Origin of the sequence: Mycobacterium sp. 852002-10029_SCH5224772, assembly GCF_001667315.1 — a bacterium.
Taxonomy (GTDB): domain Bacteria; phylum Actinomycetota; class Actinomycetes; order Mycobacteriales; family Mycobacteriaceae; genus Mycobacterium.
The window spans coordinates 1-57,671 of the sequence record NZ_LZHT01000029.1; the positions used below are offsets into that span (position 1 = coordinate 1).

The following is a 57,671-nucleotide window of genomic DNA, read 5'->3' on the forward strand; positions in this document are numbered from 1 at the left end:
GCAGGCCACCGGGATCGCGCGCATAGCTCGCGGTCACCCGGTAGGTCGCCCCGGTCTGACGGGTGCCGATCGCGACCACGTCCACGTCGGCGACCTCGACGGCCGCGCCGCGCTCACTGAGCGCGGCCGACAACCAGGCCGGGGTCACGTCGCCGGGGTAACGCGGTATCGACAGCACAGCACCCATAAGCAGCACGCCTCCTGTACGCAGACAGCTCGGTCCGACTGACAAACTGTAAGGCATACCGCAAGAGTTGCGGTGAACCGCGGTCCGCTAATCGGCCAGAATGCGCCATTCGGCGGCTTCGTGCTGCTGCCGCCAGAATTCGTCGAAACGACCGCCCGCAGCGAGCAATTCGTCAACCGTTCCGTCTTCGGCCACCCGGCCGCCGTCGACGAACAGGACGCGGTCGGCGTGACTGATGCTGGCCAGTCGGTGCGCGACGATCACCTGCGTGCGCGATTGCGGGTCGGCGGTGAGCGCGTCGACCACGGCGGCCTCGTTCTCGGTGTCCAGAGCGCTGGTCGCCTCGTCTACCAGCAGTATCGGTGCGGGTTTGAGCAAGGCGCGGGCGATGCTGACGCGTTGGCGTTCACCACCGGAGAGCGCCGAGCCGGCTTCGCCGACGACGCTCTCGGCGCCGTCGGGCAGCCTTTCGACGAGCTCGTCGACGCGGGCGAGCGCCACCGCCCGCGCGAACCGGTCATCGCCGGCGCCGGGATCTCCCGCGAACACGTTGTCGCGGATCGACCCGTGGAACAGGTAGGGATGCTGGAACACGACGCTGCTCGCCGCGCGCCGGGCTTCGGCGTCCAGCGTCGCGGCGTCGACACCGTCGATCAGCACCCGGCCCCGGGTGGGCTCGTGCAGGCCGGCGATCAGCGCCAGGATGGTGCTCTTGCCGGACCCGGACGGTCCGACGATCGCCGTCGTGCTTCCCGGCTCCAACGAGAAGCTCACCCCGTCGAGCACCAGGTCGGTGGCGCCACCGACAGCTGGGTAACGGAACACCACGTCGTCGAATTCGATACGCGGGGCCGCGTCGCCCGCCAGCGTCGCGGCGCCCGCGTTCATCAGCGGGGCGGTGAGCACCGAGCGGATGTTGTCGAGCGTCGCGCGGGTGCTCTCCAGCGCCGGCCCCAGCTCGCTGATGGTGGTGAACGGCTCGAGGTAGCGCACGATGACGACGATCAGCGCGATGGCCTCGGGCACCGACAGCGTTCCGTTCACGGTCAGCGCGGTGGCCGCCCCGGCCAGCAGGATCAGCGCCAGCTGACTGGCGAGGCTGAACAGCAGCTGACCCGGCACCTGCATGGACAGCAGGCGCATGGTCGCGCCGTGCTGGGCCGCCAGCGCATCGCCGACCAGGCTCCTGGCCGGTTCCACGCGTCGCGCGGCGCGCAACGCCTGCTGGGTTCGGGCGAACTCGATGATCCGCTCGGTGAGCGCGCTATTGGCTTCGGCAGCAGTGGAATCGGCGCGACGCGCCAGACGTGCCGACGCCCACAGCGCGCCCAGCATCAGGGGCAGGCCGCCCAGGGCGGCGAGGCCCAGCTGCCAGGAGACCGGCACCAGGACCACCGCGATGGCGGCGGGCAGCAGCACGGCCGAGATCAGCGGTGTGAGCAGGTTGACGACGAGACCGACGAGTTCCGGGCCGGTCGCCGCGATCGCTTGCCGCGCCGTCGCGGTGTGCCCGGCGGTGAACCAATCCAGCCGCACGCCGGGCAGCCGGTCCGCCACGTCATGCTGGCTGTTGTCCAGCACCGCGAAACCCAGGTTGAATCCGATACGCGCCGTTGCGGTGTCGATTACCCAGCCGGTCACGGTGGCCGCGGTAAGCCAGCCCAGCCAGACCAGCGCACGCTGCGGCGCATCACTGAACAACGCGCCCACCAAGGGGACCAAAAGGACGGTGGCCACCGCCCGCACCACCACGGAGATCAGCGCCAGCGCCGTGTAGGCGACGACCCGGTTGCGGCGATCGGCCGGGACCAGACTCAACCACGTGCGGATCATCGGGCACCCTCGCCGGCCGCACCGGCGGACACCTGGTCGCGGCGGCCGCCCTCCCACAGGCGTCGGTACCGGCCGTCGGCCGCCAGCAACTCGTCGTGGGTGCCGCGTTCCACGATGCGGCCGTGGTCAAGCACGACGATCTGGTGGGCCCGGGTGACGGTGTGCAATCGGTGGGCGATCACCAGCACGGTGCGGTCCTGCGTCAAACGGTTGAGCGCTTGCTGCACAAGGTATTCCGATTCCGGGTCGGCGAACGCGGTGGCCTCGTCCAGGATGAGAACCCCCGTGTCGGCCAGGATCGCGCGGGCGATGGTGAGCCGTTGGCGTTCGCCGCCCGACAGCCCGCTTCCGGCGCCCAGCATGGTGTCGTAGCCGTCCGGCAGTCGCATGATGCGGTCGTGGATCTGGGCCTCGCGCGCCGCGTGTTCGATTTGCGCGGGGGTGGCATCGGGGACGGCGAGCGCGATGTTTTCCGCCACGGTGCCGTGCACCAATTGCGTTTCCTGCAGCACGAATCCCACTTGGGCGTAGAGCTGGTCGGCGGTCATCGACCGAATGTCCTGTCCCCCAACGTGTATCGAGCCCTGATCGACGTCGTGGAACCGGGCCAGCAGGGCGGCCAGTGTCGACTTGCCGGATCCCGACGGGCCGACCAACGCGGTGACCGTGCCTGGCCGCAAGGTCAGCGACACGTCGTGGATAACCGGAACGCCGGAGCGGTAGCCGAAACCGACGTTGTCGAACACCACCGCCCTCGACGACTCCGCGTTGGGTTCGTCGTGGTCGCGCACGTCGAGTTCGGGTTCGTCGAGCGTGTTCTGCAGGCGCCGCGCGGCCAACATGCCGGCGCGGATGCCGCCGAGGCCGTAGGCGATGCCGAGCAGGCGTGCGCCGAAGGTGGTGCCCAGCAACAGGAACGGCAGCAGGTTCACCGGATCCATCCGGTCCCCGACGACGAGCAGGGTGCCGGTGGCCGCGATGAGCCACAGGAACGTCGAAGGACGGGTGACAAGGTCCATGAAGGTCTTCTTGCCGGCCAGCGGGCGCTGCCAGGCGACCAGGAAACCGACGTATTCGTCCAGGCGGCGCCGGAAGGTGGATGCGGCGGCCCCGCCGAAGACGCGAATCACCGGCTGGCCTTCCAGGTACGCGCCGGCCTCGCCGCTCATCGTCTCGGCCCAGCGCTGCGACTGCGGGATGCGCGGGCCCGACTGAATCGTGAGTGACGACGTCAGCACCAGGTAAACCAGGACGGGCGCGAACAACACCAACGCCACCCGCCAGTCGACAACGAACAGATACACCAGCACCGCAACCGGCGCGACGGCCGCAGCGACCGCGTCCGGGATGGCGTGGGTGACCAGGTAGTGCAGAGACAGCGTGTCGTCTTGCAGGAGTTGCTTGATCGAACCCGACCCGCGTGCGGTGAACCAGCCCAGCGGTAGCCGAGACAGCTTGCGCAACAACCCGGAACGTAAATCACGGGCGAAGCGCGCGTCGACCACATGGAGCCAGAGTGTGAGGGCGGCACCGAGCAACGCCCCCAGGCCCAGTAGCGACACCGCGGCGATGCCGATGTTCCACAGCCGGGAGGCGGGCGCCCCGGATACCAGCAGCCGGGCCAGCTCGACCAGCAGCACGAACGGCGCCAGCTGCACCAGCGTGATCACCGCCTGCAATACGCCCGACAGGATCAGCGCCGAGCGCAGCGGCGCGAGCAGTCGGCCGGCGCCCTGGGCACGCCAGTTTCCGCGAGACACCGGGGCGGGCGGCGCGTCGGATACCTGTTGAACAGACTCCAGCTGCGCCGCAACGTCTTCCGCGGAGACGGTGGGCGCGACGCTGTCGGATCCCTCGGGCTCGTCACCGCGGCGGGTGCCCATCGCGCGCCCGGCGCTCCAGTAGGCCTGGGCGTGCACCTCGGATTTGGGAAAGCCGAACTCGTCGCGCAGCCGCGTTCGCACCTGCTTGAGCGTCGTGGCCTCCGGGGTCGCCCACGCATACCAGTCAGACCAGTCCCGGCTCTCGATCGCGGCGGCAAGGGACTTCTCGTCCTGGCGGGCAACCCAGTGCAACCGCAGCCGCGGATGCTGCGCGATCGGGATCAACGTGTCGTTGTCGTCGTGCTTTTCGAGGTACATCTCGATCGGGACGTCGTCGGGGACGACGCCGATGATCCCGTTCATTCCCGGGATGGACGCCGAGTCACCGATGAGCAGATATCCGGCGGGCTGCTCGTCGGGCACGTCGAATCGCGATGAGCCCATGAGCGCCATCACCGCGATGGTGGCTCCGGGCTGTACGGTGCGCGCCCATGACGACGCCGGGCCGGCGGGATCGTGCAGCACGATGTCGACCGCGAAGCGTCCGGTCGCAACGTCTGCCTCCGAAATCGTGTACGCGCGCTGAAATTCCGTCTTCGAGCCGTCCGGGTCCGGGAACCAGAACCGCAGCCATGCGGCCGGTTCGGCATCCACATCTTCGAAGAGCGTGGGCGACGTCATGCGTACCCGCACGAAGTGCGGTGCGATCCGGACGGTTTCGATCACCGTGGCGTTGTGGTCGCGCGCGCCGAAGCTGCGCAACATCACGCCGGAGAATCCGCGCGCCATTAGCGGTCCTTTCTCGCGGCGCAGCCCCGGATCGGTGCGGCCGCCAAGGACCGCTCAAGCGCTGAAATCGACACCTGCCACAACCCCATCTGGGCGGCACCCCGCCGCTAATCACCGGCCAGCCGGTCACGACTTGGTACGTTACCCCCACAAACTAAGGGTTGCCTTACCATAGGTCAACTCGGTGCCTGTCCAGAGTTCGCGCCCGTCAGTAGCCTGGGAGATATGAGCGGTGAATCGGCGGCACCCGTCCTGCTTTACGACGGGGTGTGCGGCGTGTGCAACCACTCGGTGCGCACGATCCTTCGTGCCGACCCCACCGGCCCCCTGCGCTTCGCAGCGCTGGAGAGTGTCTTCGCCAAGGTCATCGTCGAGCGGCACCCGGAGATCGGCGGCGTCGACTCGGTGGTGTTTGTCGATGACCCGGGCGGGCCGTCGGAACGGGTGGCGGTCCGATCCGCGGCCGTGCTGCGCGTGGCGGATTACCTTGGCGGACCGTGGCGGCTGCTCAAGGTCGCCGGCGTCATCCCGGCTCCGCTGCGCGACTGGCTCTACGACCGGTTCGCCGCGATCCGCTATCGGGTGTTCGGCAAGTACGACAGCTGTCCGCTGCCGCCGCCGGAGGTGCGCGCCCGCTTCGTCGAGGACTGACGGGCGTTGAAATCAGTGCGGGCGGAGGGACTCGAACCCTCACGCTCTCTCGAGCACCGGCACCTAAAGCCGGCATGTCTGCCAATTCCATCACGCCCGCTGCGTGGCGATCGTATCGCTTGCGACATCGCCAACTTGTTGGCGACGGGCGCTCGTTGACGAGCGGTACGGTCAAGGGGTGTCCACTACACACCGTCGCAGACCCGCGCTGATCGCGCTGGTGATCGTCGCGGCGTGCGGCTGCCTGGCCCTGGGCTGGTGGCAGTGGACCAGGTTCCAATCCGTCTCCGGCTCGTTTCAGAACCTCGGCTATGCGTTGCAGTGGCCGCTGTTCGCGTGGTTCTGCGTGTACGCGTACCGCAAATTCGTCCGCTATGAAGAGGAACCGCCCCAGCCGCGCAGCACCGGTTCGATGACGGAGATCCCCACCGGGCTGCTGCCCGAACGACCCAAGCCCACACCGCAGGCACCCGATGACCCGGCGCTGCGGGAGTACAACAACTACCTGGCCGAGCTCGCCGCGCAAGATGCCGAAAAGCAGAAGAGGACAACCGCATGACCACACCGGAGACGCCCAGAGGATCGGTGCCCGCCCTGCCCGCCGACAAGATCCGCACCGCCTTGCTCGGCTACCGGATCATGGCGTGGACGACGGGTCTGTGGCTCATCGCGCTGTGCTACGAGATCGTCTCCCACCTGGTCTTCGACCATGAGATCCGGTGGATCGAAGTGGTCCACGGCTGGGTGTATTTCATCTACGTGTTGACCGCGTTCAACCTGGCGGTCAAGGTGCGCTGGCCGATCGGCAAGACGATCGGCGTGCTGCTGTCCGGCACGATTCCGCTGCTCGGCATCATCGTCGAACACTTCCAAACGCGGGACGTCAAAGCCCAATTCGGCTTGTAAGCCACATCCGCCACACGCGTCTCTCCCGGGGACGACAACCGCAATGCCCACCTTCGCGCGACAACGCGAGCGGGGTCGCCAACAGTCGCTGTGAGGCGGGCACTTCGCCCATCACCCCGCGCCGCGACTGGTGTGACAACTGTTGCCAATGCGTCGCGAGGTACCGGGGTTCAGCCCTCGGACCGGGCCAGGGCTTCGAGCGCCGGCAACAGCAGCCGCAGCGCGCGCCCGCGATGCGAGACGGCGTCCTTGTCCGCCGGGCTGAGCTCGGCGGCCGTGCGGTCTTGCCCGCTGGGCACGAAGACCGGGTCGTAGCCGAAGCCACCGTCGCCGCGGGGTTCGCGGGCGATGCTGCCGGGCCACTCGCCCCGGACGACGACCTCACCGGAAGCCGACACCAGTGCGCACGCGGACACGAAGGCCGCACCGCGCCGCTCGTCGGGCACGTCGCGCAATTGCGCCAACAGCAACGCGGTGTTGCCGGCGTCGTCGCCGTGGCTACCCGACCAGCGCGCCGACAGCACACCGGGCATGCCGTTGAGCGCGGCCACCTCCAGCCCGGAATCGTCTGCCACGCTTGGCAATCCGCTCGCGGTGAATGCGTCACGCGCCTTGGCCAACGCGTTCTCCTCGAACACCGCGCCCGTCTCCGGCCCCTCCTCGAACGGGGCCACATCGTCGAGCGACACCAACGTCAATCCCGTCAGGCCGGCGGCATCGAGCACCCGGCGCAACTCGGCCAGCTTCTTCGGGTTGCGGCTGGCGACCAACAGGCGCGTGCGCGTCAGCTGCCGAACGCTTTCGGCGCCCGAGCCCCCTCGGGGAGCGCACCGGGGTACGGGAGTTGCAGCGCCTCGCGCTGGGCGGCGAACAACTTGTCGCAGGCGGCCAGCGCCACGTCGAGCAGTTTGTCCAAGGTCGAACGCGGGAAGGTCGCCCCCTCGCCGGTTCCCTGAACCTCGACGAGGGTCCCGGTGTCGGTGGCGACGACGTTCATGTCCACCTCGGCGCGGGCGTCCTCCTCGTAGGGCAGGTCCACCCGGACCCTGCCGTCGACCACGCCGACGCTGACCGCCGCGATGGCGCACGACAACGGCCGGGGATCCGACAGCTTCCCCGCCGCCCCGAGATAGGTCACCGCATCGGTCAGCGCCACGAACGCGCCCGTGATGGCCGCGGTGCGGGTGCCGCCGTCGGCCTGCAGGACGTCACAATCGACGGCAATTGTGTTCTCCCCCAACGCCGCAAGGTCGATGCACGCCCGCAGCGATCGCCCGATCAGCCGGCTGATCTCCTGGGTGCGCCCCGACAGCCGGCCCTTCACCGATTCGCGGTCCGAGCGCGTGTGGGTCGCCGACGGCAACATCGCGTACTCCGCGGTCAGCCAACCCAGCCCCGAGCCCTTGCGCCAGCGCGGCACGCCCTCGGTCACGCTGGCGGTGCACATGACCTTGGTGTGGCCGAATTCGATCAGGACCGAACCGGCGGGGTGGTCGGTGAAACCGCGGGTGATGACCACGGGCCGAAGCTCGTCGTCAAGGCGGCCGTCTTCTCGTCTCGTCACCCGAGCAACACTAGCCAACCCTAACGGGGTGCGCTCAGACCCTCTCGGAGCGGCAGATATCGAACGTCTCACCGCACACGACCGCGTGCACGGGACCATCGAACTCGGCCTTGGCCTCGCTGATCACGTCCTCGCGGGAGGTCCACGGCGGAATGTGCGTCAGCAGCAATTCGCGAACCCCGGCCTCGGCCGCGGCCCGGCCGGCTTCGGTCCCCGAGAGATGCAGCGCGGGCGGCCGGTCCGCCGCGTGCGTCCAAGAGGCCTCGCAGAGAAACACATCGGCATCGCTGGCCAACTCGACGAGCTGATCGCAGACGCCGGTGTCACCGCTATAAACGAACGACGCGCCGGACGGGTCGGTGATCCGCAAGCCGTAGGACTCGGTCGGATGAGCCACCACCCGCGGCGTCACGGTCAGCGCCCCGATCGTCACCGGCTCACCGTCGGCCCAGTGGCGAACGTCGAAGATGTCGGAGCAATCGTCGATCTCGCCGCCGTAGGGTGACGACGCCGCGCCCAACCGCGACCACGTGTCGCCCGGGCCGTAGAGCAACGCCTTACCGATCGGGCGCGCCGGATGATAGCGCCGCCATACGAACAGCCCGGGCAAATCCAGACAATGGTCGGCGTGCAGATGCGACAAGAGCACGTGCACGGAGCCGGGATCGGCGTAACGTTGCAGCGCGCCGAGAACGCCCCCGCCGAAGTCGATGACCAGTGGCGGAGTGTCCGGTGCCCGGAGCAGATAACCCGACGCGGGCGAGTCCGGACCCACCACGCTGCCCGAGCAGCCGAGCACGGTTATTCGCACGGACACCACTGTGCCATGCCCGATGGGACCGTGACGAAAACATCGCCGCATTGGTGTGACGAGAATCTCGCCCGGCCGTCAATCACTGCGCACCCGTTGAACGGGCTGGACTCCGGACACGGCGGGACCCAGGAATCGCGCCGCCAATGTGGTGAATGCGTCGGGGTCCCCGGTGGCTTCAAAGACCCGGGTCGCGGGCGCCGCATCGTGGGGGCGAAGCAAGTCCCGTTCGGTGAGCACCCGAAGCACTTCCTTGGCGGTTTCCTCCGCACTGGACACCAGCGTCACGTGCTCACCCATCGCCAATTGGATGAGGCCCGACAACAACGGGTAGTGCGTGCACCCGAGCACGAGGGTGTCGACCTGCGCGCGCTGCAGCGGCTCCAGGTATCCCTCGGCGAGTCCGAGCACCTGACGCCCACTGGTCACGCCGCGTTCGACGAAGTCGACGAACCGCGGGCAGGCCACCGCGGTGATCTCGGTGTCGCGGGCGGCGGCGAACGCGTCCTGGTAGGCGTGCGAGTTGATGGTCGCCTGGGTGCCGATGACGCCGATGCGTCCGTTGCGCGTGGTGGCGACCGCGCGACGCACCGCGGGCAGGATCACCTCGACCACGGGCACGCCGTAGCGTTCGCGAGCGTCGCGCAGGCAGGCCGCGGATGCCGTGTTGCAGGCGATGACCAACGCCTTGACGCCCCGGCCGACGAGGTCGTCCCCGATGGCCAACGCGTGGGCACGGACCTCGGGGATGGTCAGCGGGCCGTAGGGCCCGTGGGCGGTGTCGCCGACGTAGACGATGTCCTCGTCGGGCAGCTGGTCGATGATCGCCCGCGCGACGGTAAGTCCCCCGACACCGGAGTCGAAGACCCCGACGGGCGCCAGCGGTGAGCTCATGTCTTGGGGCGCGGCGACGCGGCGCCGGCCGTCCTTCCCGCCCGGGCCTTACGTTCCGGCGCGGACAACAGATAGGCGGCCACGACGCCGGCGACCGCTCCGCACAGGTGTCCCTGCCAGGACACGCCACCGCAGAGGCCGAGCACCGGCATGGCGCCGAGCAGTACGCCGCCGTAGGCGAACATCACGACCAGCCCGATGATGATGTTGGACACCCGGCGGACGAATATCCCGAACACCAGCAAGAAGGCCAGCCAGCCGAAAATCAGGCCGGAAGCCCCGATGTGGTCGGTGGGGCCGCAGCTGCTGCCGACGTCGCCGATGAGCCAGGTTCCGAAGCCGCCCAGGATCCACACGATCGCGGTCGCCCAGACGAACCGGGACAGCCCCGCCAGCGTCATGAGGAATCCCAGGACAAGCAGGGGCACGGTGTTGGCCATCAGGTGTTCCCAGCCCGCGTGCAACAGCGGGGCGAAGACGATGCCCCACAGGCCGTCGACCTCCAGCGGGCGAATGCCGTTGGCGTCCAGCGAATGCCGGGTCATCTGGTCGATCAGCTCGACGAGGTAGAGCAACACGACGAAGGTGAGGATCGTGGCGGCGCCCACCATCGGAGTGGACCGCTTCTTCACCTGGGCGACCGGCACCCTCGGAGCGGTCTTACCCATGGCTGCCCTTCCAGCGCGTTTCCAGCATCCTCAAGGCTACCGGCGCGGCGCTCGGCGGATTTCTCATCGGCCGAACACGCCGGGCAGCACGCCGCGGTAGCTCGGTATTCCGGCGATCGATTCGGCGGCCAGCACACCGCCCAGCACCGCTTGCGCCAAGCAATCGGCCGCGGCGACACCGACCTCGGTGACCAGGCGCGTCTCCGGGGAGAACGCGGCCGGTGGTGGTGTTGAACCAGCCGGGGGATCGACCTCCACCGCCCCGGTCGCCAGGACGAACACCGTGTCCCCGTCGACCGGCGTGTGCGCCGGCCGGATGCTGCGCGCCAGGCCGTCGTGGGCCGAGATGGCCACCCGCCGACACGCTGCCGGACTCAGCGCGGCGTCGGTGGCCACCACCGCGATGACGGTGTTCAGGGGATTGTCCAGCGGGTCCGACGCGGAGGGCAACCGGGCGAACGCGTCGACCTGCTCGGGCGGCGGTGCCTGCAGGCCGAACTGCCGGATCAAATCCGCCATCCACGGCAAACCGGTCGCCCGGTCGACAACCTCGCCCGCGCAGTTCACCACGGCCAACGCGCCGACGGTCACACCGCTGGGCAGCGCCGCCGAGGCCGTCCCGACCCCGCCCTTGAGCGTTCCGGCCCGGGCCCCCACCCCGGCGCCGACGTTCCCGACGCCCATCGCCGCGCCGTCGCCGCCTTGTTGCAAGGCGGCCACACAGGCCAGGTAGCCGAACTCGTCCGTCGGGCGGCAGTGCCAGCCGCCGACCGGCAGATCGAAAATCACCGCTCCCGGCACGATGGGCACCACTCCCTCGCCCATCGCCACGCCCCGTTCCTGTTCTTCCAGCCAGCGCATCACACCGTCGGCGGCGGCCAGGCCGTAGGCACTGCCGCCGGCCAGCAACACCGCGTCCACGAACCGCACGGTGTTGGCCGGGTCCAGCAGGTCGGTCTCCCGGGTGCCGGGCGCACCGCCGCGGCAATCGACCGCGCCGACCGTCCCCGGTGGCGGGAGCACCACGGTGACACCGCAGGCCCAGCCGGCGCCCAGGGAAGCGTCGGGATCCAGTCGTTGGTAGTGGCCCACGCGGATCCCACCGACGTCGGTGATGGCGCCCATCGCGATCACCGGGATCCCATGAGCACCAACACCAGGTACTCCTGCAGGACGGTCAGCCATTGATACACGTCGAAGTGCACGGCCAGTGGATGATCGTCCGGCAGCCGCTCGGGGCCCTCCGGCCCGACCTCGAGCATGACCCCCAACGTCAGCCGGAGGTCATTGACCGCCGCGATCCAACAGTTTGCGTCTTCCTCGCTCAGCTCGAACCGGCCACCAGCCTCGGGGACCGTGCTCAGTAACCGCTGTGCCGCAACGCGTTTGGCGTCGACGATACCGGGCTCGTGCAGACTGCGTAATGCGGCGTTCAGGCTGACGGCGTCATCGGGAGGCGGGCCGTCGTTGTCGTCGTTTCGGTAGAAGTCGGGCAGCAACCGGCGCAGGGTGGGATCCTTCGGCGGTTCGGCGTTGCCGGTCTTGATTCCGGTGATTTCCTCGAGTTCGTCTGCCGGCGAAGAAGATTCACGCTCGTCGAGCAAGCCGAGCATGGCGGTGGCCAAATTTTTGAGCAGGGCCGCCTCATGGGACGCCAAGCTGGACCGAAAACGGGGACCGTCAGCGGTCTCGACCCGCCTCCATTTGCGCACAGGGAATCGCCAGCGCCTCGAGTGTCAGCGGTCCTGCTGCAGCGTCGCCCACAAACCGGCGGCGTGCAGCTTGGACACATCGACTTCCATGGACTCCCGGCTGCCGGCGGACACCACGGCCTTTCCCTCGTTGTGCACCTGCAGCATCAGCTTGGTGGCATGCGGCTCGCTGTAGCCGAACAGCTTCTGGAACACGTAGGTCACGTAGGTCATCAGGTTGACCGGGTCATCCCAGACGATCGTGACCCAGGGACTCGCCGTGACCTCGACCGGTGCGGACTCGCGTTGTCCTGTAGTGCCCGGCTTAGTGGGCGCTGACATAACAACCATGGCCTATACGATACCGAGGGATCCGCGACGTTTCCGAGCCCAGCGGGCAGCCGATACCGTTATGGCATGAACGAGCCGGTCGTCGCTGGGCTGCTGACCGACAAGTACGAGTTGACGATGCTGGCGGCGGCGCTGCGGGACGGCAGCGCCAATCGCCGGACCACCTTCGAACTTTTTGCCCGCCGGCTTCCCGAGGGGCGCCGTTACGGCGTGGTCGCCGGCACCGGTCGGCTGCTCGAGGTGCTGCCGCAGTTCACCTTCGACGACGAGGCGTGCGAGTCGCTGGGGCAATTCCTCGACCCAGACACGTTGCGGTACTTGCGCGATTTTCGGTTCGGCGGCGACATCGACGGCTACGCGGAGGGCGAGCTGTACTTCCCCGGCTCCCCGGTGCTGTCGGTGACGGGGACGTTCGCCGAATGCGTGGTGCTCGAAACCTTGGCGCTGTCGATCTTCAATCACGACACGGCGGTCGCGTCCGCGGCCGCGCGAATGGTGAGTGCGGCCAGGGGACGCCCACTGATCGAGATGGGGTCACGGCGAACCCACGAACAAGGGGCGGTCGCCGCGGCCCGCGCCGCCTACATCGCCGGCTTCGCCGCGTCCTCCAACCTCGCGGCTCAGCGCTGCTACGGAATACCGGCCGAGGGGACGTCCGCGCACGCGTTCACCATGCTGCACGCGCGGGCCGACACCCCCGCGGAATCGACCGAATTGGCGGCCTTTCGGGCGCAGGTTGACGCGCTCGGTGTCGACACCACCCTGCTGGTGGACACGTATGACGTGACGACCGGCGTCGCCAACGCCGTGGCCGCCGCCGGCACCGGGCTCGGCGCGGTGCGCATCGACTCCGGCGAGCTGGGCGTGCTGGCCCGCCAGGTGCGCCACCAGCTCGACGAGCTGGGGGCCACCCAGACCCGCATCGTGGTCTCCGGTGATCTCGACGAGTTCTCCATCGCCGCGTTGGCCGCCGAGCCGGTGGACAGTTACGGCGTCGGCACGTCGCTGGTGACGGGCTCGGGCGCGCCGACGGCCAACATGGTCTACAAACTCGTCGAGGTGGACGGCCTGGCGGTGCAGAAGCGCAGCAGCCACAAGGAATCCCACGGCGGGCACAAAGAGGCGCTACGCACCTCGCGCAGCTCCGGCATCATCACCGAGGAGATCCTGTACCCGGCCGGTCATCAGCCCGACGTCGGTGAACCGGCCCGGGTGCTGACCATCCCGTTGGTGCGCGGGGGGGATCTGGTGTCCAAACCGAACCTCGCCGCGGCGCGCGAGCTGGTAGCTTCCGGGCTGCGCAGTCTGCCGTGGGAGGGGTTGAACTTGTCGCACGGCGAACCCGCGGTCACGACAACGCAGATCCGGGCCTGACCGAGGGAGTGACCACGTCCGACGTGTCCGTGTCCGAGCTGCTGGCCACCGCGGTGGGCGCGCTCGGTGGCAGTGAACGCAGCGGCCAACAGCAGATGGCCGACGCGGTGGCGCAGGCCTTCGCCACCGACGAGCACCTCGTCGTGCAGGCCGGCACCGGCACCGGCAAGTCGCTCGCCTACTTGGTGCCCGCGATCGTGCACGCCCTGAGCGACGACTCCCCCGTCGTCGTGTCGACGGCCACCATCGCCCTGCAACGCCAGCTCGTCGATCGCGATCTGCCCCGCCTCATCGATGCGCTGGCCGGCGCGCTGCCGCGCCGCCCACAGTTCGCGCTACTCAAAGGTCGACGAAACTACCTGTGCTTGAACAAGATTCACAACGGCGGGGCCACCGACGGTGACGACGCCGACGGCCGGCCGCAAGAGGAACTCTTCAACCCCATGGCGGTCAGCGCTTTGGGCCGCGACGTGCAACGGCTCACCGAGTGGGCGTCGACCACCGAAACCGGCGACCGCGACGATTTGAAGCCCGGTGTCCCCGACCGATCCTGGTCGCAGGTCAGCGTTTCCGCGCGCGAATGCCTCGGGGTGGCCCGCTGCCCGTTCGGCACCGAGTGCTTCTCCGAGCGGGCCAGGGGCCTGGCCGGTCGCGCCGACGTGGTCGTCACCAACCACGCGCTACTGGCCATCGACGCGGTGGCCGAATCCGCGGTGTTGCCCGAGCACGCGCTGCTGGTGGTCGACGAGGCGCACGAGTTGGTGGACCGGGTGACCTCGGTGGCCACCGCGGAGCTGACGTCGGCCGCGCTCGGGGTGGCCTCGCGGCGGATCAGCCGGTTGGTGAGCCCGGAGCTGATCCAGCGCCTCGATGCGACGACGGCCAACTTCGCCGCGGCCATCCACGACGGCGCCCCCGGCCGCATCGATCGCCTCGACGACGACATGGCGACATACCTGACCGCGCTGCGCGACGTGGCGAGCGCGGCGCGGTCCGCGATCGACACCACGAACGACGCCAAGGCGGCGTCGGCGCGCGCCGAAGCGGTCGCCGCGCTCAGCGAGATTTCGGAGACCGCGTCGCGGGTGCTCGCGTCGTTCGGGCCGGCCATCCCCGACCGCACCGACGTGGTGTGGCTGGAACACGAGGAGAACCGGGGTTCGCCGCGCCCGGTGCTGCGGGTGGCCCCGCTGTCGGTCGCCGGCCTGCTGCGGCAGCGCGTGTTCTCGCGTTCGACAGTGGTGTTGACATCGGCGACGCTGACGATCGGTGGCTCTTTCGACGCCATGGCCGCGGCGTGGGGCCTGACCGCCGCTACGAACGGCGACGGCGACGCACGATGGCGCGGCCTGGACGTGGGGTCGCCGTTTCAGCACGCCAAGGCCGGGATCCTGTACGTGGCCGCGCACCTGCCGCCACCCGGGCGCGACGGCGTCGGCTCGGCCGAACAGCAGACCGAGATCGCCGAGCTCATCACCGCCGCCGACGGCCGCACCCTGGGGCTGTTCTCGTCGATGCGGGCGGCCCGCGCGGCCGCGGAGGCCATGCGCGAACGACTGTCGACGCCGGTGTTGTGCCAGGGCGACGACAGTACGTCGGCGCTGGTCGAGCAGTTCAGCGCCGAGCCGCAGACCTCACTGTTCGGCACCCTGTCGCTGTGGCAGGGCGTCGATGTGCCGGGGCCGTCGCTGTCGTTGGTGCTGATCGACCGCATCCCGTTTCCGCGCCCGGACGATCCCCTGCTGGGCGCGCGGCAGCGCGCGGTCGCCGCGCGCGGCGGCAACGGCTTCATGGCCGTCGCGGCCAGCCATGCCGCGTTGCTGCTGGCGCAGGGCTCGGGTCGGCTGCTGCGCCGCGTCACCGACCGAGGGGTGGTGGCGGTGCTCGACTCGCGCATGGTCACCGCCGGCTACGGCGGCTACCTGCGGGCTTCGTTGCCGCCGTTCTGGCAGACCACCAACGGGGCGCAGGTGCGCGAGGCGCTGCAGCGGCTGCGCAGCGCGGCGGACGCGCAAGAAGACCTGCCGGCCTGAGGGGTTCGCCGCTAGCGGGCCAGGGTGACCAGACCGAGTTCGTTGCTGGCGGCCAGCATCGGATGGTGGGGCAGCACGCGCACGGTGTAACCGACCGATCCCGCCAGCGGCAGCGGCGTTGTCGTCGAGAACACCTGGTTGCCGCCCTCGGCGGTACCGGTGTACGCCATCTCGATGGTGACCGGTTCCAGCAGCGCATCGCTGGCGTCGACCCGGCCGATCACGGCCTGGACCGTGACCTCGTCGGGCGACAGCCCGGCGAGCTGCACGGTGGCGGTCAGGGTCAGCTTGGAGCCAAGCACCGGACTGTCCGGCAGGCCGGTGCTGTCGACGTCGGTGATCACGATCTTCGGCCATGCCTCGGACACGCGCCGGCGATAGGCGGCCAGCTCGCGAGCGGCGCCGAACTGACCGCCGCCTGCCGCGCCGTCGGCGGGCGCGATCGTCTTGCGCAGCGATTGCGCCGCGGGCGTGTAGTACTGCTCGACGTAGTCGCGCACCATGCGGGAAGCCAGGACCTTCGGGCCGAGTGTCTGCACGGTGTGGCGCACCATGGCGATCCACCGTGGCGGCACCCCGTGTTCGTCACGCTCGTAGAACTTCGGTGCCACGGACTCTTCCAGCAACTTGTAGAGCGCGCTGGACTCCAGGTCGTCGCGGCGCGCCTCGTCGGTCACACCGTCGGCAGACGGTATCTCCCAACCATTTTCGCCGTCGTACCATTCGTCCCACCAGCCATCGCGGATGGACAGGTTCAGCCCGCCGTTGAGTGCGCTCTTCATTCCCGAAGTGCCGCAGGCCTCCAACGGCCGCAGCGGGTTGTTCAACCAGACGTCGCAGCCCCAATACAGCAGCCGCGCCATCGACATGTCGTAGTCGGGCAAAAACGCGATGCGGTGCCGCACCTCGGGCCGGTCGGCGAAGCGCACCACCTGCTGGATCAACGCTTTGCCCCCGTCGTCGGCCGGGTGTGACTTACCGGCGACGATCAGCTGGATCGGCCGCTCGTCGTCCAGCAGCAGCTGCTCCAGCCGGTGGGGGTCACGCAGCATCAACGTCAACCGCTTGTACGTCGGCACCCGCCGGGCGAACCCGATGGTCAGCACTTCTGGATCGAAAGCCGTTGCGATCCAACCTAATTCGGCGTCCGAGGCGCCGCGTTCCAGCCATGAGCGGCGCAGCCGGCGGCGGACGTCGTCGACCAGCAGCGACCTCAATTGCGAGCGAATCCACCACAGGTGGCCGGCATCGACCTGCTGGAGGCGCAGCCACACCCCGGGATCGCTGAAGGAATCCGACCCTGCCAGCTCACGGCCCAGCTGCAGCCATTGCGGCGCCGCCCAGGTGCGCGCGTGGACGCCGTTGGTGATCGACCCGATCGGCACCTCGCGCCTGTCGAATCCGGGCCACAGCTCGTTGAACATGGCCCGGCTCACCCGGCCGTGCAGCGACGACACCCCGTTGGCCCGTTGGGCCAGCCGCAGCCCCATGTGGGCCATGTTGAATTTGGTCGGGTCGTCCTCGGCCCCGAGCGCCAGGATGCGCGCCGTCGGTACCCCCGGCAGCAATGCGGGCGCCCGGGTGGCATCGGCCGTCGCGCTCTGCTGGCCGGATTCCGACTCGTCGCCGACATGGTCATCGAAATACAGCCGCACCATGTCGACCGGGAACCGGTCGATGCCGGCGGGTACCGGGGTGTGGGTGGTGAACACGGTGCTGGAGCGCACGACCGTCAGCGCGGTGTCGAAGTCCAACCCCGGACCGGTCATCAGCTCACGAATGCGTTCCGCGCCGAGGAACCCCGCGTGCCCCTCGTTCATGTGGAACACCTCGGGCGCGGGCAGGCCATGGATGGCGGTGTAGGCGCGGATCGCCCGCACCCCGCCGATGCCGGCCAGGATCTCCTGCCTCATCCGGTGTTCCTGATCGCCGCCGTACAGGCGGTCGGTGACACCGCGCAGATCATGCTCGTTCTCGGGGACGTCGGAATCGAGCAACAGCAGCGGGACCCTGCCGACCTGCGCAACCCAGATCCGGGCGTGCAACTGCGCGGAGTCCGGCAGCGTCAGTTCAACCAGGGCGGGATCGCCGCTGGCATCGGTCAGCAGCCGCAACGGCAGCCCCTGCGGGTCCAGCGACGGGTAGGTCTCGTGCTGCCAGCCGTCGGCGGTCAATGACTGGCGGAAGTAGCCGGAGCGGTAGTAAAGGCCCACCGCCACCAGCGGCACACCCAGGTCCGATGCGGACTTCAGGTGGTCACCGGCGAGGATTCCCAGGCCACCGGAGTAGTTGGGCAGCACTTCGGCGATGCCGAACTCCATCGAGAAGTAGGCGACGGTGGCGGGCATGGCTCGCCCGTGTTCCGAACCCTGTTCCTGCTGTTGCTGGTACCACAGCGGACGGCTCAGGTAATCGTTCAGGTCGGCGGTCAACTCATCGAGGCGGCGAAGAAACGCCTCGTCGATCGCCAACTCGTCAAGCCGCGCCGGGTTGACCGCGCCCAGCAACGCCACCGGATCGCAGCCGCACCGCTGCCACAGGTCCGGGTCGATGGTCGCGAAAAAATCTCGGGTCGGCCTGTCCCACGACCATCGCAGGTTGGTCGACAGCTGGTCCAGCGCGGTCAGACGCTCGGGAAGATGAGCACGGACGGTAAACCGGCGGAGGGCTTTCACGCGTCCCTACCTTACTGAGGATTCCGGCCGGCGCACGACGGCGGGAAAGACCGCTTTCCGCAGCGGGGTGTGACCGAAGACTAGGGTGGGTATCGGTTAGTTATCGGGGTCGCAACGATGCTTCCCCGCACAGAAAGTTCCCCACGACAGGAAGTTTCCCGACGAGCGGCATTCCGCACGGAGCACACCGCCGGGTTGTCCGCGCACAATCGGAACGCTCCCGGTGACGATTGCGGCCCGCGAAGCGGGGCGCGGAGGAACCGGGCAAATCGGAACGGAGTGGTGGTGCCCGGTCGTGTCGAGATCGATAACGTCCAGCCGGTAGTTTCCTGTGGCGCGTTTCCCGCGAAAGCTGTGGTCGGCGAAGTCGTGCCGGTCAGCGCCGCGGTATGGCGCGAAGGCCACGAGGCCGTCGCGGCAACGCTGGTCGTGCGCTACCTCGGGCCGGGCTATCCGCAAGTAACGGAGACTCGCCGCGTCAAAGCGGTTCAGGCCCCGGCAAAGCCGGTCACCGATCGCGACGGCAGGGTCGACCAGCAACGGATCAAGCCGCTGTCGCTGCCGATGTCGATGGGCCTGGAACCCTATGTGTTCCACGGCCAGTTCACCCCCGACCAGGTCGGGCTGTGGACTTTCCGCGTCGACGGGTGGGGCGACCCGATTCACTCCTGGCGGCATGGGCTGGTCGCCAAACTGGACGCCGGTCAGGGCGAGAAGGAACTGTCCAACGACCTTCTGGTCGGCGCCGGGTTGTTCGAGCGCGCCGCGACGGAGGTGCCACGCCCCCGGCGCGAACCGCTGCTGGCCGCCGCCGCCGCGCTGCGCACACCGGGCGACCCGGTCACCCGGACCGCGCTGGCGCTGGGAGCGGAGATCGAAGAAATCCTGGCGGACCACCCGCTGCGCGATTTCGTCACCCGGGGCGAGCAGTACAGCGTCTGGGTGGACCGGCCGCTGGCCCGGTTCGGCTCCTGGTATGAGATGTTTCCCCGCTCGACCGGCGGATGGGACGCCGACGGCAACCCCGTGCACGGCACCTTCGCCACGGCGACCGCCGCGCTTCCGCGCATCGCAGCGATGGGGTTCGACGTCGTCTACCTGCCGCCGATCCATCCGATCGGCAAGGTACATCGCAAGGGGCGCAACAACTCCCCCACCGCCGCTCCCGGAGATGTGGGGTCTCCCTGGGCGATCGGCAGCGACGAGGGCGGCCACGACGCCGTCCACCCGGATCTGGGCACCATCGAGGATTTCGACGGCTTCGTCGCCGCGACACGCGAATTGGGCATGGAGGTGGCGCTGGATCTGGCGTTGCAATGCGCACCGGATCATCCGTGGGCGCGTAACCACCGCAGCTGGTTCACCGAATTGCCCGACGGCACCATCGCCTATGCGGAGAACCCACCGAAGAAGTACCAGGACATCTATCCGATCAACTTCGACAACGACCCGGCCGGCCTGTATGACGAGGTGCTGCGCGTGGTCCGGCACTGGATGGACCACGGCGTCAAGTTCTTTCGCGTCGACAACCCGCACACCAAACCGCCGGACTTCTGGGCGTGGTTGATCGCCGCGGTCAAGGCGATCGATCCCGATGTGCTGTTTCTGTCCGAAGCCTTCACCCCGCCGGCCCGCCAGTACGGACTGGCAAAACTGGGATTCACGCAGTCGTACAGCTACTTCACCTGGCGCACGGCGAAGTGGGAACTGACCGAATTCGGTAACGACATCGCCGCCCTCGCCGACTTCCGCCGACCCAACCTGTTCGTCAACACCCCCGACATCCTGCACGCCATCTTGCAGCACAACGGGCCCGGGATGTTCGCCATCCGTGCGGTGCTGGCCGCGACCATGGGACCGGCCTGGGGTGTGTACTCGGGGTACGAACTGTTTGAGCACCGTGCCGTGCGCGAGGGCAGCGAGGAGTACCTGGACTCGGAGAAGTACGAATTGCGGCCGCGCGATTTCGCGGGCGCACTCGCCGAAGGAAGGTCGCTCGAGCCATTCATCGCGCAGCTCAACGCGATTCGGCGACTACATCCCGCGCTGCAGCAGCTGCGCAACATCCATTTCCACAACGTGGACAGCGACGCGTTGCTCGCCTACAGCAAGTTCGATCCGGCGACCGGTGACTGCGTGTTGGTGGTGGTGACGCTCAACGCTTTCGGTCCCGAGGAAGCGACGCTGTTTTTAGATATGGCCGCACTGGGTATGGAGCCTTACGAGCGCTTTTGGGTGCGCGACGAGATCACCAGCCAGGAATTCCAATGGGGGCAAGCCAATTACGTTCGCATCGATCCCGGGCGGGCGGTCGCGCACATCATCAACATGCCGCTCGTGCCGCATGACGCCCGAATGGCGCTGCTGCGCAGGCATTGAGACACGACATGAAACGGACCGGAGGTGAAAGGGACATGAGCCAAGCCGACCAACTCGCTCGGACGCACCTGGCGCCCGATCCTGCCGATCTGTCGCGCCTGGTCGCTGGCACGCACCACAACCCGCACAACATTCTGGGAGCTCACGAATACGGCGACCACACCGTCATTCGGGCGTACCGGCCACACGCGGCCGAAGTCGTCGCGCTCGTCGGCGAGGACCGCTTCCCGATGCAGCATATCGAATCCGGCCTGTTCGCCGTGGTGCTGCCGTTCACCAACCTGATCGACTACCGGCTACGGATCACCTATGAGGGTGCCGACCCGTACGTCGTCGCCGACGCTTACCGCTTCTTGCCCACCCTGGGCGAGGTTGATCTTCATCTGTTCGCCGAAGGCCGCCACGAGCGGCTTTGGGAAGTCCTTGGCGCCCATCCTCGCTCGTTCACCACGGCCGACGGCGTCGTGAACGGGGTGTCGTTTGCGGTGTGGGCGCCCAACGCCAAGGGCGTCACCCTGATCGGTGAGTTCAACGGCTGGACCGGGAACGAAGCCCCGATGCGGGTGTTGGGCTCCACAGGTGTGTGGGAGCTGTTTTGGCCCGGCTTCCCGCTCGAGGGCCTCTACAAGTTCCGCGTCCACGGCGCCGACGGCGTCGTAACCGAGCGCGCCGACCCCATGGCCTTTGCCACCGAGGTGCCGCCGCACACGGCCTCCCGGGTGACCCGCAGCAGGTACACCTGGGAAGACGCCGACTGGATGACACAGCGCGCCGGGCGCAACCCGGTGTTCGAGCCGATGAGCACCTACGAGGTGCACCTGGGTTCATGGCGGCCCGGGCTCAACTACCGTCAGTTGGCCCGCGAGCTGACGGATTACGTCGCGGAGCACGGATTCACCCACGTCGAACTGCTGCCCGTGGCCGAGCATCCGTTCGCCGGGTCCTGGGGATACCAGGTCACGTCGTACTACGCCCCGACGTCGCGATTCGGCACACCCGACGAATTCCGGGCCTTGGTCGACGCGCTGCACCAAGCCGGTATCGGCGTGCTCGTGGACTGGGTGCCGGCGCACTTCCCGAAGGACGCGTGGGCGCTGGCACGCTTCGACGGCACCCCGCTCTATGAACATTCCGACCCTCAGCGCGGCGAGCAACTCGACTGGGGCACTTACGTTTTCGACTTCGGCCGCCGTGAGGTGCGCAACTTCCTGGTGGCCAACGCCCTGTTCTGGCTCGAAGAGTTCCACATCGACGGCCTACGGGTGGACGCGGTGGCGTCCATGTTGTACCTGGACTACTCGCGGCCCGAAGGTGGCTGGACACCCAACATCTACGGCGGTCGAGAAAACCTCGAAGCGGTGCAGTTCCTGCAGGAGCTGAACGCCACGGCCCACAAGGCCGCCCCGGGCATCGTCACCATCGCCGAGGAGTCGACCTCGTGGCCCGGGGTTACCCGACCGACAAACCTTGGCGGCCTGGGCTTCTCGATGAAGTGGAACATGGGCTGGATGCATGACACGCTCGACTACATCAGCCGCGATCCGATCTATCGCAGCTACCACCACCACGAGATGACGTTCTCGATGCTCTACGCGTTCAGCGAGAATTACGTGCTGCCGATCAGCCATGACGAGGTGGTCCACGGCAAGGGAACGCTGTGGGGACGGATGCCGGGCAACAATCACATCAAAGCCGCGGGGCTGCGCAGCCTGCTGGCCTACCAGTGGGCGCACCCGGGCAAGCAATTGTTGTTCATGGGCCAGGAATTCGGCCAGCGCGCCGAGTGGTCCGAAGAGCGCGGCCTGGATTGGTGGCAGCTCGACGAGCAGGGATTCTCCAACGGGATCCTGCGCATGGTGCGCGACATCAACGACGTCTACCGCAGCCACCCCGCGCTGTGGAGCCAAGACACCGTTCCCGATGGCTACTCCTGGATCGACGCCAACGACTCGGGCAACAACGTCTTGAGCTTCCTGCGTTACGGCAAGGACGGCTCGGTGATGGCGTGCGTGTTCAATTTCGCCGGCGCCGAGCATGGCGGATACCGGCTGGGCCTGCCGTCGGCCGGCCGCTGGCGCGAGGTGCTCAACACCGACGCAACCATCTACAACGGTTCGGGAATCGGCAACATGGGCGGTGTCGACGCCACCGACGACCCGTGGCATGGGCGACCGGCCTCGGCGGTGCTGGTGTTGCCGCCCACGTCGGCTCTGTGGCTGGAACCCGAGTAGGGCTGATTACCGCGCCGAACGTGGACTCGTTGCGCGGTTTCGGCGCTGTGCGCCCCGACAACTCGACGTTCGTGGAGCTGAATTCGCGTCAGTAGAGCGCGTTGGCGAGGTTGCGCCGTCCGACGACGACCTCCGGGTCGGCCGGGTCGAAAAGTTCGAACAGCTCGACCAGGCGAGTGCGCACCAGGGCGCGGTCGTCGCCGGATGTGCTGCGCACCAAGGCAATCAGGCGCTCAAACGCGGCGGCGACCTCCTGGTTGAGGATTTGCACGTCGGCGGCCGCGAGGGCGGCTTCGATGTCGCCCGGCGCGGCGTCGGCCACAGCGATGGCGTCCGGGCGTTGCGCGGTCGCGCGCGTCAGGAAGTCGATTTGCCGGATCGCGCCCTTGGCCTCCACGCTGGCCGGATTGGCGTCCAGGATCGACTGATACGACGCCTTGGCGGCCTCGAAGTCGCCGTCCTCCAGCTGCTGGCGGGCCGCGGCCAGCTCGGGGTCGACGACATCGGGCTCCGCGGAACCCGTTGCGCCCCTGAGCTTCCCGGCTGTCGCGGAAAGGATTTGGTCCAGCCAGCCGCGCAACTGCTCGGGGGGCTGCACGCCTTGGAAACTCGAGATCGGCTGCCCGGCCGCGAGCGCCACCACGGTCGGGACCGCATCGACACCGAAGATCTGCGCGACCCTTGGCGCGACATCGACGTTGACGGTCGCCAGCGACCACTTGCCGTTGTCCTGGCCGGACAGCACGGACAGCGTGTCGAGGAGCTGGACGCATGCGTCGCTGCGCGGCGACCACAGCAGCACGACGACCGGCACTTCCTCAGACCGGAGCAGAACCTCGGCTTCGAAGTTGGCCTCGGTGACCGTGGTGATGCCGGCACCGCCGTCGGCGGGCGCCGGCGGTGGTCCCCCGGCAGCGCCGCCTGCCGGCTGGGCGCGCTGCTTGAGACCGGACAGATCGACAGCACCGGTCAGTGCGGGGCCGATGGGGGGTCGCGGACGCGTCACGCCGTCAAGTTTGTCATGCGCGAGGGCTACCGCTCCACCCGGTGGTTGCAGTGCTCAGGCGTGCGGTCGGCGAGGCCAAAAACCACTTCAAAAAAAGGGCGTGATCGGCCGATATGACGAAGATCACACTAGTTCCCCCCGTTTCCCTCCCCAGCAACGTCGCGGGGAAGGCCCAATCGCTGGCTAACTTGCCCGCAGGATCAGGGCGTCACCCTGTCCGCCGGCCCCGCACAGCGCGGCGACGGCGTACCCGGAGCCCTTCCGGGCCAGTTCGAGGGCCGCATGCAGCGTGATTCGCGCTCCCGACATCCCGATGGGATGCCCGACGGCGATCGCACCGCCGTTGACGTTGACGATGTCGGGATTCAGGCCGAGTTCGCGGGTCGAGGCCAGCGCCACCGCCGCAAACGCCTCGTTGATCTCGACGACATCGAGTTGGTCTACGGAGATGCCCTCGCGGTCGATCGCCTTCTTGATCGCGTTGGCCGGCTGCGACTGCAGGGTGGAGTCCGGCCCGGCCACCACGCCGTGCGCACCGATCTCGGCCAGCCAGCTCAGCCCCAGCTCCTGCGCCTTGGCTTTGCTCATCACCACCACCGCGGCCGCGCCGTCGGAGATCTGGGAGGCCGAACCCGCGGTGATGGTGCCATCCCGGCGAAATGCCGGCTTGAGGCCGGCCAGCGACTCCCCGGTGGTGTTGGCGCGGATGCCTTCGTCCTCGGTGAACTGAAGCGGATCACCCTTGCGCTGCGGGATTTGGACCGGCACCACCTCGTCGGTGAAGACGCCGTCCTTCCACGCCGCGGCCGCCTTCCGATGCGAACCCGCAGCGAACTCGTCCTGCTCCTGGCGGGTGAATTTGTCGACGTCGTTGCGCTGCTCGGTGAGCGCGCCCATCGGCTGGTCGGTGAACACGTCGTGCAGACCGTCGTAGGCCATGTGGTCCAAGACCGTGACGTCGCCGTACTTGTAGCCCGACCGGCTGTCCATCAGCAGGTGGGGCGCCTTCGACATGGACTCCTGACCGCCGGCCACCACCACATCGAACTCCCCGGCGCGAATGAGCTGGTCAGCCAGCGCGATGGAGTCGATACCGGACAAACACATCTTGTTGATCGTCAGCGACGGCACATCCCAGCCGATGCCGGCCGCCACGGCCGCCTGGCGCGCCGGCATCTGACCGGCCCCGGCCGTCAGCACCTGGCCCATGATCACGTAGTCGACCGCCGACGCAGGCACGTTCGCCTTCTCCAGCGCGCCGGCGATCGCGATGGCACCCAGATCGCTGCCCGAAAAATCCTTCAGCGAACCCATCAGCTTGCCGATGGGGGTCCGTGCTCCAGCAACGATCACCGACGTCGTCATGATTCTCTCCTCAGGCCTACTAGCGCGCCCTGGATGGCCCTTTCGACCTCCCGGAGAAGCGCAATCTTTGCCGTCAGGTTACCGTTATGTGATGACGACCGATCAAGTTGACGCCCGTCAGATCCTGGCCACCTCGCTGGTAACGGCGATCGATCACGTCGGCATCGCGGTCGCCGACCTGGACGCCGCCATCACCTGGTACCACGACCACCTCGGCATGATCCTGGTGCACGAGGAAGTCAACGAGGAGCAGGGAATCCGCGAGGCCATGCTGGCAGTGCGGGGTGCCCCGGCGGGCACCGCACAGATCCAGTTGATGGCCCCGATCGACGACTCCTCGACGATCGCGAAGTTCCTCGACAAGCGCGGACCGGGCATCCAGCAGATGGCCGTTCGGGTCAGCGACCTCGACACCATGGTCGAGCGGCTGCGCGAGCAGGGCGTGCGGTTGATCTACGAGGCACCGCGTCGCGGCACGGCAAACTCCCGGATCAACTTCATCCACCCCAAGGACGGCGGCGGAGTTCTGATCGAGCTCGTCGAACCGGCCGCCTGAGAGCCGACACTCAAGACCACCTCCTGGTGGGACCGCGGGTTGCGCGGTGCGCCCAGCACGGCGTGTGCCAATGCCGGCGGTCCTCGACGTGACCCGCGCCGCCCCCGAACGCCGATTCGATCGGCCACACCACCAGATGTGCTGAGCCGGAGCGGATTTCGTGATCACACCCGGGGCACCGATAGGTCTTGACCGCACGGGCCGCCGCAACGGGACGAACCTCGTACTTGTGGCCGTCGGGCCCGACCTCTACCCGGCGCAGCGCCGGCGGCGGCGCTGACGGCCGCTGGCGACGTGGCGGTGTGCGGCGCCGAGGCATGCGATCAGTCTAGTGACGAGCCTTCAAAACAGCCGGTACTCGTCGCTGTCCATGCCGCGCATCTTGTCGTAATCTAGTGTCACACAACGGATCCCACGATCGACGGCGAGGGTGCGCGCCTGCGGCTTGATTTGCTGAGCCGCGAAGATCCCTTGCACCGGCGCCAGCAGGCTGTCGCGGTTGAGCAGCTCGAGGTAGCGCGTGAGCTGCTCAACACCGTCGATCTCGCCGCGCCGCTTGATTTCCACCGCCACCGAGCCACCGCGTTCGTCACGGCACAGTAGATCGACGGGCCCGATGGCGGTCATGTACTCGCGGCGTACCAGGCTGTACCCCTCGCCCAACAGTTGCACGTGCTCGGCAAGCAGCGCCTGCAGGTGCGCTTCGACACCGTCCTTGACCAGCCCCGGGTCGACGCCGAGATCATGGCTGGAGTCGTGCTCGATCTCCTCGACGGTGATGCGCAGTTGTTCGCCCGCCTTGTTCTCGACGACCCACACCGGCGCCGGATCGCCGGCCTGTTCGCTCAGCCAGCAGGGCGGGCTCATCCAGTTCAGCGGTTTGTAGGCACGGTCGTCGGCATGCACGCTGACCGATCCATCTGCCTTGAACAGCAACAGCCTGCGCGCGGAGGGCAGGTGCGCGGTGAGCCGGCCGACATAGTCAACGGTGCACTGAGCGATCACTAGACGCACCCGACTCACCTTAGAGCGTGGCCGACAAATTAGGCTGACGCCACCATGTCGGCCAAGCAGTCCGTGGCACAGCGAATCGGCGGGGTGCTCGAGCGGGTCACCCGTCAGAGCGGCCGTCTGCCAGAGACGCCGGCGTATGGCTCCCTGCTGCTCGGGCGGGTGGCGGAAAGCCAGAGCCGGCGCCGGGTACGCATCCAAATCATCATGACGGTGCTGGTGCTGGGAGCGAACCTGATCGGGGCCGCCGTCGCCCTGCTATTGGTGACGGTCGCCATTCCGGTGCCGAGCGTGTTCGACGACGCGCCGGCGTGGATCACATTCGGCGTCGCACCGGCCTACATCGTGGCGGCCTCGGCATGGGGCACGTATTGGATCACCCGCCGGACCGTAATCGCCCTGCGCTGGGCGATCGAGGAGCGCAAGCCCACTCGAGAGGACGAGCGCAACACCTTTGTCGCCCCGTGGCGCATCGCCGTTGTCGACCTCGTCTTATGGGGCATCGGGACGGTGCTGCTGACGACGCTGTACGGCATGGTCAACACACAGTTCATCCCGCGGTTCCTTCTCGTCGTGAGCTTCAGCGGGGTGGTGGTCGCCACCGCTAGCTACCTACTCGCCGAGTTCGCGCTGCGTCCCGTCGCCGCGCAGGCGCTCGAGGCCGGGCCACCGCCACGACGGTTGGCGGCGGGCATCATGGGCCGGACGATGGTGGTCTGGTTTCTGGGTTCGGCCGTGCCCGTCATCGGGATCATGATGCTGGCCTTTTTCGAGCTCGTGTTGCGCAATCTGACCCAGACCCAGTTCGCGGTGGGCGTACTGATCGTGTCGATGGTCCCGTTGGTCTTCGGGTGCACCCTGATGTGGATCCTGGCCTGGCTCACTGCGACACCGGTGCGGGTGGTCCGTGCCGCGCTGGCCCGCGTCGAGCGGGGCGATCTGCGCGGGGACCTCGTGGTGTTCGACGGCACCGAACTCGGTGAGCTGCAACGTGGCTTCAACACGATGGTCGACGGTCTGCGGGAGCGCGAACGTGTCCGTGATCTGTTCGGTCGCCACGTCGGACGTGAGGTCGCGCTGGCCGCGGAACGCGAGCGGCCGAAGCTGGGCGGCGAAGAACGCCATGTGGCCGTCGTGTTCATCGATATCGTCGGGTCGACACAGCTGGTGACGAGCCGACCTCCGGCGGAAGTCGTTGCGGTGCTGAACCGTTTCTTCGCGATCGTCGTCGAGGAGGTGGATCGCTACTGCGGGCTGGTCAACAAATTCGAAGGCGATGCATCGCTGGCCATCTTCGGGGCGCCGAACCGCCTGGATAGTCCCGAAGATGCAGCCCTGGCCGCCGCGCGGTGTATTGCCGAGCGGCTGGCCGACGAAATGTCCGACCTCGAGGCCGGCATCGGCGTGGCGGCAGGCCAAGTCGTCGCCGGAAACGTCGGCGCCAAAGAACGATTCGAGTACACCGTGATCGGTGCGCCGGTCAACGAGGCTGCCCGGCTGTGCGAACTGGCCAAGTCACACACCAACCGTCTGCTTGCGACCGCCGACGCCGTCGAGGGTGCAAGCGAAAACGAGCGGGCGCGTTGGTCAATGGGCGACACCGTCACCCTGCGCGGGCACGAGCGCCCTACCCGTTTGGCGTCACTCGGCGACGTCGCTCCACCCGCTCAGTAGGTTTCGGCGGGCTCAGACCGCCACCTGGCGGTGGCGACTTTGGTTGCCGCCGCACCGTTTGGCTTCATACATCGCGGTGTCGGCCTGGGCAACCAATTGATGGAACGCGTGCTCGGCATAGTCCGAGACGACGCTGCGCAGCGCCAGGGTAGCGATTCCGACGCTGGCGGTCACCGAGGCGTTCATCTCGGCTATCGCGTCACAGAGGTCTCCGCCCCACTTCGGCAGCTGTTCCGCGGAAACAATGTCGGCGACCAAGAATTCCTCCCCACCGACGCGGCCGACGATGGCGGTCTCACCACTAGCGGTCGTCAGGGTGCCGGCCACCTCGATGAGCGCCTCATCGCCGGCGGCGTGCCCGCGGGTGTCGTTGAGCTCCTTGAAGCGGTCCAGATCAACCATCGCGACCGCCAGAAACATGTGATGGGCGCCGGCGAGCATCCGACCGACTATCGCCCGGTCGCAGGCTCGGCGGTTCAGCAAACCGGTCAGCGGGTCGCGGTTGGCCCGCGAGAGGTCCACCCAGAGGGCGCGCACCACGACCTGGATGGCGAGCGGAACGACCACGTTGAGTTCCAGAACCAGAAAGTATCCGGTGAAGGCCAGCACCGCCTGCCCGGTGGCGGCGAGGCGCACCGCTTGCCAGGCGCCGATCGCGCTGGCCACGCAGAAGTTCAGCGCCATGAGCCTGGAGGTGTGGAAGAAGGCGATGTAGCCGCCGGTCACCGACAGCGCCGAGCATGCCATCAGCCCGACCAGCGGCTGGGGCTGCCACAGGCAGCCTCCGCCAATGGATACGCAGCCGGTCATGATGTAAAAAATGGACTGGCGCCGAGTGGGCCACCCACTCAACCACAGCGCCGTCATCACCATCCCGATCACGGCGGCCAGAACCGAAACCGTCAGCGCCACATGCGGATACAACGGGACCGGTCCCCACAACACGTTGACGGGCACCAGGACCAATGAGGCCGCCACAACGGCCAACACCCTGCGGGTGTTGGTGCTCAGCCCGTGGGCTTGCAAATAGCCTGTCAGCCAATCGAAGTGGTCGTCCTGCCCCCACCACGTCGCCAGCCGCTTCATCAGTTCGCCTTTCCCCGAACTCACTCACCCCGTCGGGTCACACCGCCAGAGCCGGCGAGTTGGGTCACAGTAAATACCATCGCGTGCTGCACGTGCCTCGAATCGACAAGAAAGCCGGATGTATGGTCAGGCCGGCCCACTGCGATGCGTCGTCGCGCGTACGCGCGTCCACGACGATGTCGCTTTTCCGCTAGTTTTGTCGGCGCGAGGGTGTAAGTCTGGAAGCGTGCACGACGATTTCGACCGCTGCTACCGCGCCGTCCAGTCCAAGGACGCGCGGTTCGACGGCTGGTTCGTCACCGCGGTGCTGACCACCCGGATCTACTGCCGGCCCAGCTGCCCGGTGCGGCCGCCGTTCGCCCGCAACGTGCGGTTTTACCCCACGGCGGCGGCCGCCCAGCGCGCCGGCTTCCGCGCCTGCAAGCGGTGCCGTCCCGATGCCTCACCGGGGTCCCCGGAATGGAACGTGCGCGGTGACGTCGTGGCGCGGACGATGCGGCTCATCGCCGACGGCACGGTGGACCGCGAGGGCGTCGGCGGCCTGGCCGCCCACCTCGGCTACACCACTCGCCAGCTGGAACGGCTGCTGCAGGCCGAGGTCGGAGCCGGCCCCCTCGCGCTGGCCCGCGCGCAACGTGCACAGACCGCCCGTGTGCTGATCGAAACCACGGACCTGCCGTTCGGCGACGTCGCATTCGCCGCCGGCTTTTCCAGCATCCGCCAGTTCAACGACACCGTCCGCTCGGTGTTCGAAGTCACACCGAGCGCGCTACGCGGGCGCGCCGCAGCACGCCCCGCATCGGGGGGCAATTCGCCTGGCACCGTGTGCCTTCGGCTCCCGGTACGCACACCGTTCTCCTACCAGGGAGTCTTCGGCCACCTCGCGGCCGGCGTCGTTCCCGGTTGCGAGGAGGTCCGCGGCGGCGCATACCGACGCAGCTTGCGCCTTCCGTTCGGCAACGCCATCGTGACCTTGGACCCTGCTGCCGACCATGTGCGCTGCGTCCTCGTCCTCGACGATTTCCGCGACCTGACAACGGCGATCGCCCGCTGCCGGCGGCTGCTGGACCTCGATGCGGACCCCGAAGCGGTGGACGAAGCCCTGGGCGGCGACGCCGAGCTGCGCCCCGTGGTGGCCAAGGCGCCCGGGCAGCGCATTCCCCGCACGGTCGACGAAGCCGAACTCGCGGTACGCGCGGTGCTCGGACAGCAGGTGTCCACCAGGGCCGCGAGCACCCACGCAGGCCGCTTGGTCGCCGCGTACGGACAGCCGGTCGACGACGCCGAGGGATCGCTGACCCGCACGTTCCCCTCCGTCGAAGAGCTCGCCGACATCGACCCCGTCCATCTGGCGGTGCCCAAGGCTCGCCAGCGCACGCTGGGCGCGTTGGTCGCCGGCCTCGCCGACGGCAGCATCGTCTTAGACACCGGAAGCGACTGGGACAGCGCCCGCAAACAATTACTCGCGTTGCCGGGGGTGGGCCCCTGGACCGCCGAAGTGATCGCGATGCGCGGCCTCGGCGACCCGGATGCCTTCCCCGCCAGCGATCTAGGGCTGCGCCTGGCCGCCAAACAGTTGGGATTGCCTGCCGACGAACGTTCCCTCGTCGAACGCAGCGCCCGCTGGCGCCCCTGGCGTTCGTATGCCACCCAATACCTTTGGACCACTCTCGAACATCCGGTAAACCATTGGCCGCCACAGGAGGTCGCATGATCGAGTACCGCACCATCGACAGCCCCATCGGACTGCTGACCCTGGCCGGGCGCGACTCGGTGCTGACACACCTACGGATGGTCGACCAGACGTATGAACCGAACCGCGCGGGCTGGGCGCCGAACCCCGGGGCGTTCGGCGACGCCGTCGAGCAACTGGCCGCCTACTTCGCCGGTGAGCGCACCGACTTCGATTTCGCGTTCGATCTGAACGGGTCCGAATTTCAGCGGCGCGTGTGGAAGGCGTTGTTGAAAATCCCGTATGGAGAGACGAGGTCATACGGTCGTATCGCCGAGCAGATCGGCGCCCCGGGGTCGGCCCGCGCTGTGGGATTGGCCAATGGACACAACCCGATCTCCATCGTCGTCCCGTGCCACCGGGTGATCGGCGCGAACGGCAGTCTCACCGGCTACGGCGGCGGCCTGCAGCGCAAACGCACCTTGCTAGACCTGGAAAGGACCCACAGCTGCGCAACTTTGTTCGATTAACGGCCGGGCGCGGCGATCACGTAGGCTGCGCGCATTCACGATGACTCACGTTTCCTTTTGCCAGGTCCGTCCAACGGCGATATCGTCCATAATTGTGGACGACAGTGCGAAGGACCCAGCCGTGGTTCTGCCGTACCTGGTGGGTAGGCCTTTGGCGGCTACCGAGGTCTACGAAGCATTCGGTTACCGCAAGTCCGCGTACTACAAGGCGGCTCGCGAGGGCAGGCTGATCACCGCAGACAACCTGATCAGGGCGGCTAAGTTTTTAGGGTTGAACCCAGTTGACCTGCAGGTCCGCTACGGCCTGATCGACCCCGACTCGGTCGCCGAGTACCTGGAGTCCCAGCCCGGCCCGCCCAGATTGCGTGACCTTCGCCCCGATCCCAACAGTCCGCCCGTCTGAGCGGCGCTGCCGGGACCGTTTGAATGATCAAAACCGCACTCATCGTCGCCACCCTGGTCGCCATCTTGTGCAGCCTGTGGATCCGGCGGGATACCTGGCGCTCCCGATGGGAGGCCGGCGCCACCCGCAACATCGCACTGCATGGCTGCGCCGTGCTGCTGATGTCACATTGGGCTGCGGCCGCGCTCGGTCCGCCCCTGCACCGCGCCTTCGGGCTGTGGAACGTCCAACATCTCCTCGGCCACATCTGCTGGATCTTCGCGGTGACGGCCATCATTCGGCACGGGCTCATCCGCCTCGTGGATGAAACCTACGAGCGCGAATTGTTGCGCAAATACGTCACGCGTCCGCTACGGGTGGCGGTTCCGCTGCTGGTGGCGCTGTTCGTCATCGCCGACGAAGGTCATCACCTCGACTTCTTCGCCGCCCCGGCCAGCGACTTCTGGCTGGCGGCTTACTGGTTGGTCTTGGGCGGCCTGATGATCTACCTCCTCGTCTATGCCGGACGAGTACTCCTGATACTGCGGACGGATCCCCGCTCGACGACGACTGTCGACCTCTATCTGATCTCGGCCGCATTCGGCGTGGCAGCTACCGCGATCCAGATGGGCACCTCCTGGGCGGGCTCCGATATCGTCTTGCCCGTCTGGTTGTGCGCCTGTCTAAGCGCAATCGGTTTCGCCTACGGTTCTGCCCGATCTTGGCAAGCCAAGGTCGCGTGGTTCACGTCCGGCGACTAGGCCACCCGCGGGATTCGTCACCCGCGATCGGCGCGCAATCGCGACCCTAAGCGCTTATCCGCCGACTACGTGCCGCGCCACCACTATTTGACGGAACCCGTAGCGCTGTCCGACGATCTTCCCCCCGGTAGCACGGCCCGTACCCGTCAGCGGTATGCCGCGGAGCAGGCCCCCTCCCTTGGCTTCGGGGCCGACACCAGCGGAGGTGGTGACAGCCGACGGCGCGATTTCCCCGCTTGTCGCCGGGGCCGCCGCGGCCCAGCTTTGCGGCACGGACAAGTGGCCCACCGTGCCCGCCCTGCCCAGACCCGCCGACACCGACGAGGACGCACCCGAGGACAGCGGGGCGCCGCCCAGGGTTCCACCCACACCGCGCAAGCTGACCGCGGCCGCCGCACCTTTGCTGCCACCGGCGGCTGGCATCACACCTTCCCAGATCTTCATCATGTGCTCCCAGTCGCCCATATGGCTATAGGCCATCCCAAGGTGGTTGGTATACAGTGATGTCCACTTTTTCATAGACTCCGATGCAGACGATCCGCTAGTCCCAGCGGCTCCATCCACCGCTCCGCCGGCGGCTAAGCCGGAGTTTGCCAGCGCCGAGGACGTACCGGGCTGCGCGCCTGTCTCGGCGGCCGCGTCCGCGGCGTGCGCGACCGCGGCCGCTTGACCGGCCTGCCCCGCCGGGTTGGTGGTGGATGGCGGCTGGTCGAAGGTGGTCAGCGTGGCTGCGCCGGCCGACGCGGCTGCGTAACCATACATCGCGGCTGCATCCTGGGCCCACATTTCGGCGTACTGGGCCTCGGTAGCCGCGATCGCCGGCAGGTTCTGACCAAAGAAGTTCGTTGCGATCAACATCATCAGTTGTGCGCGGTTGGCCGCGATCACCGGCGGCGGGACCGTCATCGCAAACGCCGCCTCGTAGGCCCCCACGGCCGCCTTCGCCTGGACGGCCGTCTGCTCGGCCTGGGCGGCGGTCGCGGTCAGCCACGCCGCATACGGGGCCGAGGCGGTGGCCATCGCCGCCGACGCCGGACCCGTCCACACGCCCGTGAGCTCGGAGATCAGCGAACTGTAGGAGGCTGCCGTGGTGTACAGGTCGATGGCCAACCCGTCCCAGGCCGCCGCGGCCGCCAGCATCGGCCCTGACCCCGCACCGACGTACATCCGTCCGGAGTTGACTTCCGGCGGAAGCGCCCCGTAATCCACTAATTGGCCCCCTCGCCTTGTCGACGGCTTTCGCAAGCACACCAACGCCGCCCGAAACTGTGGTCAGATACTTGTGCGCGGGTACCGTCCGGCGCTGCCGACACCGTCGGCCATGGAGTCACGAACGCGAGGCCCTTCTTCGGCCGCGGCGGCTATCCCTCAGAAGTGGACGATGGTTCACATATGTGATCGTAAGAACGCATATGTACGTGTCAGTTCATAGAAATGAACTGAATCTAGCTGAAGATGAACATTTGTCTTTGCTATTACACTCTCGGCCACGCAGCACTTAACCTCGCAGATGAGCGGCTTGTGATAGCCGAGGAAACCGTTGAACCGGAACCAGCGAGGAGACAAATCACCGTGTCGTTCGTGACCACCCAGCCGGAAGCGTTAACCGCCGCAGCCCAGAACTTGGCTGCCATCGGTGCGGGGCTGGCCGCACAAAATGCAGCTGCGTCGGCGCCGACGATGGGAGTGGTTCCCGCAGCAACCGATGAGGTGTCGGTGCTGGTTGCGGCCCAGTTCGCCACGCACGCCCAGATGTATCAGACGGTCTGCGCCCAGGCCACGGTGATCCACGAGAGCTTCGTGAGAATGCTGCACTTCGGCGCCGGTTCATATGCGGCCACCGAAGCCATCAACGCCGCCGCGTCCAGCTGAGGGGGATACGTGCTGGATTTCGGAGCGTTACCCCCGGAGATCCATTCTGGCCGCATGTATTCCGGCCCGGGCCCTGGGTCGATGATGGCCGCGGCATGGGCTTGGAACATGCTGGCCGCGGAGTTGGATTCCGCAGCCACTGACTACGACACGATCATCACGCAACTGGTAAGCGAAGAGTGGATGGGCCCGGCGTCGGCACAAATGGCCGAGGCTGCCAAACCCTACGTGACGTGGATGCGCGCCACCGCCGTGCAGGCCGAACAGGCCGCCATTTCGGCCAGGGCCGCGACGGGCGCTTACGAAGCCGCGTTTACCGCTACGGTGCCCCCGCCGTTGATCGAAGCCAACCGCACCCAGCTCGCCCAGGCGGTGGCGACGAATGTCCTGGGTCAAAACACGCCGCTGATCGTTGCACTCGAGGCGCAATACGCCGAAATGTGGGCGCAAGACGCTACCGCGATGTACGGCTACGCCGGCCAGGCCGCCCCGGTCACCCAGGTGACACCGTTCACTCGGCCGACGGAGACCACCAATCCGGCTGGAGAGGCGATGCAAGCCGCCTCGGTCGCCCAGGCGGCCGGCACGTCGGCCGGCGCAGAGTCGACACAGTCACAGTTGCTCTCCTCGGTACCGCCCACACTGCAGGCGCTCTCGTCGCCCGCGGCGGCGAACACGCCCCCACCGCCGATCACAGACGTGCTGGAACAAAATCCCGTGTTCGACATGTGGGCCGAATACGCCAGCCCGACCCAGAACACCCTCGCGATGATGTATCGCGTTACCGGGATGTCGACCCACTTCCTATCGCTCTCAAAGGGTTTGGCGCCTGCTGCCAAGGCCGCCAGCGAGGGAGCCAAGGCCGCAGCGGGCCTGCCGGCCCTTGGGGCGTCGCTGCGCGCGGCGGGTGGTAGCGGCGCCATATCGGCAACTTTGGCTTCCGCTGCACCGGTCGGCGGCCTATCCGTGCCGCCCACCTGGTCCTCCGCGGCGGGCCCGGCGATAGCTTCTGGGACATCGCAGATTCCGATCAGCCGCTTCATCACCACCCCGGAGACGTCAGGGCCCGGAAACCTGTTGGGCGGGATGCCGCTGGCGGGTGTCGGCGGCGGTTCGAACGGCGCCGGTCCGCGCTACGGGATCCGTCCTACGGTGATGGCGCGCCCGCCGTTTGCCGGATAACCGGCTGGCGACATGTCGGCCATCCGGGTCGAGACCCGGTTCAGGGCAAGGCCATTCGATCAGCTGTAGGGCTGCCCGCAGGTCGGGCAGGTGAACGCGCGTCGACACCTGGTGCGGCGACGGAAGTTTGGGCCTTCACTGCGGCCGGCCCCAGGGCGCATCCCGTGTTGCCTGCTGACGGCAGCCGCGTGCTGGTTTCCCGATCGGACTCACGGCCGTCCGCGATGGGCCGGCCCGACGGGGCGCACCGCCATGTCCCTAAATCCCTGTGCCCCACTGATTTTGGCCGCACATGCAAAAACACCCCCGTTGCCGGGGGTGTTTTTGTGTATGTTCGGCGGTGTCCTACTTTTCCACCCGTATGGGCAGTATCATCGGCGCTGACAGGCTTAGCTTCCGGGTTCGGAATGGGACCGGGCGTTTCCCTGTCGCTGTGGCCGCCGTAACTCTATTTAAATTTGTTTGGTGGGGGGTGCGGTGTTCATGGCATTGCTGCCATGAATTGGACTGTGGTTGCGATTGTGTGTTGGTAAGTTTTCGGCCGGTTAGTGCCAGTTCCCTGCACTCATTACTGAGCTTCCAGGTCTGACCTATCGATCCCGTGGTCTGCGGGGGGCCTTATCCCTCTAAAAGGGTGAGAAACCTGATCTTGGAGAAGGTTTCCCGCTTAGATGCTTTCAGCGGTTATCCTGTCCGAACGTGGCTATCCAGCCGTGCTCCTGGTGGAACAACTGGTATACCAGAGGTTCGTCCGTCCCGGTCCTCTCGTACTAGGGACAGGTTTCCTCAAGTTTCTGACGCGCGCGGCGGATAGAGACCGAACTGTCTCACGACGTTCTAAACCCAGCTCGCGTGCCGCTTTAATGGGCGAACAGCCCAACCCTTGGGACCTGCTCCAGCCCCAGGATGCGACGAGCCGACATCGAGGTGCCAAACCATCCCGTCGATATGGACTCTTGGGGAAGATCAGCCTGTTATCCCCGGGGTACCTTTTATCCGTTGAGCGACACCCCTTCCACTCGGGGGTGCCGGATCACTAGTCCCGACTTTCGTCCCTGCTTGACTTGTAAGTCTCGCAGTCAAGCTCCCTTGTGCACTTACACTCAACACCTGATTGCCGTCCAGGTTGAGGGAACCTTTGGGCGCCTCCGTTACATTTTAGGAGGCAACCGCCCCAGTTAAACTACCCGCCAGGCACTGTCCGTGAACCCGATAAGGGTTCGACGTTAGGTGTCCAATACGATCAGAGTGGTATTTCAACAATGACTCCATACAAACTGGCGTCTGTATTTCACAGTCTCCCACCTATCCTACACAAACCGTACCGAACACCAATACCAAGTTGTAGTGAAGGTCCCGGGGTCTTTTCGTCCTGCCGCGCGTAACGAGCATCTTTACTCGTAGTGCAATTTCGCCGAGTCTATGGTTGAGACAGTTGGGAAGTCGTTACGCCATTCGTGCAGGTCGGAACTTACCCGACAAGGAATTTCGCTACCTTAGGATGGTTATAGTTACCACCGCCGTTTACTGGGGCTTAAATTCTCCGCTTCACCTTGCGGTTAACGGGTCCTCTTAACCTTCCAGCACCGGGCAGGCGTCAGTCCGTATACATCGTCTTGCGACTTCGCACGGACCTGTGTTTTTAGTAAACAGTCGCTACCCACTGGTTTCTGCGGCCGAATCCCGCTCCCACCGCAAGGGTGTTCACGGTATTCCGGCCCCCCTTCTCCCGAAGTTACGGGGGCATTTTGCCGAGTTCCTTAACCATAGTTATCTCGTACGCCTTGGTATTCTCTACCTGACCACCTGTGTTGGTTTGGGGTACGGGCCGTGTATGTGCTCGCTAGAGGCTTTTCTTGGCAGCAGAGGATCACCGAATTCACCTCAATCGGCTATGCATCACCTCTCAGGATTAATGAGCGACGGATTTGCCTATCGCTCTCCCTACAGGCTTGCCCCAGTATTACCACTGACTGGTACGGCTACCTTCCTGCGTCACCCCATCGCTTGACTACTACCAACGAAGGTCCCACGCAGCCCCGAAACTCCGTGCCCCCGAAGGGGAACGGTCGATCCGGTTTTGGGTGGTTAGTACCGCTGATTCATCAGGGACGCCCATACACGGGTACGGGAATATCAACCCGTTGTCCATCGACTACGCCTGTCGGCCTCGCCTTAGGTCCCGACTCACCCTGGGCGGACTGGCCTGGCCCAGGAACCCTTGGTCTTACGGCGGGCAAGGTTCTCACTTGCCTTATCGCTACTCATGCCTGCATTCTCACTCCCCCATCCTCCACCACCGGTTACCCGGAGGCTTCGCTGAATGAGGGACGCTCCCCTACCCACACCCACCGTACGGTGAATGTGCCGCGGCTTCGGCGGTGTGCTTGAGCCCCGCTACATTATCGGCGCACAATCACTTGACCAGTGAGCTATTACGCACTCTTTCAAGGGTGGCTGCTTCTAAGCCAACCTCCTGGTTGTCTTTGCGACTGCACATCCTTTTCCACTTAGCACACGCTTAGGGGCCTTAGCCGGCGATCTGGGCTGTTTCCCTTTCGACGTACGGAGCTTATCCCCCGCCGTCTCACTGCCACGCTTTACACCACGGCATTCGGAGTTTGGCTGACGTCAGTAACCTAGTAGGGCCCATCGGCCATCCAGTAGCTCTACCTCCGTGGTGAACCACGTAACGCTGCACCTAAATGCATTTCGGGGAGAACCAGCTATCACGGAGTTTGATTGGCCTTTCACCCCTACCCACAGCTCATCCCCTCAGTCTTCAACCTAAGTGGGTTCGGGCCTCCACGCGGTCTTACCCGCGCTTCACCCTGGCCATGGGTAGATCACTCCGCTTCGGGTCCAGAACACGCCACTACACCCCAAAAGGGGATGCGCCCTATTCAGACTCGCTTTCGCTGCGGCTACCCCGCACGGGTTAACCTCGCGACGTGTCCCTGACTCGCAGGCTCATTCTTCAAAAGGCACGCCATCACCCCACAAGGAGGCTCTGACGGATTGTAGGCACACGGTTTCAGGTACTATTTCACTCCCCTCCCGGGGTACTTTTCACCATTCCCTCACGGTACTAATCCGCTATCGGTCATCGAGAAGTATTTAGGCTTACCGGGTGGTCCCGGCAGATTCACAGCAGATTCCACGGGCCCGCTGCTACTCGGGAATTGATACAAGGTAGGTGACAGGTTTTCGCGTACCGGGCTCTCACCGTCTACGGCAGACCATCCCAGGCCACTTCCGCTAACCACGACACTTTCTGACTACCCCTCAGCCAGGTAGAGCTGAGATGTATCCTCCCACAACCCCGCACACACAACCCCTACCCGGTATCACATGCGTGCGGTTTAGCCTGTTCCGCGTTCGCTCGCCACTACTTACGGAATCACAATTGTTTTCTTCTCCTACGGGTACTGAGATGTTTCACTTCCCCGCGTTCCCTCCCGCACCCTATATATTCAGATGCGGGTAACACGACATCACTCGTGCTGGGTTTCCCCATTCGGAAATCCTCGGATCAATGCTCGGTTGGCAGCTCCCCGAGGCATATCGCAGCCTCCTACGTCCTTCATCGGCTCTCGATGCCAAGGCATCCACCATGCGCCCTTAAACACTTACTTACACACAAAAAAAATCAAAAAGAAATTACACATTTTGATGAACACGTCAGCCACAAGGACTACGCGTTCATCTAGATGCTCGCAACCACTATCCAATACTCAAACACCACACCCCACCACCAAGATGGAGGGACTCCACACGGATCGACCGAGTGTTGTCTCAGGGCCCAATAGTGTGTCTGGCAATCATTTGCTGTTGTGCACCCGGCTCCCATCCACTACAGACGAGAACCCCTCACGGCTCGCACCCCACCAATTGGAGTGCTTTTCGTGGTGCTCCTTAGAAAGGAGGTGATCCAGCCGCACCTTCCGGTACGGCTACCTTGTTACGACTTCGTCCCAATCGCCGATCCCACCTTCGACAGCTCCCTCCCAAAGGGTTAGGCCACTGGCTTCGGGTGTTACCGACTTTCATGACGTGACGGGCGGTGTGTACAAGGCCCGGGAACGTATTCACCGCAGCGTTGCTGATCTGCGATTACTAGCGACTCCGACTTCATGGGGTCGAGTTGCAGACCCCAATCCGAACTGAGACCGGCTTTAAAAGGATTCGCTTAACCTTGCGGCATCGCAGCCCTTTGTACCGGCCATTGTAGCATGTGTGAAGCCCTGGACATAAGGGGCATGATGACTTGACGTCATCCCCACCTTCCTCCGAGTTGACCCCGGCAGTCTCTCACGAGTCCCCGGCATTACCCGCTGGCAACATGAGACAAGGGTTGCGCTCGTTGCGGGACTTAACCCAACATCTCACGACACGAGCTGACGACAGCCATGCACCACCTGCACACAGGCCACAAGGGAACGCCTATCTCTAGACGCGTCCTGTGCATGTCAAACCCAGGTAAGGTTCTTCGCGTTGCATCGAATTAATCCACATGCTCCGCCGCTTGTGCGGGCCCCCGTCAATTCCTTTGAGTTTTAGCCTTGCGGCCGTACTCCCCAGGCGGGGTACTTAATGCGTTAGCTACGGCACGGATCCCAAGGAAGGAAACCCACACCTAGTACCCACCGTTTACGGCGTGGACTACCAGGGTATCTAATCCTGTTCGCTCCCCACGCTTTCGCTCCTCAGCGTCAGTTACTGCCCAGAGACCCGCCTTCGCCACCGGTGTTCCTCCTGATATCTGCGCATTCCACCGCTACACCAGGAATTCCAGTCTCCCCTGCAGTACTCTAGTCTGCCCGTATCGCCCGCACGCTCACAGTTAAGCCGTGAGATTTCACGAACAACGCGACAAACCACCTACGAGCTCTTTACGCCCAGTAATTCCGGACAACGCTCGCACCCTACGTATTACCGCGGCTGCTGGCACGTAGTTGGCCGGTGCTTCTTCTCCACCTACCGTCAATCCGAGAAAACCCGAACCTTCGTCGATGGTGAAAGAGGTTTACAACCCGAAGGCCGTCATCCCCCACGCGGCGTCGCTGCATCAGGCTTGCGCCCATTGTGCAATATTCCCCACTGCTGCCTCCCGTAGGAGTCTGGGCCGTATCTCAGTCCCAGTGTGGCCGGACACCCTCTCAGGCCGGCTACCCGTCGTCGCCTTGGTAGGCCGTCACCCCACCAACAAGCTGATAGGCCGCGGGCCCATCCCACACCGCAAAAGCTTTCCACCAAAAGACATGCGTCTAAAGGTCCTATCCGGTATTAGACCCAGTTTCCCAGGCTTATCCCGAAGTGCAGGGCAGATTGCCCACGTGTTACTCACCCGTTCGCCACTCGAGTACCCCCGAAGGGGCCTTTCCGTTCGACTTGCATGTGTTAAGCACGCCGCCAGCGTTCGTCCTGAGCCAGGATCAAACTCTCCAAACAAAAACTCCTCGATGAACGAGGTGAATTCACAATCAGAGAAAATCTGACCTAACAAAAAGACACCAAAAACTGGCATCAAAAATCACCATACCCACACACGGGGGGTGTTAGGTATGGCCAAAAAACAACAACAAATAAAAAGACCAAACACACTATTGAGTTCTCAAACAACACTTATTTCGCCCGTTTTGGGGCAACCCTGCCAGCTTAATACGAGTCCGGCAGTGGAGTCAACTCCCAGTTTTTGGTCTTCCAGAGACCGTGTCGGGAGCAGCCGTGCCAGGCTAGTACCAATCCAGCGAGAGAGTCAAGGCCCCGCTCTCGTCCACCTTCGCGTCGGTGATCGCGCTTGTGGGGCACTGACTTTGGTTACTCTACCCGCTCGATCTCCGCTCCCAAAATCGCCAGGTTCTCCACGAACAACGGGTAGCCGCGATCGATGTGGAAGACGTCGTGGACCTCGGTGTCGCCGTCGGCGACAAGACCCGCCAACACCAGGCCGGCGCCGGCCCGAATGTCCGAACACCAGACCGGCGCGCTCGACAATTGCGGCAGCCCGCGGACGACGGCGTGGTGTCCGTCGGTGCGGGCGTCGGCGCCCAGACGAATCATTTCTTCAACGAAACGAAAGCGCGCCTCGAATACGTTCTCGGTGATCATCGAGGTGCCGTCGGCGATCGACGCCAGGGCGATCGCCATGGGCTGCAGGTCGGTGGGAAACCCGGGAAACGGCAGGGTCGCCACGTTGACGGCCTTCGGCCGCTCGTACTGGGCCACCCGGAAGCTGGTGTCGGTTTGGGTGACGGTGGCGCCGGCGTCGTGCAGCTTGTGCAGCACCACCTGCAGGTGTCCCGGATCGATGCCCGTCACCGAGATGTCTCCGCGAGTCATCGCGGCGGCGATGCCCCACGTGGCGGCGACGATGCGATCCCCGATGACGCGATGTTCGGTCGGGTGCAGCCGCGGCACGCCGGTGATGGTCATGGTCGGCGAACCCGCGCCTTCGACCTGGGCGCCCATCTGATTCAACATCGTGCACAGATCCACGACATCGGGTTCACGTGCCGCATTGTGGATCGTGGTCACACCCTCAGCCACGACCGCCGCCATCAAGATGTTCTCGGTGGCCCCCACCGACGGAAATTCCAACTGAATCTCCGCGCCGCGCAACGTATCAGCCTGCGCCACCACGCATCCGTGCTCGATGTTGCACTGCGCGCCCAGCTGGCGCAGGCCGGCCTGATGCATGTCCAACGGCCGCGACCCGATCGCGTCACCACCGGGGAGGGCGACGCGGGCCCTCTTGCACCGACCGACCAGCGGCCCCAGCACGCAGACCGAAGCCCGGAACTGTCGCACCGCGGCAAAGTCGGCATCGTATTTCGGCTCATCGGGAGAGGTGATTCGGGCGACGTCGCCGTCGAGTTCGACGGTGGCGCCCAGGCCGCGCAGGACCTCCGCCATCAGCGGCACGTCCAGGATGTCGGGGCAGTTGGTGATGGTGCTGGTGCCCTCAGCCAACAGCGTCGCGGCCATGAGCTTGAGCACGCTGTTCTTGGCGCCCCCCACCGCGACTTCGCCTGACAACCGGTTGCCGCCGGTCACCACGAATCGCTCAGCCACCCGCGTCAGTCTAGTGAAGCGGTATCGGCTTGTCAGTCGGCCAGCAATCGAGCCAACTCCCGGCCTCTTCACCCGCCGCAGTACCGTTTGTTCATGGCAGTACACCTGACTCGCATCTACACGCGGACCGGCGACGACGGCACCACGGGGCTGAGCGACTTCTCGCGGGTCCCCAAAACCGACCCCCGCCTGGTGGCCTACGCCGACTGCGACGAGGCCAACTCGGCGATCGGCGTCGCCGTCGCCATCGGTCGGCCCGACGAGGAACTCACGGCCGTGTTGCGCCAGATCCAGAATGACCTCTTCGACGCCGGCGCGGATCTGTCCACCCCGGTGGTCGAGAACCCCGAATATCCGGCGCTGCGGGTGACCCAGCCCTACATCGATCGGCTCGAAAACTGGTGTGACACATATAACGAGTCGTTGCCGAAGTTGAATTCCTTTATATTGCCGGGTGGTTCGTCGTTGTCGGCGTATTTGCACGTCGCCCGCACCGTGGTGCGACGGGCCGAGCGCTCGGCATGGGCCGCGGTCAATGCCGCGCCCCAGCAGGTCAACGTCCTGCCGGCGAAATACCTGAACCGCTTGTCGGATCTGCTGTTCATCCTGTCGCGCGTGGCCAACCCCGACGGCGATGTGCTCTGGAAGCCGGGCGGCAGCGCGAGTTAGCGCGAGCAGACCGAAAAAGTGGCCTAGATGCTGCGCCGGCGGGAACGCGGCGACGGCCGCGACTCCAGCCAGGACAAGAACGCGGTCAATGCGCCCTTGTCGAACGCGATCTCGTAGCCAGACCTGCGGTCCTGGGTCGTGTCGCGCAGCTCGATGACGACGATCTCGTCCGTCATGATGTCGAACTCGTCGCCGCGTGGCGCACGCCGGGCCACGATCTCCACCCCGCGCCGGCTCAGCCGTCGGTCCGGCCACAATCGCAGACTGGAGAGCCGGTAGAACGCGGCTTCACCGCCGCGGTAACGGATTACCCCGTGACGCCAGCCGTGGCCACCCACCGCAGGAACGTCTCTCATGATCCCCGCCGTGCCGCCCTGGCGCAGCTTCCACAACCGATAACTCAGCGCAACGACAGCGGCCGCCAACACGACGACGAGCACGACCATGCCGGTCATGGGCGCGCTCATCGGCGGTTAGTCGATCGCGCCGACGGCGCGCAAACGCGCGCGCCCTCTGGCGGCGATACGAGGATCGTCCGACTCAGAAGCCTCTCGCGCGGCGCTCTCGTCGATCTCCGACTCGAACTCCGCGGATTCGGCGAGGATGGTCACCGTCTCCTCGGTGACCGACAGGAAGCCGCCGTCCACCGCGATCCGGAGATCGTCCTCGCCTTCTCTTTCGACGCGCACCATTGCGTCGTCGACCAATTGCGCGACCACCGGAATGTGCCGGGGCAGGATGCCGATCTCACCGACGGTGGTGCGGGTGAACAGAAAAGTTGCCTCACCCGACCAGATCTTTCGGTCAACGGCGACGATCTCAACGTTCAATTCGGCCATGCCACAGACCCCTTCGATAGCGTGCGAGCCAGTTTTCGGCCCAGCTGCAAGTTAGAGCTTGGCGCCAAGGCTCTCCGCCTTCTTGGCCAAGTCGTCCAGGCCACCGATCAAGAAGAAGGCCTGCTCGGGCACGTGGTCGAACTCGCCCTTTGTCACGCGGTCGAATGCCTCGATGGTCTCCTTCAGCGGAACCGTCGAACCCGGCTGACCGGTGAACTGCTCGGCCGCCATCATGTTCTGCGACAGGAACCGCTCGATGCGCCGCGCGCGCTGCACCAGCTGCTTGTCCTCTTCGGACAGCTCGTCGATACCGAGGATCGCGATGATGTCCTGAAGGTCCTTGTACCGCTGCAGGATTCGGATGACCTCCTGCGCCACGCGGTAGTGCTCGTCACCGACGACGCTCGGGTCGAGGATCGTCGAGCTCGAGGCCAGCGGGTCCACCGCGGGGAAGATGCCCTTGGAGAACACCGAACGCGACAGCTCGGTGGTGGCATCCAGGTGCGCGAAGGTCGTCGCCGGAGCCGGGTCGGTGTAGTCGTCGGCGGGCACGTAAACCGCCTGCATCGACGTGATCGACCGGCCACGGGTCGAGGTGATGCGCTCCTGCAGCTCGCCCATCTCGTCGGCCAGCGTGGGCTGGTAACCCACGGCCGACGGCATACGACCGAGCAGCGTCGACACCTCCGAACCGGCCTGGGTGAACCGGAAGATGTTGTCGATGAACAGCAGCACGTCCTGGCCGGCCTCGTCACGGAACCACTCGGCCATGGTCAGCGCGGACAGCGCCACCCGCATACGGGTGCCGGGCGGCTCGTCCATCTGGCCGAACACCAGCGCGGTGTCCTTGAGCACGTCTGCTTCTTGCAGCTCGACCCAGAGGTCGTTGCCCTCGCGGGTGCGCTCCCCCACCCCGGCGAACACCGAAGTACCACCGAAGTTACGGGCAATACGGTTGATCATCTCCTGGATGAGCACCGTCTTGCCCACACCCGCACCACCGAACAGCGCGATCTTGCCACCACGCACGTACGGGGTGAGCAGGTCGACGACCTTGAGGCCGGTTTCGAGCATCTCGGTACGGGGCTCGAGCTCTTCGAACGGCGGCGGCTTGCGGTGAATCGACCAGTGCTCGAAGTCTTCTCCGTAGCCCGGCTTGTCCAGGCAGTGCCCAAGGGCGTTGAACACGTGGCCCTTGACCTCTTGGCCCACCGGCACCGAGATGGACTGACCGGTGTCGGTCACCTCGACCCCACGCACCAGGCCGTCGGTGGGCTGCAGCGAGATGGTGCGCACCAAGTTGTCCCCGAGGTGCTGGGCGACCTCGAGCGTGAGGGTCTTCGCCAGTTCCTCGAAGGTGATCTCCGCATTCAAGGCGTTGAACAACTCCGGCACGGAACCCCGTGGGAATTCGACGTCGACGACGGGTCCGGTGACCCGTACCACCCGGCCGCTGGTGTCGCTCTTGGCCGACTTCTTGGACTTCTCGTCGGTTGCTGTAGTAGCAGGCATAATTTCTTTCGCTCCTAGTGGTGCTACCTAGCGGGCATCGGCGAGCGCGTTTGCGCCACCGACGATTTCGCTAATCTCCTGGGTGATCTGGGCCTGCCGCTCGCGGTTCGCCATCAGCGTCAGGGCCTTGATGAGGTCATCTGCGTTGTCGGTGGCCGACTTCATCGCGCGTTGGCGCGAGGCCAGCTCCGACGCCGCGGCTTCGAGCAGCGCCTCGTAAACGCGGGTGGTCAGATAACGCGGCAGCAGTGACTCGAAAAGCGTTGTCGCATCCGGCTCGAACGAATACAAGGTCCGCACCTCGGGCTGCTGTTCCTCGACGTATTCGACCATCATGGGGGCGATCCGGTGGGCGGTTGCAGACTGCGACAACATCGACTTGAACTCGCTGAAGACGATGTGCAACTCGTCGACGCCCTCGACGTCGGACTGACTTTCGTCCTCGTCGCCGGTACCCAGCATGAACGCATCGACCAGGGTCTCGGCGATCTCGGAGGCATTCTCGTATTGCGGCTGCTCGGAGAAGCCCGTCCAGGATCCGCTGACGTCCCAGTTGCGGAACTTGTAATAGTTCAGCGCTTTACGGCCGACGGTGTATAGCACCGGCTCCTTGCCTTGCTCCCGAAGCAGGGAAAAGAGCTCCTCGGCGCGACGGAAGATGCTCGCGTTGTAGGCGCCGCACAGACCTCGGTCGGACGTCACCACCAGTACGCCCGCACGCTTGGGTTCTGGCCGCTCGACGAGCAATGGGTGATCCAAGGCGGCCTCGGCGGCCAACGTGGTGAGCATCGCGGTGATCTGGAAGGCGTACGGCCTGGCGGAGTCGAGCCGAGCCTGCGCCCGCCCGATACGCGACGTCGCGATCAACTCCTGGGCCTTGGTGATCTTTTTGATCGACCCAGCCGAGCGGATGCGTCCGCGCAATTCACGAAGTGTGGCAGCCATCGGTTGCTACTTCTTTGCCTTCTTCTTCGGCGCAGGCTTCTTGACCTTCACCGATTCCTTCTCCAGCTCTCCCTCGTCGAGCGCTTCGACATGCTCGTCGGGTACCACCGATCCGCCCCCGGTGGCGGCGAAGCCCTTCTTGAAGTTGTTGATGACCTTCTCGAGTTCGTCGGAGGCTTCGTCCGAGAGCTTCTGGGTGTCGCGAATACCCGACAGGATCTTCTCTTCGGAGGCCCGGATGTGGTCCAGCAATTCGGTTTCGAAGCGCCGGACGTCCTCCACTGGCACAGAGTCCAAATGACCGCCGGTGCCGAGGAAGATCGAAATCACCTGCTCCTCAACGGGCATCGGCTGGTATTGCGGCTGCTTGAGCAGTTCGACCAGCCGCGCACCACGGTCCAGCTGGGCCTTCGAGGTCGCGTCGAGGTCGGAGGCGAAAGCGGCGAAGGATTCCAATTCGCGGAACTGCGAAAGGTCCAAGCGAAGGCTTCCCGCTACCTCTTTCATGGCCTTGATCTGCGCGGCACCACCCACACGGGATACCGAGACGCCGACGTTGATGGCCGGCCGCACACCCTGGTTGAACAGGTCGGACTCCAGGAAGCACTGCCCGTCGGTGATCGAGATGACGTTGGTGGGAATGTAGGCCGAGATGTCGTTGGCTTTCGTCTCGATGATCGGCAAGCCGGTCATCGAGCCGCCGCCGAGTTCGTCGGAAAGCTTGGCGCAGCGCTCCAAAAGCCTTGAGTGCAGGTAGAACACGTCACCCGGGTAGGCCTCGCGGCCGGGGGGGCGGCGCAGCAGCAGCGAGATCGCGCGGTAGGCCTCGGCCTGCTTGCTCAGGTCGTCGAAGACGATCAGCACGTGCTTGCCGTCGTACATCCAGTGCTGGGCGATCGCCGAACCCGTGTAGGGCGCAAGCCATTTGAAACCGGCGGAGTCGGAGGCCGGCGCCGCGACGATGGTGGTGTAGTCCATCGCGCCGCCCTCCTCGAGGGCGCGCCTCACCGAGGCGATCGTGGTGCCCTTCTGGCCGATGGCCACGTACACGCAGCGCACCTGCTTGCGCTCGTCGCCGGTCTCCCAGTTCTGCCGCTGGTTGAGGATGGTGTCGACGCAGACGGCCGTCTTGCCGGTCTTGCGGTCGCCGATGATCAACTGGCGCTGGCCGCGGCCGATCGGCGTCATCGCGTCGATTGCCTTGATCCCGGTCTGCAGCGGTTCCTTCACGCTTTGCCGCTGAACCACCGAGGGCGCCTGAATCTCCAGCGCGCGCCGCGTGTCGGTTTCGATGTCACCCTGGCCGTCGATGGGCTGACCCAGCGGGTTGACCACCCGGCCCAGGAACGCGTCGCCGACGGGGACCGAAAGGACCTCGCCGGTGCGCTTGACCTGCTGGCCTTCTGCGATCTTCTCGAAGTCACCCAGGATCACCGCGCCGACGCTGTGCTCGTCGAGGTTGAGCGCGACGCCGAGCACGCCGCCGGGGAACTCGAGCAGTTCCTGGGTCATTACGGACGGCAGGCCTTCGACGTGGGCGATGCCGTCACCGGCGTCGACGACGGTACCGACCTCTTCGCGGGAGGTGTCGGAGGTGAAAGAGCCTACGTACTCCTCGATGGCGCTCTGAATGTCATCAGCGGAGATTGTCAACTCGGCCATGGCTTTTCGTCTTCCTACTTGATCTTCGTATCGCGTGTGTCGGAATAGGTTCGTGATTGGTCTGGGGTGGTCAGTCGGGCAACTGCGCCTCGGCCGCGGTCAGGCGGGACGCGAGCGTCCCATCGATCACTTCGTCGGCCACGGCGATGAGCAGCCCGCCCAGCAGGTCGGTATCGATCTGCAGTTGCACCGAAACCGGATGGCTGTAGATGCGGCCGAGCACCTCGGTGAGACGGGTGCGCTGAGCGTCGCTCAGTTCGGCCGCGGCGCTGACTTGCGCGACGACTTCGTCGCGGCGCGCCACCGCAACCTCTGCCAAAAACTGAATGGCCTCTTCGGCCGGCTGGCCTCTGAGCAGCTCGACCGTCTGGGTCAGCAGTGCGGTCACGATCGGGTTGACCCTGGCGCTCGCGCTGTCCAGCACCTTGCGCAGCAACGCAACTCGGCCTTCCACCGGAACGGCGTAGTCACCCAACAAGATACCCAGCCGCGGTTGCGCATCCAGGATGCGCGAGAACCGGAACAGCTGTTCCTCGACGTCGTCGACTTTGTCCTCACGTTCGGCGACTTCGAGCAAGGCCTGCCGCGACACGTGCTCGAGGCCGTCGATGAGGTCGGAGTTGGCCGACCAACGCTCCGATACGGCTAGGCGCAGAACGTCGAGGGTAGGGTCGCCGACCTTGCCGGAGAGCAACCGCTCGATCAACTGAGCCCTGGGGGCCCCGTCCTCGGCTGGCACGGTGAGATACCGGGTGACAACGATTTCGCGATCCAGCATCTGGGCCACCGCGACCAGTTCACTGGACAGGGCGGAAAGTCCCTTGTTGTCAAGGTCTTTGGCGATGCTGTTGAACCGCTCCGAGAGGTTGGTCAGCGCGACGCGGCTCGACGAGCGCATCTTGGTCATCAGCGGATACTGGACGTCGGTCGATGCGGGCGCCATCTCGTCGAGGTCGTCGAGGAATCGATCCACGGTCGCCGACTGCTGCTCGGCGTCGGCGACGAAGTTGCGCACCAATTCGCCGGCCTGGCGCACCGCTTCGTGACCGAGTTCCAGACGGAGCTGACGGGTCAACTGGGTACGCAGCAGGTCGACCTGGCGGCCGCCCTGCGACTTGATGCGTTCGGCCTCGACGCCGGCCTGGTTCCCCAGCTGCTCGGTGATGCGCTTGGCGTCCGACTCCGCCTCTTCGACAACGCGTTTCGATTCCGCCTTGGCGTCTTCCACGGCCTTGCTATGGGCGGTGGTCGACTCGGTCAATCGGTCGCCCGCCGCGGCCGCGTCCTTCAATTGTTGGCGCACCGTGGCTTGCCGCGCGGCCATCAACCGACGCACCGGCGGCACGACATAACGCACCACCAGGAACACGATGGCCGCAAAGCCCACCAACTGGCCGATGAAAGTCGACATACGTAATTACCGTCCGGATGTCTTGGTTGCGGATGTGGTCGCTGCAGCGGGGGCGACGTCGACGCCGAGGATTCGGCTGGCCAACGTCGTCGACATGGACGCCACGTTGGCACGCAAGTCCAGTTCCACGGCGTCCCTTTCCCGCTTCAATTGCTGGGCGGCCAGCTGCAACGCCGACATCACCTCTTGCTCGGCCCGGGCGCGCGCGTCTTCCACGACCTTACGGCCCTCGGCGCGCGCGTTGTCGCGCAACGACGACGCCTTCACCCGGGCTTCGGTCATGGCTTCTTCGTAATCGGCCTGAGCGGCTTCGAACTGCTCGGCCGCCTTCTTGGTGTCGGCGACCGTCTTGGCGACCATGGCGTCGCGCTCGCGCAGCACCTTCATGACCGGCGGCACGACGAAGGTGCCGATGACGGCCAGCACGATCAGGAAGATGGCCAGCACGAAGAAGAAGGTGCCGTTGGGAACGAGGAAGTTGTTGCCTCCCTCGGCCACCACCTGGCTGGACGCCAGAACGCTCAGGCTCGCGTCACCCATCACAGCGAACTAGGTACCGACGGGTGTGGCGAAGACGAACAGCGCCATGAAGGCCAGGTTGATGAAGTAGGCCGCCTCAACCAGACCGACGGTGATGAAGAACGGCGTAAACAACCGGCCTTGCGCTTCGGGTTGCCGGGCGATCCCGGAAACCAGCGCGTTGCCGGCGATACCGTCACCGATACCGGCACCGATCGCGCCGCCGCCCATGATGAGTCCACCGCCGATGAGTGCAGCGGCAGCGACTTGGGGGTCCAGAGCCATTCTTATCCTCCTTGATATCTGGTAGGGGTCTACCAGGCCTCTGTAATGGTGCTTGGGACAAAACGATTCATGGTGGCTTTAGTCATGGTGATCCTCGATCTCCATGGCTTGGCTGAAGTACAAGATGGTCAGGATCGAGAAGATGAAGGCCTGGATCGCGCCGACGAAAAGGTCGAAGGCTTTCCAGATCGCGTTGGGCGCCCACATGATGTACGGCGGGAACAGCGCGATCAGCGCGACCAGGATGCCGCCGGCGAAGATGTTGCCGAAAAGTCGGAGCGACAACGAGATTGGCTTGGCCAGCTCCTCGACGACATTGATCGGCGCCAGGAACGCTACGTGGCCTTTGATCACGGCGAGCGGGTGCCCGACGACGCCGCGGCGCCAGATGCCAGCCACGTGGTAGCAGACAAAGACGAAAAGAGCCAGCGCCAGAACGTAATTGATGTCCGCCGCGGCCGACTTCAGCAGCTCGGTGGTGTGCCCGGAAGCGTCGGTGTATTGCAGTGGGAGCACCGAAAGCCAGTTCGACATCAGGATGAACACGAAGATGGTGACGGCCAGCGGCAACACGAACGGCGCGATGCGCATGCCGACCGCGGCCTCGATCTGATCGCGCATCTGGACCGTGATGGCCTCCCAGAACAACTGCACGCCGCTCGGGACGCCGGTCGAGGTGATCTTCGCCCGCAGGAAGAAGGCCAGCGCGAGCACGATCAGCGCGGCGATCCCCGTCGACAGGATCGTGTCGGTGTTGACGGTCATGCCGAGCCAGGTGGCGTGGCTGTGCTCGCCAACCTCGATCGCGGCCTCGGCCAGGAACGTCGTCTCAGGCATCGGGGGTGTTCCTTCCTTCCGTACCTTCCGATCCTGCGATGACGCCGCCTTCGGCACCGTCCGCGGATTGCGCCCAGTCGCCGGCGCGCAGCTTCTTCCACACCGGCAGCGCTGTCGATGCCACCAAAAGGATCTGGAACAGTGCCAATCCGAACACCACGCCCAGGCCGGCGGGCCGGAAGACGTAGGCGATGATCAGCCCGACGATGGTGATGATGGCCAGCCGTGACGCCGAGTTGACGGCCATCGACCTTTTCAGCGGGTGATCCTTGGCGGTGATCGACTCAACCGAGCGACGCACCAGTACCGCATTGAGCAAACCCAGGAGCAGCCCGATCCCGAAGAAGACGCCGACCATCAGGTGACCGGACAATCCGGCGGCGAGCACCGCCACCGCCGTGATCGCAATGCTGATCGCAAAGAGCCGAACCGGACGGAAAGCAACAGAGGGAAACACCAACGGCGCGTCCTGCGCTGGTGTCGTCACTGCAGCACCTCAATCCCAGGTTGATGAACGGGAACCCCTCGACCGACTGATCGGTGGCCCGCCGAGCGTATCGCACGTCACAGTCGAATCACCCAAGGGGTATCTCCCGAGGCCGGTCTTCAACCAGCCCGATCGGATTACCCTCCGAGGGGCCGGTCGCCTGTGCGGCTTTTTAGGGTTCTACCTGGACCGTACCACATAACAAGGCCCTACTACTACTCTTCGTCGTAGTCCTCGTCGCGCCGGCGTAAGAGCGGGATCGCCGTCGCGACGCCGGCCACCACGATGGCGCCCAGCATGACCGCCGCGGTGTCGCGGGGGCGGAAAAAGATCGTGCTCGCCGCCCCGAACGCGACGATGCCGACCCATAGATAAATCAGCAGCACCACGCGGCGGTGCGAATGGCCGATCTGTAGCAACCGGTGATGCAGGTGCATCTTGTCGGGGCTGAATGCGCTGCGGCCGGCGCGGGTGCGACGCACGATCGCCAGCAGCAAATCGAGCATCGGCACGAAGATCACCGCCACCACCAGGAGGAACGGTGACAGCAGGGCAAACACGTCGCGGGCGCCGTAGGCGTTCTGCGAGACGGGGCCGGCGGCCGTCGTGGACGCCGCCGCGAGCATCAAGCCGATCAGCATCGAGCCGGAGTCGCCCATGAAGATCTTGGCCCGATGAAAGTTGTGCGGCAGAAAGCCCAGGCACGCCCCGGCGAGCACCACCGAGATCACGGCCGGCGGGTAGAACAGGACGTCGCCGCCGTGGTCGCGGAGCAGCCCGACCGAGAACATGCAGATAGCCAGCGCGGTGATGAGTCCCAGCCCCGCGGCCAGGCCGTCGAGCCCGTCGACGAAGTTCATCGCGTTGACCACCGAGACGGTCAGCGCCAGTGTCAGCAGGATCGAGGAGGCCTGGTCGAGAACGATGGTGCCGACGCCGCCGAAGGGGATGTAGAGGACGCTCCAGGCCACGCCCATGGTGACCAGCACGCTGGCCGCGGTGATCTGGCCGGCGAACTTGGTCAGAGCATCCAGACCCCAGCGGTCGTCGATCAGGCCGATCCCCATGATGACCGCTCCGGCCACCAGGACCGCGGGCATGCCGGTGGAGTAGACGAACCCCCGGGTGAGCGCCGGAAGTTGCGAGGCGAGGAAGACAGCGATGACGACGCCGAGAAACATCGCCAGTCCGCCCATGCGCGGGGTCGGCGTCACGTGTACGTCGCGCTCCCGCGGATACGCGACGGCGCCCAGCCGGGTCGCCAGCACGCGTACCGGCCCGGTTGCGAAGTAGGTGATGATTGCCGCGGTCAATCCGACCAGCGCCAGCTCGCGCAGCGGAACACCGGCACCGCGGTCGGAAAGGGCGAGCACACCACCGGCAAGGTTGGTCACGTCGCTGGACACCAACGAGACCGTAGTGCACAAACCTGGGAGATCGACAACCGCTCCAGTCAGGCCTGCGCGGTCAGGTTTTCCTGATCTACACCAAGCACTTCGGCGATGCGTTCCACGCTCACCGGACCCGGACGCAGGATGCGCGGCGTGGCACCGGTCAGGTCGACGATCGTGGAGGCGGCGCCCTGCTCGGACGGACCCGCTTCCAGGTAGACGTCGACGAGATCGCCGAGCTGACTGCGCGCCTCGCCGGCGTCGACGGCGGCCGAACGGCCGGAGATGTTGGCGCTCGAGACCGCCAAGGGCCCCACTTCACGCAGGAGTTCGATCGCAACCGGGTGCAGCGGCATCCGCAGCATCACGGTGCCGCGGGCATCGCCGAGATCCCACTGCAACGACGGCGCCTGTGTCACCACCAGGCTGAGCGCGCCCGGCCAGAACGCGCGGATCAGTTCGCGGGCGCCGTCCGGCATGGTGTAGACGAGCCCCTCGATGGTGTGCCAGGAGCCGACCAGGACGCCCACCGGCATATCTCGGCCCCGCCCCTTTGCCGACAGCAGCGCCGACACCGCGGCGCTGTTGAACGCGTCGGCACCGACGCCGTAGACGGTGTCGGTCGGCATGACGACGAGCCGGCCGCCCTTGAGAGCCCCTGCCGCCGCGGCGATTCCGAGCGCGCGCTGGTCGGGATCGGCGCAGTCGAACACGTCAGTCATCGGCGACACTCCTCCTCATCGCTGCACTCTTCCGCCGAGCCGTCACGAATCGTGGACGGCCGGTCAGGTCCTGCCGTGCCCGGACGTCCTCGAAAAGCCCCGTGCGGTCGAACAATTCCACCGTCTCTCGCGAAGTGGTGTCGTCGTGCTCGATGCCGATCAGTCCTCCGGGGCGCAGCCAGCGGCCGGCGAGGCGGACTATCGGAGCGATCACCGCCAGACCGTCCGGCCCGCCGAACACCGCGCGGTGGGGATCATGTTCGGCGACTTCGGGGTCCAGCACGGCACCGTCGGGGACGTAGGGCGGGTTGGCCACCACCAAGTCGACCCGTCCGTCGAGTTCCGGAAGCAAGCCCGGCTCGGTGACGTCGGCGCGCACGACCTCGATCGCCGTGCCCTCAGCGTTGCGGCGCGCGTACTCGAGGGCCGCCTCGGAGTTATCGAGAGCGACGATTCGCCCGTCCTGCCCGCGTCCGGCCCGATGGTGGGCCAGTGCCACCGCCAACGCACCGGACCCGGTGCACAGGTCGACGATCACGGGCCGCGGCGCAAGTTGTTGCGCGGTGGCCCATTCCAGCATGGCCTCGGTTTCGGGACGCGGTATGAACACGCCGGGACCAACGCGCAGCAGCACCGGACCGAACGCCGCCGTACCCAGCAGACGCTGCAACGGCACACGCCGTGAACGAACTGCCACCGCGTCGCGATACCGTCCGAGAAAGTCCTCGCCGGGCGATTCGACCAAGGCCAGGCGACCGCGGTCGATGCCCGCCAGGTGTGCGGCGAGTTGCTCGGCATCCCAACGCGCGGAATCGATTCCCGCTTCGGCGAGAGTGGCCGTCGCATCGTCGATCGCGCGCCGCAGACTGAGCTCGATTGTCCCGCTCCTCCTCATCGCTTCACTCAGCATCGTCGCCGGGACGTCATGCTTGTTGGAGTCGGCTTTGCTTGTCGGCCGCGGCCAGGGCGTCGAACAAGGCGTCCAAGTCGCCGTCGAGCACTTGATCGAGATTGTGTGACTTGAAGTTGATGCGGTGGTCGGCGATCCGGTTCTCCGGGAAGTTGTAGGTGCGGATGCGCTCGCTGCGGTCCACCGTGCGGATCTGGCTGGCCCGGTCCGCCGACGCGTCCGCCAGCGCCTGTTCCTCGGCCAATGACTGCAGGCGAGCCGCCAGCACCTGCAGCGCCCGCGCCTTGTTCTGCAGCTGCGAGCGCTCGTTCTGACAGGTGACCACGATCCCGGTGGGCAAATGCGTGATCCGCACCGCGGAGTCCGTGGTGTTCACACCTTGACCGCCCTTCCCCGAAGAGCGGTAGACATCGATGCGCAGGTCCGACTCGTCGATCTGCACCTCGCCGACTTCTTCGGGTTCGGGATAGACCAGCACGCCGGCCGCCGAAGTATGAACGCGGCCTTGGGATTCCGTCACCGGAACGCGTTGCACCCGGTGTACCCCGCCCTCGAACTTCATCCGCGACCAGACCCCGTCGGCTGAATCACCCTTGCTGGCGATGGACAGCGTCGCGTCCTTGTAACCGCCGAGGTCCGAGGTGGTTTCGTCCAGCAGGGTGACGGTCCAGCCGTGCCGCTCGGCGTAGCGAATGTACATCCGGGCCAGGTCGGCGGCGAACAATGCCGACTCTTCGCCGCCCTCACCGGATTTGACCTCGAGCACGATATCGTCCGCGTCGTGCGGGTCGCGCGGGGCCAGCATGTCGGTGAGCGCAGTGTCCAACTCGGCCACCCGGGATTCCAGGTCGGTCGCCTCGGCGGCGAACGAATCGTCGTCGGCGGCCAGCTCGCGCGCGGCCTCGAGGTCGTCGCGGGCGGCCATCAGCTTGCGGTAGGTGCCCACGATCGGCGCCAGCCGGGCGAAGCGGCGTCCGGCCTTGCGGGCCTCGTCGGGATTGCTGTGCAACTCGGGGTCGGCCAGCCGTTGCTCGAGGTCGGCGTGTTCGGCCAGCAGCACGTCAATGGTCTGTACCGGCTTCGTCATGCCACACCTCCTGCCCCGTTTTCGCCTGTCATTACTCCCAAACGCAAACCGACGCCCGGCCTGTGCGACTGCGCGCACAGTTCGGGCGTCGGTAACCGAGCTATTTGTCGGCAGCGGCTCCGGTGTTGCGCTTGCCGTAGCGCTTCTCGAAGCGCGCGACCCGGCCGCCGCTGTCGAGGATCTTCTGCTTGCCGGTGTAGAAGGGGTGGCACTGCGAGCACACCTCGACGACGATGCGGCCGCCATCCTTGGTGCTGCGCGTCTGGAAGGTGTTGCCGCACCCGCAGAGCACCGTGGTCTCCGCGTAAGCGGGGTGAATGTCAGCTTTCATCGTGTTCCTCTTCGATCGTGTCGAGCGTGATTATGCCAGGTCAACCACTGTCCCCCAAAACAACGGGGCGCACCTTGGCATTCCCGCCACCTGGGTGGCTGGCGTTGAGACGTCCACCACGGCGACCTCACCCGGCGTGCCGTATGCGTCGTTTATGTGTCGCCACGGCCGCTGAGTGGGCTAGTCGTTGTCCATCCCGGGCGTCGTCTTGGACACCTGAACCAGGAACTCGTAGTTGTTCTTCGTCTTGCGCAGCTGCGACATCAGCAGGTCGATGGCCTGATGCGAATCCAGCCCCGACAGCACGCGGCGCAGCTTGTGCACGATGGCGAACTCGTCCGGCGACAGCAGCAACTCGTCCTTACGGGTACCGGACGGGTTCACGTCGACCGCCGGGAAGACCCGCCGTTCGGAGATCTTGCGGTCCAGCTTGAGCTCGGCGTTACCGGTGCCCTTGAACTCTTCGAAGATGACCGTGTCACCGGTGGACCCCGTCTCGACCATCGCGGTGGCGATGATGGTCAGCGATCCGCCTCCCTCGATGTTGCGCGCGGCGCCCAGGAAGCGCTTGGGCGGGTACAGCGCGGTGGAGTCGACACCACCGGACAGGATGCGGCCCGACGCGGGCGACGCGTTGTTGTAGGCGCGCCCCAGGCGGGTGATCGAGTCCAGCAGCACGACGACGTCCTTGCCCTGCTCCACGAGCCGCTTGGCGCGCTCGATGGCCAGCTCGGCGGCCTGGGTGTGGTCGGACGGTGGGCGGTCGAACGTGGACGAGATGACCTCGCCCTTGACCGACCGCTGCATGTCGGTGACCTCCTCGGGCCGCTCGTCGACGAGCACGACCATGAGGTGGCATTCCGGGTTGTTCTGGGTGATCGCGTTGGCGATGTCCTGCAGGATGGTCGTCTTGCCCGCCTTGGGCGGCGACACGATCAGCGCGCGCTGTCCCTTGCCGATCGGCATGATCAGGTCGATGATCCGCGTGGTCAGCCGGTCACCGGTGGTTTCCAGGCGAAGCCGCTGGTTGGGG

At 66.0% G+C, this 57,671-nt stretch carries 50 protein-coding genes, 1 tRNA gene, 3 rRNA genes and 1 pseudogene (1 of these 55 running past the window's edge); 16 read left to right on the forward strand and 39 right to left on the reverse strand.

Annotation, left to right across the window (positions count from 1 at the left end):
• The 3 genes and pseudogenes from A5775_RS06985 to A5775_RS06995 all read right to left on the reverse strand — a co-directional run.
• Positions 1–187: pseudogene (locus tag A5775_RS06985) on the reverse strand (aminoglycoside phosphotransferase); the annotation flags it as partial.
• A gap of 87 nt (positions 188–274) precedes the next feature.
• Positions 275–2,020, reverse strand: a complete 1,746-nt coding sequence (locus tag A5775_RS06990) for an ABC transporter ATP-binding protein (RefSeq protein ID WP_067249750.1) — start codon at positions 2,018–2,020, stop codon at positions 275–277.
• On the reverse strand, positions 2,017–4,632 hold the full coding sequence (locus A5775_RS06995; protein WP_067249753.1) for an ABC transporter ATP-binding protein/permease: 2,616 nt from the start codon (positions 4,630–4,632) through the stop codon (positions 2,017–2,019). The genes A5775_RS06990 and A5775_RS06995 overlap by 4 nt, the downstream gene beginning before the upstream one ends.
• Positions 4,633–4,857: 225 nt before the next feature.
• On the opposite strand from A5775_RS06995, the gene A5775_RS07000 reads away from it, so the two are divergent.
• A complete protein-coding gene (locus A5775_RS07000; RefSeq protein ID WP_067249757.1) occupies positions 4,858–5,283 on the forward strand; it encodes a thiol-disulfide oxidoreductase DCC family protein in 426 nt (141 codons plus the stop codon).
• A 16-nt stretch (positions 5,284–5,299) separates the two neighbouring features.
• On the opposite strand, the gene A5775_RS07005 is transcribed toward A5775_RS07000, so the two are convergent.
• Positions 5,300–5,383 (reverse strand) — tRNA-Leu (locus A5775_RS07005).
• A 78-nt stretch (positions 5,384–5,461) separates the two neighbouring features.
• On the opposite strand from A5775_RS07005, the gene A5775_RS07010 reads away from it, so the two are divergent.
• Complete coding sequence (locus A5775_RS07010; RefSeq protein ID WP_067249760.1) at positions 5,462–5,842, forward strand: hypothetical protein; 381 nt, start codon at positions 5,462–5,464, stop codon at positions 5,840–5,842.
• A complete protein-coding gene (locus A5775_RS07015) occupies positions 5,839–6,189 on the forward strand; it encodes a DUF3817 domain-containing protein (protein WP_067249763.1) in 351 nt (116 codons plus the stop codon). Before A5775_RS07010 ends, A5775_RS07015 begins: the two co-directional genes overlap by 4 nt.
• Before the next feature lie 170 nt (positions 6,190–6,359).
• Here the strand turns inward: A5775_RS07015 and rdgB are convergent, their stop codons facing one another.
• The 8 genes from rdgB to clpS all read right to left on the reverse strand — a co-directional run bounded on the left by rdgB (position 6,360) and on the right by clpS (position 12,168).
• Positions 6,360–6,977 carry an RdgB/HAM1 family non-canonical purine NTP pyrophosphatase gene (rdgB, locus tag A5775_RS07020; protein ID WP_156660600.1) on the reverse strand — a complete coding sequence of 206 codons (618 nt, stop codon included), beginning with the start codon at positions 6,975–6,977 and terminating at the stop codon, positions 6,360–6,362.
• Entirely contained in the window at positions 6,974–7,753 is a 780-nt protein-coding gene (gene rph / locus A5775_RS07025) for a ribonuclease PH (RefSeq protein ID WP_067249766.1), read from the reverse strand. The genes rdgB and rph overlap by 4 nt, the downstream gene beginning before the upstream one ends.
• Before the next feature lie 34 nt (positions 7,754–7,787).
• Positions 7,788–8,570, reverse strand: coding sequence for a cyclic nucleotide-degrading phosphodiesterase (locus tag A5775_RS07030; RefSeq protein ID WP_067250017.1), 783 nt, complete (start codon positions 8,568–8,570; stop codon positions 7,788–7,790).
• Positions 8,571–8,642: 72 nt separating this feature from the next.
• The gene (gene murI, locus A5775_RS07035; RefSeq protein ID WP_067249769.1) at positions 8,643–9,458 is read right to left on the reverse strand and encodes a glutamate racemase; all 816 of its coding nucleotides are present in this window, start codon (positions 9,456–9,458) and stop codon (positions 8,643–8,645) included.
• Positions 9,455–10,126, reverse strand: a complete 672-nt coding sequence (locus tag A5775_RS07040) for a rhomboid family intramembrane serine protease (protein ID WP_067249772.1) — start codon at positions 10,124–10,126, stop codon at positions 9,455–9,457. Before A5775_RS07040 ends, murI begins: the two co-directional genes overlap by 4 nt.
• A 63-nt stretch (positions 10,127–10,189) precedes the next feature.
• Complete coding sequence (locus tag A5775_RS07045; protein ID WP_067250020.1) at positions 10,190–11,251, reverse strand: P1 family peptidase; 1,062 nt, start codon at positions 11,249–11,251, stop codon at positions 10,190–10,192.
• A gap of 5 nt (positions 11,252–11,256) precedes the next feature.
• Positions 11,257–11,838, reverse strand: coding sequence for a DUF2017 domain-containing protein (locus tag A5775_RS07050; protein WP_067249775.1), 582 nt, complete (start codon positions 11,836–11,838; stop codon positions 11,257–11,259).
• 24 nt (positions 11,839–11,862) lie between these two features.
• The gene (gene clpS, locus A5775_RS07055; RefSeq protein WP_055404466.1) at positions 11,863–12,168 is read right to left on the reverse strand and encodes an ATP-dependent Clp protease adapter ClpS; all 306 of its coding nucleotides are present in this window, start codon (positions 12,166–12,168) and stop codon (positions 11,863–11,865) included.
• Positions 12,169–12,234: 66 nt separating this feature from the next.
• Here clpS and A5775_RS07060 point away from each other — a divergent pair, with 66 nt between their 5' ends.
• Complete coding sequence (locus A5775_RS07060) at positions 12,235–13,542, forward strand: nicotinate phosphoribosyltransferase (RefSeq protein ID WP_067249779.1); 1,308 nt, start codon at positions 12,235–12,237, stop codon at positions 13,540–13,542.
• Positions 13,543–13,550: 8 nt separating this feature from the next.
• The gene (locus tag A5775_RS07065; RefSeq protein WP_067249783.1) at positions 13,551–15,575 is read left to right on the forward strand and encodes an ATP-dependent DNA helicase; all 2,025 of its coding nucleotides are present in this window, start codon (positions 13,551–13,553) and stop codon (positions 15,573–15,575) included.
• 11 nt (positions 15,576–15,586) lie between these two features.
• Here A5775_RS07065 and glgP read toward each other — a convergent pair whose 3' ends face one another.
• The gene (gene glgP, locus A5775_RS07070) at positions 15,587–18,250 is read right to left on the reverse strand and encodes an alpha-glucan family phosphorylase (RefSeq protein WP_067249787.1); all 2,664 of its coding nucleotides are present in this window, start codon (positions 18,248–18,250) and stop codon (positions 15,587–15,589) included.
• 285 nt (positions 18,251–18,535) lie between these two features.
• On the opposite strand from glgP, the gene A5775_RS07075 reads away from it, so the two are divergent.
• The gene (locus tag A5775_RS07075; RefSeq protein WP_231995129.1) at positions 18,536–20,629 is read left to right on the forward strand and encodes an alpha-1,4-glucan--maltose-1-phosphate maltosyltransferase; all 2,094 of its coding nucleotides are present in this window, start codon (positions 18,536–18,538) and stop codon (positions 20,627–20,629) included.
• Between the two features lie 35 nt (positions 20,630–20,664).
• Positions 20,665–22,860, forward strand: coding sequence for a 1,4-alpha-glucan branching protein GlgB (gene glgB / locus A5775_RS07080; protein WP_067249792.1), 2,196 nt, complete (start codon positions 20,665–20,667; stop codon positions 22,858–22,860).
• 88 nt (positions 22,861–22,948) lie between these two features.
• Here glgB and A5775_RS07085 read toward each other — a convergent pair whose 3' ends face one another.
• Together A5775_RS07085 and A5775_RS07090 are read right to left on the reverse strand one after the other, a co-directional pair.
• Positions 22,949–23,866: a tetratricopeptide repeat protein gene (locus A5775_RS07085; RefSeq protein ID WP_067249796.1), complete on the reverse strand. Its 918-nt coding sequence runs from the start codon at positions 23,864–23,866 to the stop codon at positions 22,949–22,951.
• A gap of 183 nt (positions 23,867–24,049) precedes the next feature.
• Positions 24,050–25,231, reverse strand: a complete 1,182-nt coding sequence (locus A5775_RS07090) for an acetyl-CoA C-acetyltransferase (RefSeq protein WP_067249799.1) — start codon at positions 25,229–25,231, stop codon at positions 24,050–24,052.
• Positions 25,232–25,319: 88 nt separating this feature from the next.
• On the opposite strand from A5775_RS07090, the gene mce reads away from it, so the two are divergent.
• Positions 25,320–25,787: a methylmalonyl-CoA epimerase gene (mce, locus tag A5775_RS07095; protein WP_082952909.1), complete on the forward strand. Its 468-nt coding sequence runs from the start codon at positions 25,320–25,322 to the stop codon at positions 25,785–25,787.
• 10 nt (positions 25,788–25,797) lie between these two features.
• On the opposite strand, the gene A5775_RS24665 is transcribed toward mce, so the two are convergent.
• Together A5775_RS24665 and nucS are read right to left on the reverse strand one after the other, a co-directional pair.
• Complete coding sequence (locus tag A5775_RS24665; RefSeq protein WP_082952910.1) at positions 25,798–26,106, reverse strand: hypothetical protein; 309 nt, start codon at positions 26,104–26,106, stop codon at positions 25,798–25,800.
• Positions 26,107–26,129: 23 nt separating this feature from the next.
• Positions 26,130–26,801: an endonuclease NucS gene (nucS, locus tag A5775_RS07100; RefSeq protein WP_067249805.1), complete on the reverse strand. Its 672-nt coding sequence runs from the start codon at positions 26,799–26,801 to the stop codon at positions 26,130–26,132.
• 45 nt (positions 26,802–26,846) lie between these two features.
• Here nucS and A5775_RS07105 point away from each other — a divergent pair, with 45 nt between their 5' ends.
• Positions 26,847–28,472, forward strand: coding sequence for an adenylate/guanylate cyclase domain-containing protein (locus tag A5775_RS07105; RefSeq protein ID WP_067249808.1), 1,626 nt, complete (start codon positions 26,847–26,849; stop codon positions 28,470–28,472).
• Between the two features lie 12 nt (positions 28,473–28,484).
• Here A5775_RS07105 and A5775_RS07110 read toward each other — a convergent pair whose 3' ends face one another.
• Entirely contained in the window at positions 28,485–29,558 is a 1,074-nt protein-coding gene (locus A5775_RS07110; protein WP_067249811.1) for a GGDEF domain-containing protein, read from the reverse strand.
• Positions 29,559–29,784: 226 nt separating this feature from the next.
• On the opposite strand from A5775_RS07110, the gene A5775_RS07115 reads away from it, so the two are divergent.
• The 4 genes from A5775_RS07115 (at position 29,785) to A5775_RS07130 (ending at position 32,903) form a co-directional block, all read left to right on the forward strand.
• On the forward strand, positions 29,785–31,272 hold the full coding sequence (locus A5775_RS07115; RefSeq protein WP_067249814.1) for a DNA-3-methyladenine glycosylase 2 family protein: 1,488 nt from the start codon (positions 29,785–29,787) through the stop codon (positions 31,270–31,272).
• Positions 31,269–31,760: a methylated-DNA--[protein]-cysteine S-methyltransferase gene (locus tag A5775_RS07120; RefSeq protein WP_067249817.1), complete on the forward strand. Its 492-nt coding sequence runs from the start codon at positions 31,269–31,271 to the stop codon at positions 31,758–31,760. The genes A5775_RS07115 and A5775_RS07120 overlap by 4 nt, the downstream gene beginning before the upstream one ends.
• Positions 31,761–31,854: 94 nt before the next feature.
• Positions 31,855–32,163, forward strand: coding sequence for a hypothetical protein (locus tag A5775_RS07125; RefSeq protein ID WP_067249820.1), 309 nt, complete (start codon positions 31,855–31,857; stop codon positions 32,161–32,163).
• A gap of 23 nt (positions 32,164–32,186) precedes the next feature.
• Positions 32,187–32,903 carry a hypothetical protein gene (locus A5775_RS07130; protein ID WP_067249824.1) on the forward strand — a complete coding sequence of 239 codons (717 nt, stop codon included), beginning with the start codon at positions 32,187–32,189 and terminating at the stop codon, positions 32,901–32,903.
• 54 nt (positions 32,904–32,957) lie between these two features.
• On the opposite strand, the gene A5775_RS07135 is transcribed toward A5775_RS07130, so the two are convergent.
• Entirely contained in the window at positions 32,958–34,112 is a 1,155-nt protein-coding gene (locus tag A5775_RS07135; RefSeq protein WP_067249827.1) for a PPE family protein, read from the reverse strand.
• A 363-nt stretch (positions 34,113–34,475) separates the two neighbouring features.
• Between A5775_RS07135 and A5775_RS07140 the strand changes: the two genes are divergently transcribed.
• On the forward strand, positions 34,476–34,775 hold the full coding sequence (locus A5775_RS07140; protein WP_067249830.1) for a PE family protein: 300 nt from the start codon (positions 34,476–34,478) through the stop codon (positions 34,773–34,775).
• A 9-nt stretch (positions 34,776–34,784) separates the two neighbouring features.
• Positions 34,785–35,957: a PPE family protein gene (locus A5775_RS07145; RefSeq protein WP_067249835.1), complete on the forward strand. Its 1,173-nt coding sequence runs from the start codon at positions 34,785–34,787 to the stop codon at positions 35,955–35,957.
• A gap of 332 nt (positions 35,958–36,289) precedes the next feature.
• On the opposite strand, the gene rrf is transcribed toward A5775_RS07145, so the two are convergent.
• From rrf to murA, 4 genes are all read right to left on the reverse strand, one after another.
• Positions 36,290–36,402 (reverse strand): 5S ribosomal RNA (rrf, locus tag A5775_RS07150).
• A gap of 80 nt (positions 36,403–36,482) precedes the next feature.
• A 23S ribosomal RNA gene (locus tag A5775_RS07155) occupies positions 36,483–39,592 on the reverse strand.
• Positions 39,593–39,876: 284 nt separating this feature from the next.
• Positions 39,877–41,408 (reverse strand): 16S ribosomal RNA (locus A5775_RS07160).
• Together the 16S, 23S and 5S rRNA genes form the textbook arrangement of a ribosomal RNA operon.
• 369 nt (positions 41,409–41,777) lie before the next feature.
• Complete coding sequence (gene murA / locus A5775_RS07165) at positions 41,778–43,031, reverse strand: UDP-N-acetylglucosamine 1-carboxyvinyltransferase (RefSeq protein WP_067249838.1); 1,254 nt, start codon at positions 43,029–43,031, stop codon at positions 41,778–41,780.
• A gap of 93 nt (positions 43,032–43,124) precedes the next feature.
• On the opposite strand from murA, the gene A5775_RS07170 reads away from it, so the two are divergent.
• Positions 43,125–43,700: a cob(I)yrinic acid a,c-diamide adenosyltransferase gene (locus tag A5775_RS07170; RefSeq protein WP_067249840.1), complete on the forward strand. Its 576-nt coding sequence runs from the start codon at positions 43,125–43,127 to the stop codon at positions 43,698–43,700.
• Positions 43,701–43,723: 23 nt separating this feature from the next.
• Here the strand turns inward: A5775_RS07170 and A5775_RS07175 are convergent, their stop codons facing one another.
• The 16 genes from A5775_RS07175 to rho all read right to left on the reverse strand — a co-directional run.
• Positions 43,724–44,167 carry a DUF2550 domain-containing protein gene (locus A5775_RS07175; RefSeq protein WP_067249843.1) on the reverse strand — a complete coding sequence of 148 codons (444 nt, stop codon included), beginning with the start codon at positions 44,165–44,167 and terminating at the stop codon, positions 43,724–43,726.
• Between the two features lie 6 nt (positions 44,168–44,173).
• Complete coding sequence (locus A5775_RS07180) at positions 44,174–44,539, reverse strand: F0F1 ATP synthase subunit epsilon (protein WP_067249846.1); 366 nt, start codon at positions 44,537–44,539, stop codon at positions 44,174–44,176.
• Between the two features lie 51 nt (positions 44,540–44,590).
• Positions 44,591–46,051 carry a F0F1 ATP synthase subunit beta gene (gene atpD, locus A5775_RS07185; RefSeq protein WP_067249850.1) on the reverse strand — a complete coding sequence of 487 codons (1,461 nt, stop codon included), beginning with the start codon at positions 46,049–46,051 and terminating at the stop codon, positions 44,591–44,593.
• 27 nt (positions 46,052–46,078) lie between these two features.
• Positions 46,079–46,996: a F0F1 ATP synthase subunit gamma gene (locus tag A5775_RS07190; RefSeq protein WP_067249853.1), complete on the reverse strand. Its 918-nt coding sequence runs from the start codon at positions 46,994–46,996 to the stop codon at positions 46,079–46,081.
• A gap of 6 nt (positions 46,997–47,002) precedes the next feature.
• Entirely contained in the window at positions 47,003–48,658 is a 1,656-nt protein-coding gene (gene atpA / locus A5775_RS07195) for a F0F1 ATP synthase subunit alpha (protein ID WP_067249855.1), read from the reverse strand.
• 70 nt (positions 48,659–48,728) lie between these two features.
• Positions 48,729–50,069 carry a F0F1 ATP synthase subunit B/delta gene (locus tag A5775_RS07200; RefSeq protein ID WP_067249858.1) on the reverse strand — a complete coding sequence of 447 codons (1,341 nt, stop codon included), beginning with the start codon at positions 50,067–50,069 and terminating at the stop codon, positions 48,729–48,731.
• A 6-nt stretch (positions 50,070–50,075) separates the two neighbouring features.
• Complete coding sequence (locus A5775_RS07205) at positions 50,076–50,609, reverse strand: F0F1 ATP synthase subunit B (RefSeq protein ID WP_067249860.1); 534 nt, start codon at positions 50,607–50,609, stop codon at positions 50,076–50,078.
• A 9-nt stretch (positions 50,610–50,618) separates the two neighbouring features.
• Positions 50,619–50,867 (reverse strand): F0F1 ATP synthase subunit C, encoded by a 249-nt coding sequence (locus A5775_RS07210; RefSeq protein WP_024636915.1) that lies wholly within the window; start codon positions 50,865–50,867, stop codon positions 50,619–50,621.
• Positions 50,868–50,951: 84 nt separating this feature from the next.
• Complete coding sequence (gene atpB, locus A5775_RS07215; protein WP_067249863.1) at positions 50,952–51,710, reverse strand: F0F1 ATP synthase subunit A; 759 nt, start codon at positions 51,708–51,710, stop codon at positions 50,952–50,954.
• On the reverse strand, positions 51,703–52,197 hold the full coding sequence (locus A5775_RS07220; protein WP_067249866.1) for an ATP synthase subunit I: 495 nt from the start codon (positions 52,195–52,197) through the stop codon (positions 51,703–51,705). The genes atpB and A5775_RS07220 overlap by 8 nt, the downstream gene beginning before the upstream one ends.
• 215 nt (positions 52,198–52,412) lie before the next feature.
• Positions 52,413–53,624, reverse strand: a complete 1,212-nt coding sequence (rfe, locus tag A5775_RS07225; RefSeq protein ID WP_067249869.1) for a UDP-N-acetylglucosamine--decaprenyl-phosphate N-acetylglucosaminephosphotransferase — start codon at positions 53,622–53,624, stop codon at positions 52,413–52,415.
• A 26-nt stretch (positions 53,625–53,650) separates the two neighbouring features.
• A complete protein-coding gene (locus tag A5775_RS07230) occupies positions 53,651–54,310 on the reverse strand; it encodes an L-threonylcarbamoyladenylate synthase (protein ID WP_067249872.1) in 660 nt (219 codons plus the stop codon).
• Positions 54,303–55,187 carry a peptide chain release factor N(5)-glutamine methyltransferase gene (gene prmC / locus A5775_RS07235; RefSeq protein WP_369827791.1) on the reverse strand — a complete coding sequence of 295 codons (885 nt, stop codon included), beginning with the start codon at positions 55,185–55,187 and terminating at the stop codon, positions 54,303–54,305. Before prmC ends, A5775_RS07230 begins: the two co-directional genes overlap by 8 nt.
• A gap of 46 nt (positions 55,188–55,233) precedes the next feature.
• Complete coding sequence (gene prfA, locus A5775_RS07240; protein ID WP_067249875.1) at positions 55,234–56,307, reverse strand: peptide chain release factor 1; 1,074 nt, start codon at positions 56,305–56,307, stop codon at positions 55,234–55,236.
• A 100-nt stretch (positions 56,308–56,407) separates the two neighbouring features.
• Positions 56,408–56,638: a 50S ribosomal protein L31 gene (rpmE, locus tag A5775_RS07245; protein ID WP_067249878.1), complete on the reverse strand. Its 231-nt coding sequence runs from the start codon at positions 56,636–56,638 to the stop codon at positions 56,408–56,410.
• Between the two features lie 180 nt (positions 56,639–56,818).
• Positions 56,819–57,671, reverse strand: the 3' end of a protein-coding gene (rho, locus tag A5775_RS07250) for a transcription termination factor Rho (protein ID WP_067249882.1). Its footprint extends 1,010 nt past the window's final position; the window shows 853 of its 1,863 coding nt (coding positions 1,011–1,863); the start codon falls outside the window, past its right edge — the gene reads right to left on this strand; it ends in the stop codon at positions 56,819–56,821.

What these genes read in the sequence shown, in the direction of transcription:
- prfA (WP_067249875.1), bottom strand. Translation starts at nt 56,307, where the DNA reads ATGACGAAGCCGGTACAGACCATTGACGTGCTGCTGGCCGAACACGCC.
- A5775_RS07120 (WP_067249817.1), top strand. Translation starts at nt 31,269, where the DNA reads ATGATCGAGTACCGCACCATCGACAGCCCCATCGGACTGCTGACCCTG.
- A5775_RS07190 (WP_067249853.1), bottom strand. Translation starts at nt 46,996, where the DNA reads ATGGCTGCCACACTTCGTGAATTGCGCGGACGCATCCGCTCGGCTGGG.
- A5775_RS07000 (WP_067249757.1), top strand. Translation starts at nt 4,858, where the DNA reads ATGAGCGGTGAATCGGCGGCACCCGTCCTGCTTTACGACGGGGTGTGC.
- A5775_RS07230 (WP_067249872.1), bottom strand. Translation starts at nt 54,310, where the DNA reads ATGACTGACGTGTTCGACTGCGCCGATCCCGACCAGCGCGCGCTCGGA.
- glgB (WP_067249792.1), top strand. Translation starts at nt 20,665, where the DNA reads ATGAGCCAAGCCGACCAACTCGCTCGGACGCACCTGGCGCCCGATCCT.
- atpB (WP_067249863.1), bottom strand. Translation starts at nt 51,710, where the DNA reads ATGCCTGAGACGACGTTCCTGGCCGAGGCCGCGATCGAGGTTGGCGAG.
- clpS (WP_055404466.1), bottom strand. Translation starts at nt 12,168, where the DNA reads ATGGTTGTTATGTCAGCGCCCACTAAGCCGGGCACTACAGGACAACGC.
- A5775_RS07170 (WP_067249840.1), top strand. Translation starts at nt 43,125, where the DNA reads ATGGCAGTACACCTGACTCGCATCTACACGCGGACCGGCGACGACGGC.
- A5775_RS06995 (WP_067249753.1), bottom strand. Translation starts at nt 4,632, where the DNA reads ATGGCGCGCGGATTCTCCGGCGTGATGTTGCGCAGCTTCGGCGCGCGC.
- A5775_RS07175 (WP_067249843.1), bottom strand. Translation starts at nt 44,167, where the DNA reads ATGAGCGCGCCCATGACCGGCATGGTCGTGCTCGTCGTCGTGTTGGCG.
- A5775_RS07110 (WP_067249811.1), bottom strand. Translation starts at nt 29,558, where the DNA reads ATGAAGCGGCTGGCGACGTGGTGGGGGCAGGACGACCACTTCGATTGG.
- A5775_RS07045 (WP_067250020.1), bottom strand. Translation starts at nt 11,251, where the DNA reads ATGGGCGCCATCACCGACGTCGGTGGGATCCGCGTGGGCCACTACCAA.
- A5775_RS07130 (WP_067249824.1), top strand. Translation starts at nt 32,187, where the DNA reads ATGATCAAAACCGCACTCATCGTCGCCACCCTGGTCGCCATCTTGTGC.
- A5775_RS07090 (WP_067249799.1), bottom strand. Translation starts at nt 25,231, where the DNA reads ATGACGACGTCGGTGATCGTTGCTGGAGCACGGACCCCCATCGGCAAG.
- atpD (WP_067249850.1), bottom strand. Translation starts at nt 46,051, where the DNA reads ATGCCTGCTACTACAGCAACCGACGAGAAGTCCAAGAAGTCGGCCAAG.
- A5775_RS07105 (WP_067249808.1), top strand. Translation starts at nt 26,847, where the DNA reads ATGTCGGCCAAGCAGTCCGTGGCACAGCGAATCGGCGGGGTGCTCGAG.
- A5775_RS07015 (WP_067249763.1), top strand. Translation starts at nt 5,839, where the DNA reads ATGACCACACCGGAGACGCCCAGAGGATCGGTGCCCGCCCTGCCCGCC.
- A5775_RS07200 (WP_067249858.1), bottom strand. Translation starts at nt 50,069, where the DNA reads ATGTCGACTTTCATCGGCCAGTTGGTGGGCTTTGCGGCCATCGTGTTC.
- murI (WP_067249769.1), bottom strand. Translation starts at nt 9,458, where the DNA reads ATGAGCTCACCGCTGGCGCCCGTCGGGGTCTTCGACTCCGGTGTCGGG.
- A5775_RS24665 (WP_082952910.1), bottom strand. Translation starts at nt 26,106, where the DNA reads ATGCCTCGGCGCCGCACACCGCCACGTCGCCAGCGGCCGTCAGCGCCG.
- A5775_RS07205 (WP_067249860.1), bottom strand. Translation starts at nt 50,609, where the DNA reads ATGGGTGACGCGAGCCTGAGCGTTCTGGCGTCCAGCCAGGTGGTGGCC.
- A5775_RS07040 (WP_067249772.1), bottom strand. Translation starts at nt 10,126, where the DNA reads ATGGGTAAGACCGCTCCGAGGGTGCCGGTCGCCCAGGTGAAGAAGCGG.
- A5775_RS07060 (WP_067249779.1), top strand. Translation starts at nt 12,235, where the DNA reads ATGAACGAGCCGGTCGTCGCTGGGCTGCTGACCGACAAGTACGAGTTG.
- A5775_RS07180 (WP_067249846.1), bottom strand. Translation starts at nt 44,539, where the DNA reads ATGGCCGAATTGAACGTTGAGATCGTCGCCGTTGACCGAAAGATCTGG.
- rpmE (WP_067249878.1), bottom strand. Translation starts at nt 56,638, where the DNA reads ATGAAAGCTGACATTCACCCCGCTTACGCGGAGACCACGGTGCTCTGC.
- A5775_RS06990 (WP_067249750.1), bottom strand. Translation starts at nt 2,020, where the DNA reads ATGATCCGCACGTGGTTGAGTCTGGTCCCGGCCGATCGCCGCAACCGG.
- atpA (WP_067249855.1), bottom strand. Translation starts at nt 48,658, where the DNA reads ATGGCCGAGTTGACAATCTCCGCTGATGACATTCAGAGCGCCATCGAG.